The 57,671-nt window shown below is 51.5% G+C and carries 54 protein-coding genes, 1 pseudogene and 1 riboswitch (1 of these 56 running past the window's edge); of the genes and pseudogenes, 46 read left to right on the top strand and 9 right to left on the bottom strand.

What is annotated here, in order from left to right:
- From WN59_RS07250 to WN59_RS07235, 4 genes are all read left to right on the top strand, one after another.
- On the top strand, window positions 1-669 hold the final stretch of the coding sequence (locus WN59_RS07250; RefSeq protein ID WP_046515052.1) for an ATP-binding cassette domain-containing protein. 903 nt of this gene lie to the left of the window's left edge; only the last 669 of its 1,572 coding nucleotides appear in the window; the start codon falls outside the window, past its left edge; its stop codon occupies window positions 667-669.
- Window positions 669-2,285, top strand: coding sequence for an ATP-binding cassette domain-containing protein (locus WN59_RS07245; RefSeq protein ID WP_046515049.1), 1,617 nt, complete (start codon window positions 669-671; stop codon window positions 2,283-2,285). The genes WN59_RS07250 and WN59_RS07245 overlap by 1 nt, the downstream gene beginning before the upstream one ends.
- Window positions 2,286-2,348: 63 nt before the next feature.
- The gene (locus WN59_RS07240; protein ID WP_017547840.1) at window positions 2,349-3,200 is read left to right on the top strand and encodes a DegV family protein; all 852 of its coding nucleotides are present in this window, start codon (window positions 2,349-2,351) and stop codon (window positions 3,198-3,200) included.
- A 284-nt stretch (window positions 3,201-3,484) separates the two neighbouring features.
- The gene (locus WN59_RS07235) at window positions 3,485-4,825 is read left to right on the top strand and encodes a hemolysin family protein (RefSeq protein ID WP_046515043.1); all 1,341 of its coding nucleotides are present in this window, start codon (window positions 3,485-3,487) and stop codon (window positions 4,823-4,825) included.
- Window positions 4,826-4,868: 43 nt separating this feature from the next.
- Here the strand turns inward: WN59_RS07235 and WN59_RS07230 are convergent, their stop codons facing one another.
- Window positions 4,869-7,751 carry a DUF3427 domain-containing protein gene (locus WN59_RS07230; protein WP_046515039.1) on the bottom strand — a complete coding sequence of 961 codons (2,883 nt, stop codon included), beginning with the start codon at window positions 7,749-7,751 and terminating at the stop codon, window positions 4,869-4,871.
- Between the two features lie 147 nt (window positions 7,752-7,898).
- Between WN59_RS07230 and WN59_RS07225 the strand changes: the two genes are divergently transcribed.
- Complete coding sequence (locus WN59_RS07225; protein WP_046515035.1) at window positions 7,899-8,189, top strand: hypothetical protein; 291 nt, start codon at window positions 7,899-7,901, stop codon at window positions 8,187-8,189.
- Between the two features lie 51 nt (window positions 8,190-8,240).
- Here WN59_RS07225 and WN59_RS07220 read toward each other — a convergent pair whose 3' ends face one another.
- Complete coding sequence (locus WN59_RS07220) at window positions 8,241-8,498, bottom strand: GlsB/YeaQ/YmgE family stress response membrane protein (protein ID WP_046515031.1); 258 nt, start codon at window positions 8,496-8,498, stop codon at window positions 8,241-8,243.
- A gap of 102 nt (window positions 8,499-8,600) precedes the next feature.
- Entirely contained in the window at window positions 8,601-9,806 is a 1,206-nt protein-coding gene (locus WN59_RS07215) for an MFS transporter (protein WP_046515028.1), read from the bottom strand.
- 196 nt (window positions 9,807-10,002) lie between these two features.
- On the opposite strand from WN59_RS07215, the gene WN59_RS07210 reads away from it, so the two are divergent.
- The 6 genes from WN59_RS07210 (at window position 10,003) to recQ (ending at window position 15,682) form a co-directional block, all read left to right on the top strand.
- A complete protein-coding gene (locus tag WN59_RS07210) occupies window positions 10,003-10,620 on the top strand; it encodes an anthranilate synthase component II (protein ID WP_046515025.1) in 618 nt (205 codons plus the stop codon).
- The gene (gene pabB / locus WN59_RS07205; protein ID WP_052747336.1) at window positions 10,589-12,283 is read left to right on the top strand and encodes an aminodeoxychorismate synthase component I; all 1,695 of its coding nucleotides are present in this window, start codon (window positions 10,589-10,591) and stop codon (window positions 12,281-12,283) included. The genes WN59_RS07210 and pabB overlap by 32 nt, the downstream gene beginning before the upstream one ends.
- A gap of 4 nt (window positions 12,284-12,287) precedes the next feature.
- Window positions 12,288-12,500 carry a hypothetical protein gene (locus WN59_RS07200; protein ID WP_046515022.1) on the top strand — a complete coding sequence of 71 codons (213 nt, stop codon included), beginning with the start codon at window positions 12,288-12,290 and terminating at the stop codon, window positions 12,498-12,500.
- 21 nt (window positions 12,501-12,521) lie between these two features.
- Complete coding sequence (locus tag WN59_RS07195) at window positions 12,522-12,779, top strand: hypothetical protein (protein WP_046515019.1); 258 nt, start codon at window positions 12,522-12,524, stop codon at window positions 12,777-12,779.
- The gene (locus WN59_RS07190; protein WP_046515016.1) at window positions 12,776-13,717 is read left to right on the top strand and encodes a 5-oxoprolinase subunit C family protein; all 942 of its coding nucleotides are present in this window, start codon (window positions 12,776-12,778) and stop codon (window positions 13,715-13,717) included. Before WN59_RS07195 ends, WN59_RS07190 begins: the two co-directional genes overlap by 4 nt.
- A 174-nt stretch (window positions 13,718-13,891) precedes the next feature.
- Window positions 13,892-15,682: a DNA helicase RecQ gene (gene recQ / locus WN59_RS07185; RefSeq protein ID WP_046515011.1), complete on the top strand. Its 1,791-nt coding sequence runs from the start codon at window positions 13,892-13,894 to the stop codon at window positions 15,680-15,682.
- Between the two features lie 54 nt (window positions 15,683-15,736).
- On the opposite strand, the gene WN59_RS07180 is transcribed toward recQ, so the two are convergent.
- On the bottom strand, window positions 15,737-16,591 hold the full coding sequence (locus WN59_RS07180) for a DMT family transporter (protein ID WP_046515007.1): 855 nt from the start codon (window positions 16,589-16,591) through the stop codon (window positions 15,737-15,739).
- Between the two features lie 356 nt (window positions 16,592-16,947).
- Here WN59_RS07180 and nrdI point away from each other — a divergent pair, with 356 nt between their 5' ends.
- From nrdI to WN59_RS07110, 13 genes are all read left to right on the top strand, one after another.
- Window positions 16,948-17,355: a class Ib ribonucleoside-diphosphate reductase assembly flavoprotein NrdI gene (gene nrdI, locus WN59_RS07170; RefSeq protein WP_046515000.1), complete on the top strand. Its 408-nt coding sequence runs from the start codon at window positions 16,948-16,950 to the stop codon at window positions 17,353-17,355.
- Window positions 17,318-19,423: a class 1b ribonucleoside-diphosphate reductase subunit alpha gene (gene nrdE, locus WN59_RS07165; RefSeq protein WP_046514997.1), complete on the top strand. Its 2,106-nt coding sequence runs from the start codon at window positions 17,318-17,320 to the stop codon at window positions 19,421-19,423. The genes nrdI and nrdE overlap by 38 nt, the downstream gene beginning before the upstream one ends.
- A gap of 32 nt (window positions 19,424-19,455) precedes the next feature.
- A complete protein-coding gene (nrdF, locus tag WN59_RS07160) occupies window positions 19,456-20,430 on the top strand; it encodes a class 1b ribonucleoside-diphosphate reductase subunit beta (protein WP_046514993.1) in 975 nt (324 codons plus the stop codon).
- A gap of 131 nt (window positions 20,431-20,561) precedes the next feature.
- Window positions 20,562-20,701, top strand: a riboswitch (FMN riboswitch).
- A 153-nt stretch (window positions 20,702-20,854) separates the two neighbouring features.
- Window positions 20,855-21,889 carry a bifunctional diaminohydroxyphosphoribosylaminopyrimidine deaminase/5-amino-6-(5-phosphoribosylamino)uracil reductase RibD gene (ribD, locus tag WN59_RS07155; RefSeq protein WP_231577166.1) on the top strand — a complete coding sequence of 345 codons (1,035 nt, stop codon included), beginning with the start codon at window positions 20,855-20,857 and terminating at the stop codon, window positions 21,887-21,889.
- A 5-nt stretch (window positions 21,890-21,894) separates the two neighbouring features.
- Window positions 21,895-22,500, top strand: a complete 606-nt coding sequence (locus WN59_RS07150) for a riboflavin synthase (protein WP_046514988.1) — start codon at window positions 21,895-21,897, stop codon at window positions 22,498-22,500.
- Window positions 22,493-23,665 (top strand): bifunctional 3,4-dihydroxy-2-butanone-4-phosphate synthase/GTP cyclohydrolase II, encoded by a 1,173-nt coding sequence (locus WN59_RS07145; protein WP_046514987.1) that lies wholly within the window; start codon window positions 22,493-22,495, stop codon window positions 23,663-23,665. The genes WN59_RS07150 and WN59_RS07145 overlap by 8 nt, the downstream gene beginning before the upstream one ends.
- 13 nt (window positions 23,666-23,678) lie before the next feature.
- A complete protein-coding gene (gene ribH, locus WN59_RS07140; protein WP_046514985.1) occupies window positions 23,679-24,146 on the top strand; it encodes a 6,7-dimethyl-8-ribityllumazine synthase in 468 nt (155 codons plus the stop codon).
- A gap of 526 nt (window positions 24,147-24,672) precedes the next feature.
- Window positions 24,673-25,089 (top strand): FixH family protein, encoded by a 417-nt coding sequence (locus WN59_RS07135; protein WP_046514983.1) that lies wholly within the window; start codon window positions 24,673-24,675, stop codon window positions 25,087-25,089.
- 106 nt (window positions 25,090-25,195) lie between these two features.
- Window positions 25,196-25,873 carry an SDR family oxidoreductase gene (locus WN59_RS07130; RefSeq protein WP_046514981.1) on the top strand — a complete coding sequence of 226 codons (678 nt, stop codon included), beginning with the start codon at window positions 25,196-25,198 and terminating at the stop codon, window positions 25,871-25,873.
- A gap of 161 nt (window positions 25,874-26,034) precedes the next feature.
- Complete coding sequence (locus WN59_RS07125) at window positions 26,035-27,000, top strand: ABC transporter permease (protein WP_408005399.1); 966 nt, start codon at window positions 26,035-26,037, stop codon at window positions 26,998-27,000.
- A 1-nt stretch (window position 27,001) separates the two neighbouring features.
- Window positions 27,002-27,952 carry an iron chelate uptake ABC transporter family permease subunit gene (locus WN59_RS07120; RefSeq protein ID WP_046515375.1) on the top strand — a complete coding sequence of 317 codons (951 nt, stop codon included), beginning with the start codon at window positions 27,002-27,004 and terminating at the stop codon, window positions 27,950-27,952.
- Entirely contained in the window at window positions 27,949-28,782 is an 834-nt protein-coding gene (locus WN59_RS07115; protein WP_046514976.1) for an iron ABC transporter ATP-binding protein, read from the top strand. The genes WN59_RS07120 and WN59_RS07115 overlap by 4 nt, the downstream gene beginning before the upstream one ends.
- A gap of 97 nt (window positions 28,783-28,879) precedes the next feature.
- Window positions 28,880-29,944, top strand: coding sequence for a siderophore ABC transporter substrate-binding protein (locus WN59_RS07110; RefSeq protein ID WP_046514973.1), 1,065 nt, complete (start codon window positions 28,880-28,882; stop codon window positions 29,942-29,944).
- Between the two features lie 59 nt (window positions 29,945-30,003).
- On the opposite strand, the gene murB is transcribed toward WN59_RS07110, so the two are convergent.
- Entirely contained in the window at window positions 30,004-30,942 is a 939-nt protein-coding gene (gene murB / locus WN59_RS07105; RefSeq protein WP_046514971.1) for a UDP-N-acetylmuramate dehydrogenase, read from the bottom strand.
- A gap of 176 nt (window positions 30,943-31,118) precedes the next feature.
- Here murB and WN59_RS07100 point away from each other — a divergent pair, with 176 nt between their 5' ends.
- On the top strand, window positions 31,119-32,021 hold the full coding sequence (locus tag WN59_RS07100) for an EMYY motif lipoprotein (protein ID WP_046514969.1): 903 nt from the start codon (window positions 31,119-31,121) through the stop codon (window positions 32,019-32,021).
- A gap of 7 nt (window positions 32,022-32,028) precedes the next feature.
- On the opposite strand, the gene WN59_RS07095 is transcribed toward WN59_RS07100, so the two are convergent.
- A complete protein-coding gene (locus WN59_RS07095) occupies window positions 32,029-32,277 on the bottom strand; it encodes a hypothetical protein (RefSeq protein ID WP_046514967.1) in 249 nt (82 codons plus the stop codon).
- A 106-nt stretch (window positions 32,278-32,383) separates the two neighbouring features.
- Between WN59_RS07095 and ytxJ the strand changes: the two genes are divergently transcribed.
- Window positions 32,384-32,704, top strand: coding sequence for a bacillithiol system redox-active protein YtxJ (gene ytxJ, locus WN59_RS07090; RefSeq protein WP_046514965.1), 321 nt, complete (start codon window positions 32,384-32,386; stop codon window positions 32,702-32,704).
- A gap of 26 nt (window positions 32,705-32,730) precedes the next feature.
- Here ytxJ and gdpS read toward each other — a convergent pair whose 3' ends face one another.
- Window positions 32,731-33,783: a GGDEF domain-containing protein GdpS gene (gene gdpS, locus WN59_RS07085; RefSeq protein WP_046514963.1), complete on the bottom strand. Its 1,053-nt coding sequence runs from the start codon at window positions 33,781-33,783 to the stop codon at window positions 32,731-32,733.
- Window positions 33,784-33,806: 23 nt separating this feature from the next.
- Window positions 33,807-34,766 (bottom strand): LCP family glycopolymer transferase, encoded by a 960-nt coding sequence (locus tag WN59_RS07080; RefSeq protein ID WP_046514961.1) that lies wholly within the window; start codon window positions 34,764-34,766, stop codon window positions 33,807-33,809.
- A gap of 143 nt (window positions 34,767-34,909) precedes the next feature.
- On the opposite strand from WN59_RS07080, the gene WN59_RS07075 reads away from it, so the two are divergent.
- Window positions 34,910-35,962 carry a glycosyltransferase family 4 protein gene (locus WN59_RS07075; RefSeq protein ID WP_046514958.1) on the top strand — a complete coding sequence of 351 codons (1,053 nt, stop codon included), beginning with the start codon at window positions 34,910-34,912 and terminating at the stop codon, window positions 35,960-35,962.
- A gap of 3 nt (window positions 35,963-35,965) precedes the next feature.
- On the opposite strand, the gene WN59_RS07070 is transcribed toward WN59_RS07075, so the two are convergent.
- Window positions 35,966-36,595 (bottom strand): YigZ family protein, encoded by a 630-nt coding sequence (locus tag WN59_RS07070; protein WP_046514956.1) that lies wholly within the window; start codon window positions 36,593-36,595, stop codon window positions 35,966-35,968.
- Window positions 36,596-36,702: 107 nt separating this feature from the next.
- Here WN59_RS07070 and WN59_RS07065 point away from each other — a divergent pair, with 107 nt between their 5' ends.
- The 19 genes and pseudogenes from WN59_RS07065 to WN59_RS06975 form a co-directional block, all read left to right on the top strand.
- Entirely contained in the window at window positions 36,703-37,575 is an 873-nt protein-coding gene (locus WN59_RS07065) for a DegV family protein (protein ID WP_046514955.1), read from the top strand.
- Window positions 37,576-37,637: 62 nt separating this feature from the next.
- The gene (locus WN59_RS07060) at window positions 37,638-38,888 is read left to right on the top strand and encodes a DEAD/DEAH box helicase family protein (protein ID WP_046514952.1); all 1,251 of its coding nucleotides are present in this window, start codon (window positions 37,638-37,640) and stop codon (window positions 38,886-38,888) included.
- Entirely contained in the window at window positions 38,885-39,559 is a 675-nt protein-coding gene (locus WN59_RS07055; RefSeq protein WP_046514951.1) for a ComF family protein, read from the top strand. The genes WN59_RS07060 and WN59_RS07055 overlap by 4 nt, the downstream gene beginning before the upstream one ends.
- Window positions 39,560-39,614: 55 nt before the next feature.
- On the top strand, window positions 39,615-40,196 hold the full coding sequence (gene hpf, locus WN59_RS07050; RefSeq protein ID WP_046514949.1) for a ribosome hibernation-promoting factor, HPF/YfiA family: 582 nt from the start codon (window positions 39,615-39,617) through the stop codon (window positions 40,194-40,196).
- A gap of 151 nt (window positions 40,197-40,347) precedes the next feature.
- Window positions 40,348-42,870: a preprotein translocase subunit SecA gene (gene secA, locus WN59_RS07045; protein WP_046514947.1), complete on the top strand. Its 2,523-nt coding sequence runs from the start codon at window positions 40,348-40,350 to the stop codon at window positions 42,868-42,870.
- 17 nt (window positions 42,871-42,887) lie between these two features.
- Window positions 42,888-43,989 (top strand): peptide chain release factor 2 gene (gene prfB / locus WN59_RS07040; RefSeq protein WP_156172411.1). Its coding sequence is split into 2 segments (ribosomal slippage): window positions 42,888-42,959 and window positions 42,961-43,989, totalling 1,101 coding nucleotides; the frame shifts between segments, so codons are not numbered across the junction.
- 133 nt (window positions 43,990-44,122) lie between these two features.
- The gene (locus WN59_RS07035) at window positions 44,123-44,515 is read left to right on the top strand and encodes a c-type cytochrome (protein ID WP_046514943.1); all 393 of its coding nucleotides are present in this window, start codon (window positions 44,123-44,125) and stop codon (window positions 44,513-44,515) included.
- A gap of 466 nt (window positions 44,516-44,981) precedes the next feature.
- Window positions 44,982-45,689 carry a CHAP domain-containing protein gene (locus WN59_RS07030; RefSeq protein WP_052747330.1) on the top strand — a complete coding sequence of 236 codons (708 nt, stop codon included), beginning with the start codon at window positions 44,982-44,984 and terminating at the stop codon, window positions 45,687-45,689.
- A gap of 591 nt (window positions 45,690-46,280) precedes the next feature.
- Window positions 46,281-46,955 (top strand): C40 family peptidase, encoded by a 675-nt coding sequence (locus WN59_RS07025; protein ID WP_046514941.1) that lies wholly within the window; start codon window positions 46,281-46,283, stop codon window positions 46,953-46,955.
- Window positions 46,956-47,081: 126 nt separating this feature from the next.
- Window positions 47,082-47,669, top strand: coding sequence for a redoxin family protein (locus WN59_RS07020; protein ID WP_046514940.1), 588 nt, complete (start codon window positions 47,082-47,084; stop codon window positions 47,667-47,669).
- Window positions 47,669-48,307 carry a YfbR-like 5'-deoxynucleotidase gene (locus WN59_RS07015; RefSeq protein ID WP_046514938.1) on the top strand — a complete coding sequence of 213 codons (639 nt, stop codon included), beginning with the start codon at window positions 47,669-47,671 and terminating at the stop codon, window positions 48,305-48,307. The genes WN59_RS07020 and WN59_RS07015 overlap by 1 nt, the downstream gene beginning before the upstream one ends.
- Window positions 48,308-48,312: 5 nt before the next feature.
- Complete coding sequence (locus WN59_RS07010; RefSeq protein ID WP_082099213.1) at window positions 48,313-48,549, top strand: CsbA family protein; 237 nt, start codon at window positions 48,313-48,315, stop codon at window positions 48,547-48,549.
- Window positions 48,550-48,631: 82 nt separating this feature from the next.
- On the top strand, window positions 48,632-50,605 hold the full coding sequence (gene uvrB, locus WN59_RS07005) for an excinuclease ABC subunit UvrB (protein ID WP_046514936.1): 1,974 nt from the start codon (window positions 48,632-48,634) through the stop codon (window positions 50,603-50,605).
- A gap of 7 nt (window positions 50,606-50,612) precedes the next feature.
- Window positions 50,613-53,453 carry an excinuclease ABC subunit UvrA gene (gene uvrA / locus WN59_RS07000; protein WP_046514934.1) on the top strand — a complete coding sequence of 947 codons (2,841 nt, stop codon included), beginning with the start codon at window positions 50,613-50,615 and terminating at the stop codon, window positions 53,451-53,453.
- A gap of 1 nt (window position 53,454) precedes the next feature.
- Window positions 53,455-54,633 (top strand): DUF4097 family beta strand repeat-containing protein, encoded by a 1,179-nt coding sequence (locus tag WN59_RS06995; protein WP_046514932.1) that lies wholly within the window; start codon window positions 53,455-53,457, stop codon window positions 54,631-54,633.
- A 168-nt stretch (window positions 54,634-54,801) separates the two neighbouring features.
- Complete coding sequence (gene hprK / locus WN59_RS06990) at window positions 54,802-55,740, top strand: HPr(Ser) kinase/phosphatase (protein ID WP_017547890.1); 939 nt, start codon at window positions 54,802-54,804, stop codon at window positions 55,738-55,740.
- A complete protein-coding gene (gene lgt / locus WN59_RS06985) occupies window positions 55,737-56,660 on the top strand; it encodes a prolipoprotein diacylglyceryl transferase (RefSeq protein ID WP_046514929.1) in 924 nt (307 codons plus the stop codon). The genes hprK and lgt overlap by 4 nt, the downstream gene beginning before the upstream one ends.
- Window positions 56,661-56,662: 2 nt before the next feature.
- Window positions 56,663-57,151, top strand: coding sequence for an acyltransferase (locus WN59_RS06980; RefSeq protein ID WP_046514927.1), 489 nt, complete (start codon window positions 56,663-56,665; stop codon window positions 57,149-57,151).
- Window positions 57,144-57,671: pseudogene (locus tag WN59_RS06975) on the top strand (tetratricopeptide repeat protein); the annotation flags it as partial. The gene WN59_RS06980 and the pseudogene WN59_RS06975, both read left to right, overlap by 8 nt.

Raw genomic sequence — 57,671 nt, 5'->3', positions numbered from 1 at the left:
AAGGAGAGCCCGGAAACGGATTACCGACTGATCGGGACGGGTGATGATGCTGTGGAACTGAAGAACATCAGCATCGGACACGGTGACACCAATTTCCTTGCCCAGACGGACATGAGAGTGCCCTCCACCGGGTTCACGGCGATTACGGGTCCCTCGGGCATAGGCAAGACGACACTGCTCAGGACCATTCTGGGACTGCACCGTCCGGCAGAAGGTGAAGTGTGCGTCGGGAGTGATGATATCGGCTATATATCCGACCAGGTGTATTTTTCGGATACCACCATATATGATTATGTGTCAGAAGGTAATTACGAAGAGGCGGAGGTTTCGGCCATACTTGATGAACTCGGCATGGCAAAAAGCATCAATAACCTCGATGAGGGCATCCATACGCGGATTGTGAACCACAGCATCCCGCTGTCCGGCGGTGAAATCGTCCGGCTTAAAATGGCGCGGGTGCTGATCCGGCGGCCGGGAATCATCCTGATGGATGAACCCACCGAGTTCCTGGACGCCAAAACCGAACAGCTCGTCATGGAACACCTCGAAAAACTCAAACAGGACGCTGCAGTCATTGCCGTCGTCCACCGCAGGCAGCTGCTGAAGATAGCCGACCGGCATTACACCTTGAGCGGCGGGCGTATCGTGCCGCAGGAAGGAGGATACTGATGGGATATCTTACAGGTGAAAGGAAACAGATTTTCTACAGCATCCTGCTCGGTCTCGCCGGCGGACTCGTCGGTGTGGCGCTGTTCGGCCTCAGCGGCTATATGATCAGTCTGAGTTTCTTCGAGCCGCCGTTTTTCGTCATCATACTGATCATTGCGGTCATCAAGCTGTTCGGCATGATGAAAGGGGCCTTCAGGTATATCGAAAGGCTTCTGTCACACGAAGCGACATTCCAGATGATCGGCAGGCTCCGCCTGAACTATTTCAGGAAGTCCCTTGCACTCGATGAAGACACGCACAGCGCCAGGTTCATCCAGCGGCTGAACCAGCACTTCGACCGCGTGGAAGACTACTACATCAGGATCATCTATCCGTATATCACAGCAGCGCTGCTCACGCTCATCCTCATCATGCTCGCCTTCTATATCAATATTGAGAGCGTGCTCCTGATGACGGCAGCATCGATCCTGCTCCTTTTCGCGGTTCCGAAGCTTTTTGAAAGGCTGAACTATAAGGAAGCCAAACAGAGGGAGGAGACGGACAGCACATTCTATATGAAGCTCTATCACTATATCCATGACTATACCGACCTGTTCGTGACAAAAAAGGCAAAAAGCCATAAAACGAAGCTGGACGGCTATCTGTCCCGGATCAGGCATAGTGAAGACCGTCAGGACCTATTTGACAGCCTGATGGTCCTTGCTGCGAATATCATCCAAATTGCCGTACTGACCCTGATCATCTTCATCATGTACCGGGAAACACCAATGCTCGTTCCTATGGTCATGCTGCTCGCACTGAGCTACTTCGACCAGGTGGTCCCTGTCATGCAGCCGGCAAGCAGCTATCGTACAGTGAAAGATGCAGTCGGGGAACTGGATGCCCAAGGTACCACCCCGGATCCTGCAACGGAGGCATCGGAAGGCATCGGAAGGATATATATAAAAGATCTCCGTTATAAATACCGGGGCACGGCCGCTGATGTGTTGAAGGATGTCACTGCCGTTTTTGACGCAGGGCGGAAACACGCAGTCATCGGCAGCAGCGGATCGGGCAAGACGACGCTCCTTAACAGCATCATAGAGGGTGGCGGCAGTGTCCATATTTACAAAGGGGGCGGCGAAAAGGCAGGCACAATCCGGCGGGATGCATCGATCATGCCCCAGCACCTCGATTTCTACAATGCCACTGTAGAAGACAACATCACGATGTTCGGCCATATGGAAGCCTCCCCCGGAACCATACGGCATCATCTCGAAACGCTGGAGATGGCATATTATGCACCGGAGACGATGATCACCCATACAGGCATGCTCTCGGGCGGCGAGGAGAAGCGGCTTCATTTCATCCGCATGATGGTGGAAAACCAGAAATGGTGGATCATGGATGAACCGACCGCGCGCCTCGACGACAGGCTGAAACAGAAGATCTGGGACCGTATAATGACGCAGGATACCGTCATCGTCAGTACCCATGACCTCAGCAGACTGGATGAATTCGACCAGATCCATTATATGGAAGAGGGCCGCATCATCGAATCCGGGGACTACAGCAGTCTGATGGTCCGCGGGGGTGCCGTATATGAGGCTGTCATGCGGTATGCCGATAAATTATAGTAAACGGAAGCCTTAAATGCTAAACTTGGAGTAAATCAGAATGATTTCGGAAAGAGTGATTTAATGAATAGAATCGCAATTGTTACAGATTCTGCCGCGGGTCTGTCAAAGGAATATATCGACCGGCATGATATCAGGGTGCTGCCGATGTCAGTGATCATTGACGGAAAAGCCTACAGGGAAGGTGCTGATGCAACGACAGGTGAGATCTATGACATGCTGAAAGACAGCGGGGAGGGGGCGAAGACATCGCAGCCCCTGTTCGGTGAGTTCATGGAAGTATATGAATCACTCGATAAGGATGAGGCGTACGACTCCATCGTGGCGATCCATGCTTCAAGCGAACTTACCGGCACATACCAGAGTTCGCTCAGCGCTTCGGCCGAGGTCCAAAAGACATTGCACGTTATAGATTCACGCATCGGAAGCTATCCGCTCGGAAAAATGATAGATACCGTAGTCGAAGCGCGCAGTTCCGGCGAATCTCTGCCTGGTGTGGTACAGAGAGTGAAGGATATGGCGCAACAGGCACAACTGTATCTGCTCCCACAGAGTTTCGGCCAGCTGAGGAAGAGCGGGCGTGTATCCGCCTCACAGTCCATGCTGGCGTCGCTCCTTAATATCCATCTGAAACTGATGTTTGAAGACGGCAAAGTCATCGTCGGTGAAAAGGTCCGTACGAAAAAGAAACTCATCAACGCCGTGATGAACAGTCTGGAAGAGCATGTGAAAGAAGATGCAGTGCGTACGCTCGCCATTGTCCATGCGGGCAATGAATCGCTGATCCATGACTGGAAAGAGCGCATCGAATCCCGTCTTGAAAACCTGGAACTCATCGTAGAACCGCTTGTCCCGGTTGCTGGTGTGCATACCGGACATGGTACAGTCGGGTTTGGATTCATAAAAGGATACTGACTCAAAGATCCGGTGGCGGCCGGATCTTTTTCATCCATGAAATATTTATGAATGTTATGTATATAGGTGGTAAAAGTGCATGAAATTATGATAGAATACCCTTAATTATTATGGCAAAAGTGGAGGTGACTACAATTGGGAAGGCGAATTTGAAAGCTGATATGCAGAATCAAGTGTTGATGCGCAATATTGACAGCAGGACAGAAGTCAGAGTAGAAAGCGCTTTTATGGAAAATTGTAGTCAAAATTACCGGAGGTGAATCCCTTTATATAAAGGGAACTAATTGGACATATCCACTTTAATAAATTTAGTATTATTTACATTGCTCATACTGCTTACAATGCTCTTTGTAGGCTCTGAATTTTCATTGGTAAAGTCAAGGAAGTCACGCATAGACCACCTTGTGGAGGAAGGGAGCAGGCCGGCAAAGCGTGTGCAGGGGATGACCGCAAAGCTGGACTATTACCTGTCCGCCTGCCAGCTCGGGATCACAGTGACAGCCCTTGGACTCGGGTGGATCGGTGAATCGACATTCGAAGTCATTCTGCATCCCCTGTTTTCGTTCTTCGGCCTGCCGCAGGAACTCAATACAGTGTTCACTGTAGCGGCTGCATTTTTCATCGTGACGTTCATACACGTCGTCGTCGGTGAACTTGCGCCAAAGACCGTCGCCATACAGTACGCAGAAAAGATGGCCATGGCATTTTCAGGACCGCTGTATTTCTTTGGTGTCATCATGAAGCCGCTCATCTGGTCCATGAACGGTACATCCAGACTGCTGCTCAGGATCATCGGCTTCAAAGACGTGCCGACAGAACAGGCCCACTCAGAAGATGAGCTCAAGATCATCATGACCCAGAGCTATCAGAGCGGGGAAATCAACCAGACGGAACTCGCATACATGCAGAACATCTTCTCATTCGACGAAAGACTGGCCAAAGACATCATGGTGCCGAGAACACAGATGATCACCCTGACAGATCCGGTGAACATCGATGACGTCCTTGAAACCGTCAAGGAGCATAACTTCACAAGGTATCCCGTCACCGATTCAACCGGCGACAAAGACCAGATCCTCGGCTTCATCAATGTAAGGGAGTTCCTTACCAACCACGTATCCGATGAAGACGTCACACCGGAAGAATACATGCACGAGCTGCCGCTCATCACAGAAGTGTCACGCATCAGCGATGCACTCGTCAAAATGCAGAGAGAGCGCGTCCATATCGCACTCATCATAGATGAATACGGCGGCACGGCAGGCATGATAACGATGGAGGACATCCTTGAGGAGATCGTCGGCGAAATCCGGGATGAGTTCGATGAAGACGAAGAACCCGAACTGGTCAAAGTCGAAGATAACATCTACCACATCAACGGCCGCGTGCTGCTCGATGACCTGGAAGAGAAATTCGACATCACATTCGACAAGAGCGAAGACATCGATACAATCGGCGGCTGGATACAGAGCATCAACACAGACATCGAAGTCGATGACTATGTAAACACAGAAAACGACAAGTGGATCGTGCTTGATATGGAAAACCACCTCATCAAGCAGGTCGCATTGCTGAAAGATCATAACCGTCAGGATTCGGATAACACGGATGATGACGAGGAATAAGATTAAAACGAGTTGCGGATCATTTTCCGCAACTCGTTTTTTTTTAATGGGTATGTGCCTCGAGATATCTATAGATTTCGTAATCCAGAGCATGCTCCATCATCATATTCATGGTGACGACGGGCTTGCCGTCTTCCAGGCCGTTCATTGTGGTTTCCTTGAGCGTATCATAGTCGATTTCCGCTTTCCCAAGATAGTAGAAATCCTTTCCTTCGTCATCATCCTTTTTGACGAAGATATAGATCGGGAGCCCATTTTCCCGGTGATCATCCAAAATATTTCTGATCTCTTTAGAATCCAACCTGCGATTGCTCCGTGTAAACCATCTCAGCGTATGCTGATCGAGGAATTGATCCTCATATTTTATCGTCTCTTCGATTTCATCATCTTTATGGTAAGTGATGAAGATGGGGCACGTCCCATGCTTATATTTATAACCGTACATGGTGGACGCTTCATCCTTGACCCAGTTCAGCAGACGGCAAACGTCCTTCCGGCCATATTTACTGTTCAATGAGAGTTCTTCTGACTGATCATAATTCTCCGAGCCGAGCAGTGCCAACTGGAGGACATCTTCAACCTGACCCTTCATGATGTCGTCTTCCAACATTTCGGAAAATTCAGGGGTGAGTGAAAGTGTTCCATCATCAACATCCACAAGCGGATAGCGGTATTTGTCCTGTTCCTGCTTTTTGAAGAATCGGTGGGTCAACACGCCCATGATCGACGCCATCGTCTGGTCTGTCATGTGGTAGCCTTCCTTCACCATCTTCAGTTGGAATTCCCGTACATTGACCGGACCTTGCATCGCTTCAAATATCAACAGTGTTTCCTGGACACGTTTGCCTGCAGACATTTCCTGGGAAATGAACGTCAGTATACGATGATGGCTATCGGGCATTGTAACGTCGACCTCTTTTATCTTCTGAAGGAATTCGATGTAGTGATTGAATTTGCTGAAGATGATGAGCGGCTCCATCGTATCCTTGTCCCTTTTGAAGTCTACCAGGCTTGGGCGGTGGCCGAGCTTATTTTTCAAATAGACATACATCTCGCGCATGAACTTCTGGGAATTCAAGGTGGAGGTGTTGATCGATTTATAAATTTTCTCTTTGGCAATCTTTTCGAAATTTATTGTTGAAACCCCGGATATCATATTGCGTGTATTGATCGATTTTCTAAGCCGGTCTTTGTCGTAGGATTTATCACCGGTAAGTGCAATGGGAATCATGTAATTGTTCTTATAGTTCCCGATGAAATCTATAACAGTCAGATAATCCTTATTTTCATGCTTCCTGAGTCCACGTCCAAGTTGTTGGACGAATATGATGCTGGACTGTGTCTGCCTCAGCATGACAACCTGGTTGATCGAGGGGATGTCGACCCCTTCGTTGAATATATCGACGGTGATGATATAGTCCAGCTGGTTGGTCTCGAGTCTTCGGACAGCTTCCCGCCGTTGTTCTTGCGAATTCTTCCCGGTGAGGGGGACGGTCCTGTAGCCACGTGCATTCAGCATGCCGCTCATTTCAGCAGCCTCCCGTCTGTTGGAGACGAACATGAGCCCCCGGCGCTCTTCTCCGGATTGGCCGTAGTATTCGATTTTTTCTGTGATGTGATCGATGCGTTCGCTATTTACCAGTTTGGAAAGTGGCGAAGTTTCATCGATTACGATCCCGTCCTGTTCAAAGTCCGTGACGCCGAAGTAGTGGAATGGTGAGAGTATCTCCTCTTCCAGCGCCCGCTGCAGCCTGATTTCATAGGCGATGTTATAGTCGAATAAAGAGAATATATCCATATCATCGGTTCTCTCGGGAGTGGCGGTCATTCCCAGGAGGAAAGCAGGTCGCAGGTAATCGATGATCTTCTTGTATGTTGCAGCACCGGAGCGATGTGCTTCATCGATGATGATGTAGTCAAAGTCACTTGGGTCGAATTGTTTCAGATTCTGCTCCTTTGAAAGCGTCTGTACTGTTGCGAAAAGATATTTGGCATCGGTATCCTTCTGGTTTCCACTATAGACGCCGAAAGCGGAAGATGGTTCATCGATCAGGGAAGAGAAATCCTTCCTGGATTTATCCAGTATCTGCTCGCGATGGGCGAGGAACAGCATCCTTTTCGGCTTGTACTGTTTTACATCAAAAGCTGAAAGGTAGGTCTTCCCTGTCCCCGTCGCTGATATGACCAGCCCTTTGTTTTTATCCGCGGCCCGCAGGTTCCTAAGCTGTATCAGGGCTTCCTGTTGCATCAGATTCGGTTCGATCCTGTCTTTGGTGATGGCTTTATATTCATATTTGGATTGGTCTTCAATGATCTGGATGATCTTCCGGCGTTCTGGCTCTTCTTCATATTCGGCCTCGTACTTTTCAATCCATATTTCATCCACAGGGGCGGCCTCTGCCCAAAGCGTTTCGAAATTCTCATTGAAATGGTTGATGACTTCGCCGTTTTCCAGGCTGGTGAGTTTCAGGTTATACTCATAGTTTTTCTTGAGAGCGGTATCAGTCAGGTTGGAGCTGCCGATGAACATCGCACTGTATTTCCTATTATTGAATATGTAGCCTTTCGCATGGAAACCTTCCTGGTCTGTCACTTTCACATCGACATTCTCCAGCTTCATGAGTTCCCTGAAGACTTTGGGCTTGTTGAAGTTCAAATAGGTGGAAGTCACTATCCGTCCCCTGACATTCCTCTTTCCAAGTTCGTACAACGTTGATTTCAAGGTGGCAAGGCCGCCTTCAGTGATGAAAGCGACAGAGATGATGAAGGAATCGCATATTTCCATTTCATCGAGGATCGGGGACAGGATATTTTCTTCATTGGAATTGATGATCAGTTTGGGAGGGTGGTGTGAAACCTTGTTGGTGTTTCTGTCCAAAAACCCTCTTTCATACGCATTCAAAAGATTGTCCGGATTCACTTGCATCTAAACCCCACTTTCTAAAGGATGATTACATCAATTATAAGTAAAGGGAATACCATTTTAAAGATCCGGCTGCATATTTATGGAAAGAGGGGCATCCGGATGGACGGTATGGTAAAATGTGACTAACAGGATAAGAGGTGGGCAGATATGGGCATATTAGAATTTCTGGTCGCTACAATTCCGGTCGTGATGGTTTTTTCCATACCGCTGTATGCAATCAGCCGTACGTTTAATCAGAAGGACAAGAAGCTTGAACTACGGGAGCTTGAAGAGAAAAAAGAATTGGAGCGATTGAAACAGGAGAACTATATCCTGGAGAACAAACAGATGCAGATAGAACTGGATAAGTTGAAAAAGGAGCGGGAAGAACGTGCACTTTCAGATTCCAAAAAGGATCGTTGGCTGATTGAAGAAACCCGCAAAGAGGAACGTTTCTGAACAAGAAACTCCCTCCGGGACTTTTGTCCGGAGGGAGTTTTTGCGTTCGTATTATGCTCTGCTTCCGCCCATCGCTTTCATGATGAACGACACAATCAGAATCAGGATGATTGCACCGATCAATCCGCCGATGATGCTTACACCGCCGAGTGTAGGTCCGAAGCTGAGTCCGAGTGCGTTTGCAATGGCTGCACCGACGAGTCCTGCGATAATGTTGCCGATGATGCCGAACGGTACATCTTTACCTAGAATAAGACCTGCGAGCCAACCGATGATACCGCCTACGATCAACGTTATAATCCAACCCATTATCAATTCCTCCTTAATTAATAAAGAATGAATACTTATGAACTTCTGTTCTAGTAAATAAGTTCCCCCTTATGCAGAGGGTTAAACTAAAAAAGGGGAAATTTATATGCCGGGTGCATTGGAATTTTGCTCTTTGTTGAACCTGTTCATCATGATGAGGAACAGGATGAGCGACAGTGTGACGCTGAACGCGCTGGTGAAATAGATGGTGCTGTAGCCGAATGCTTCTGCAACGAATCCATATGTCATGGCGCCGAAACCGACGCCGAGGTCGAAGGCGGAGAAGTATGTGGCGTTTGCCATGCCGCGCCTGTTGTTTTCTGAACGGTTGACGGCCCACGCCTGCAGCGCGGGCTGCACGCACCCGAAGCCGAATCCGTAGAGTGCGGCTGCAATGAACAGGTATGCAGGGTTCGGCAGGAAGCCGAGCATGATCATGGCGACGATGATGGACAGTGACCCCGGCACGAAGACGACGGCGATGCCGCGCCTGTCATAGAGCCTGCCGGCAAAGAGTCTTGAGAGCATGAGGAATGCTGCATAGATCACGAAGTAGAACTGGATGTACTGTGAATCGAACCCTTTTTGGAACGTGTACACGGGGAGGAATGTGGCGATGCCTCCGAATGTGACGGTGATGAAGAACAGGAGGGATGCCGCCGGCAGTGCCCGTTTTTCAACAATGTCGAAACGCGGGACATATGTGTCTTTGGTCTTCGGATCCTGTTCCGGTTTCTCCCCTTTTTTGTATCTGATGTTAAGTGCGAGCATGAGTGCGGTGAAACCGAGTATGCCGCAGATTGAAAAAAGCATCGTGAATGATATATGATCTGTCAAAAAGAGTCCGAGGGCCGGACCGAAGGCGAGCGCGATATTACCGCTCAAACCGTAGTATCCCAGCCCCTCTCCGCGACGTTCTTTCGGCACCAGGTCCGTTGCGATCGTACCGGAGGATGTGCTGGAAAGCCCCCAGCCGGCGCCCTGCATGATACGGACCAGCAGCAGGATGGCAATCGTGTAACTGGCCGCCAGCGAGAACATGGAGATGACGAAGATGACGAGGCCGGTCAGGAAGACGGGCGCCCGTCCTTTCGTATCGAGCATCTTGCCCGCCGTCGGACGGATGAGGAGCGCAGAGAATGTGAATATGCCGACGACGATGCCGATCCAGCGGTCGCTTGCACCGATTTCCTGGACGAACAAAGGCAGGGTCGGAAGCGTCATCTGAAACGCGGCAAAGATGAAGAAATTGGCGATGACGATGAGGGTGAAGTCCTTTGTCCATATTTTCTGTTTTGTTTCTGACATTAAATTTCAACCTTCTTCTTAAGATTTTATATATTCCGGAATATTTTATTTCGATTTCCGAAAAGGTACTGTCATCTATTGTACAATACAGTAAATATTTTTTCATCCATCATAGGACTGAGAGGAGCATGTTTTTGCAAGATGCGATTCTGTGGTAAAATGTAGAAAATAAAATGCAGAGGGAAATCGTGAAACAATGAATATTCTCATGATAGACAACCATGACTCGTTTACATATAATCTGGTCCACTATATGGAGGACAGCGCCAGTGATATTGAAGTGATTGTCACAAAACCGGAGGCGCTCTACGGCGGCATGATGGAGGAACTGGATATTTCAGGGATTGTCATTTCGCCGGGCCCCTCCCATCCGTCGGACAGGCCGGAAGTGATTGATTTCATAAATGATGCATGGGGCACTGTGCCGATTTTGGGAATATGCCTCGGCCATCAGATGCTCTGGCACATGGCGGGCGGGACTGTCGGACGCGGCGCGCGTCCCATCCACGGACATGTATCGGCCGCCATTCATGACGGCGGATGGATGTTCGGGGATATTCCCTCACCGTTCAATGTGGCGCGCTATCATTCACTGGTGGCGGAGGGCGAAGTCCCGCCGGGCTTTGAAGTTTCCGCCTGGACCGGGGACGGTGTGGTGATGGCCATCCGCCATAAGGAACATGATATTGCCGGACTCCAGTATCATCCGGAAGCGATCCTGTCCGAGCATGGCAAAAAGCAGCTGGAGTCATTCATCAGGACGGTAATGGAAGGTGGACACCATGTACGTACACACGAAATTCAAAAGAAATGATATGGTCGAGGATCTTTATTTCCACAGTCCGTTGGAAGTGATGACGCCTGAGCGGTATACATACGAAGCGGCGCTGCGCCGGGCTGCGGAATATTCGGCGGAAGGCAGATATGTGGTTCCCGCACTGTCCTATGAAGCAGAATCCGGTGACTTCATCATCGGGGTCTTTGACAAACCGGCGGACAGGGCCGGGTTTCTTGAACGGTATGCGGGCACGGGCTTCTACCGGATGGGGGAGGCCGGCTTCCTTGAGAGCCGGGATTCTTTCATGGAGAGCGTGGAGAAGATCCGGCAATATATAAGGGACGGCCATACATATCAGGTGAACTATACGACCCGTCTCGGCGGTGATTTTGAAGGCGATCCGCACGGATTGTTCCAGCAGCTCACCGCAGGTGACAACGGAGACTATGCAATGTTCATCGCGTGGGAGGGGAAGGCGATCGTCAGCTGTTCCCCGGAACTGTTCTTTGAAGTGGACGAAGACCGTTGCATAAGGACACGTCCGATGAAGGGGACTTCGAAGCGGCACAGCGACCCGGTGACTGATGAGGAAAGTTTCCGGTTTCTGAAGACGTCCGGAAAGGACCGGGCGGAGAATGTGATGATCGTGGATCTTCTGAGGAATGATCTGTCCAAAGTCGCCAAAAGGGGGACGGTGTCGGTGCCGCATCTGTTCACGATCGAAAAGTATGACACGGTCTATCAGATGACTTCAACGGTTGAAGCGAAACTTATGGATGAAGCGGGGCTGCCTGAAATTATGAAAGCTTTGTTCCCGTGCGGCTCCATTACCGGTGCGCCCAAGGCGATCACAATGGACATCATCGAAGAGCTGGAAAGCACACCGAGGGGATTCTACTGCGGCACGCTCGGAATCATGTTCCCGGGAGGCGCATCGGTGTTCAACGTGCCGATCCGGACGCTCTATATAGAAGACGGCCACTTCACATACGGCGCCGGCGGGGGCATTACATATGATTCCAATCCCGCGGCGGAGTACGGGGAGATGGTCGCGAAAACAAGGTTTCTCGCAGGCGGCATCTACCGTCTGATTGAAACCATGCGCCTCCGTGATGGCATAGTAAGGCGCTTTGACCTCCATGAATCGCGCATCAGGGATTCCGCCGCTGCGCTGTCGTGGCAGGTGCCCGATCTCAAAAAAGCAGCCTTCTCCCATTTGGAAGAGAATGGACTGGCAGCGGGGGATTTCAAACTGCGTGCCGAGGCGGACAGTACCGGCAGGGTGTCGCTCAGCCATGCGCCGCTTGAAGAAATGGAGGCGGTGCAAGCGAAAATTGCGGACGCGCCAATCATTGCACCTGCTGAATTCCTCCGCCATAAGACGACGGTGCGTCATCACTATCACAGTGCGGACGATGAATTCCCCATCGTTTTGTATTATAATGAAAATCACCGTATCACAGAATTCAATATCGGCAGCCTGGTCGTGGAGGAAGCGGGGAGTTTCCATACGCCGCCGCTGTCCGAGGGACTGCTCGGCGGTGTGATGCGCCGCTCTTTGATGGACCGAGGGGTGATTTCGGAACGCAGCTATACAAAGGAAGAACTTGTCGCCAAATATACAGCCGGGGCTGTACAGATATATATGATCAACAGTCTGAGGGAATGGGTTAAAATCAGTTTGGATGTTTCGGGGTGAAACCATGATAACTATACTATTAATATTGCTCGTCATCGCCATCGTGCTGTTCACGCATTTTGTGGTGACATATCTCATTGAGAACGACGTCAAGATTGTGGGCGTATTGTTCGCATTTGTCGGTGTCATCGCCGCTATTGTCGTCATGCAGTTCATAATCAGCGGCATGGCGGAGTTCGTTGCAGGGGAACTCGCGATATTCTACAGGGATAACTAGCTGTAAATAGGAGGAAGAAAGATGATTTTTGCAAATGGAGACTGCTACATCACGTACCAGCAGGAAGGGTCCATCAGCGATTCTGAAAGGGCGAGGATTGCGGATGGATTCCTAAAGGGAACGCATGAATACTTAAAGGAACTGCAGACGACAAAACACACGCTCACGTTCCTTTATTCGCCGGTCAAAGTGATGGAGGCGCACAATACAATCGAGCCGTGTGACCTGGTGATAGAGGAAGTCAGGGCATTCCTTGGCAGAATGGAGGTGGCGGCATGAGCATCATAGTACAGGACAGCGGGCTGCTCACGATTCTGCAGACTCTGGACCCGGAACCGTCCGCCAAAGGCAACGAATATAACGGCGCGTGCGACCGTCTGGCGCACCAGCTGGCAAACCAGCTGGTCGGCAACGACAAGGCGGCACCGACTGTGGAAATGACACACCAGCATTCAGTCATTAAATTCACGGAACCGACGGTCATCGCCTTCAGCGGCGCCGGGTTCAAAGGGAAGTCCGGCGACCGCGAAATATACCTCAACCGCATCTATCTTTTCGACCGCGGGGATGAACTGGAATTCATCCCGCAGAAAAAAGGCAACCGCATCTATCTTGCCGTGGCGGGCGGATTGAAGACCGAAGGTTCGAACGTCATGAAATCCGGTGACGAAATCATCATGTGCCGCGACTATACGGCACATCACGATGAACTGTTCAACATGATGAAGCGGCGGAGCGAGGTGAACTGGGGCGTCGATACCTACGCGCTCGTCGAAGTCTATCTTTCGGATGTCTATCATATTGTCAGGCGTCCCGATGTGCCGGATGAAATATATGAGAAGCTTGAGAGCGGAGAGTACACGGTGAGGAATGAAAAGAACAGGGTGGCGCTCTATGTGGACGGCCCTGAAATCGCGCTTCAGGATATCGGCATTGAACACGCCGGCGTCAAGGGCGGTGTGCATATCGCGGACAGCCAGCCGGTGCTTGCGCTGAATGATTTCAACAAAGTGACGACGGCACCGCAGGTCGGCACGATCCCTTCCTACCATCTGCACAAGCTCTCACAAAAGAGCACGGGTTCTAAAATCCAGTTCAAAGTCATCGATGCAGCAGATGCACATGCCAATCTGTACGCCCACCACCTGTGGGTGAAGAGCCTGTTCAAGGCGATAGACTACAAACTGTCAAAAGAGCTTGTCAAAGAAAAAATGTAGAATGAAACTTCGTCCGGAACAGGAATGTTCCGGGCTTTTTTCATTGGCGCAACAAAAATTTCATACTGAAAAATGATCGCGGGAACAACAAAATACTCCGGAAATAATGTATAATTATATATCAGTAAAAACGAATGCCGGCATCGGCCGGTATATGGTGGGAATGGTTTTGACATGAGAAATATTCTAAAACAGTATTTTGGATTCGATACATTCAGACCGAGACAGGAAGAGATCATCGGCTCGGTGCTGGCCGGCAACAATACGCTTGGTATACTGCCGACGGGGTCGGGGAAATCAATCTGTTTCCAGGTGCCGGGGCTGAAACACACAGGGCTCACACTGGTGATCTCCCCGCTGATTTCCCTGATGCGGGACCAGGTGGAATCATTGAACAGCCAGGGCATTCCTGCTGCCTACCTGAACTCCACACTGAAAAAGAAGGAAATAGATTCACTGATGACAAACCTTGAACGCGGAGACTACCAGTTCCTCTACGTTGCCCCTGAGCGCTTCAACAGCGAAGCGTTCAGGAATCTGATCATGCGTCTTGATGTGCCGCTCGTGGCATTTGATGAAGCGCATTGCATCTCCAAATGGGGGCATGATTTCAGGCCGAGCTATCAGAGCATCATACCGGTACTGAAAAAGCTTCTCCCGGAGGCAGTGACCATCGGCTTGACTGCCACCGCGACACTTGAAGTCCAGGAAAATATCCAGGAACTTCTCGGGATCGACACGGACAATGTCTTCACCACCAGTGTGGCGCGGGAGAACCTGCACCTCAGTGTGAACAGGACGTATCAGAGGGAACAGTTCATCCTGTCCTATATAGAGGACCATCCCGGCGAGGCCGGAATCATCTATGCAGCCACGCGGGCGGAAGTGGAGAAGATTTCTTTGTTCCTCGCGGACAACGGTGTGGATAACGTCATATATCACGGCGGGCTCGGCAAAGAGGAGCGCAACGCCAACCAGCGCGAGTTCGTATCGGGCGGCAGAAGGATTGCCGTTGCAACCAACGCTTTCGGCATGGGGATCGACAAGCCGGATATCCGCTTCATCATCCACCATAACCTGCCGGGGGATGTCGAAAGCTATTATCAGGAAATCGGCCGTGCCGGACGGGATGGCAGAGTGAGCGAATGCATCCTCCTGTCCAGCCCGCGTGACGTCAACCTCCACCAGTTCTTCATCGACCGCTCCAGTTCATCCGACCAGTACAAGGATCATATGCGGGCAAAACTCGACAGGATGATCCAGTACAACCGGACATCGAAATGCCTGAGCAGCTTCATCACGAAATATTTCGATCCGGACGAATATGTGGAGGAATGCCTCACCTGCTCCAACTGCAGGGATGAAGGCCGTGATTATGATATGACGCCCGAGGGGGCCGAGGTGACGAAACTCATCAAAGAGTGCACGCTGCCGCTGACCCGCGAGCAGACGATCCAGATATTAAGGGGCGAGATGAGTGAGAACGTCACTTCCCACAGCCTTGAGGAACTGGCGTCCTTCGGCAATATGGAAAGCTATCTGACAGGGGAGATCAGCCATGTGCTTGATGAACTGATATTGCGGGGCTATCTCCATATAGAGGAGGAGCATCTCTATACCGTCCAAAAAAGCGAAGCGGTGCTCGGCGGAGATGCCCGACTCATGACAGTGCCGTTCAGGAAGCACTTCAATGAGAAAGTGGATATCAGCACAGCCTCCTCCCCGAATGAACTGCTGTTCGGCAAGCTTGCAGATACAAGGGAGCGGCTTGCGGATAAATACGGGGTGTCCCAGGAGGATATCTTTACGGATGCAACCCTCCGGGAATTTGCCAAAAAGATGCCCCGGAGCAAACAGGACATGGTGAACATCCAGGGTGTCGGCAACTATAAGCTGAAGCATTACTGTCCGCACTTCCTTGAAACGATCGAAGCGCACAGGGAAGGGATCTTTGTGACTGAATGAAGCCGTAAAAATAAGCCGGTCCAATTCCTTGGGCCGGCTTGCCTGTTTGCGGCATCATATTCTGCCCGGTCTGTTCTTCATGTACATATAGTAGCTTGCGGCAAAAATGATGATGTAGCCGATGACTGACAACGTGTCCGGAATATCCCCGAAGACGACGATGCTGAAAACGGCTGTGAACAGTATTGTCGAATAGAAGAAGATGGATATCTCCCTGGCGGGTGCGAAACTGTAGGCGATTGTGAGCCCGAACTGGCCGACGGCCGCAAATACGCCGGAGAGGATCAGCGCCCAGAACTGCATGGTGGTCATGGGCTCGTACTGCCAGATGAAAAACGGCAGCAGGACGGCGCATGAGAAGAATGAGAAATAGAATACTGTCGTATAGAACTTCTCACGGCTGCCCAGGACGCGGAGCACCGTATATGCCCCGGCTGCAAACAGAGCGCCCAGAATACCGATCAGTCCGTACACCGTATCGCTCGACATCGACGGCTTGATGATGAAGAGGGCGCCGGCAAAGGCGATGATGATGGAGATCACCTGGTAGCGGCGTACATATTCCTTTAGAAATATTGCGCAGAGGATGATTGTGAAGAAGGGACTGAGTTTGTTAAGTATGTCGGCATCACTGAGGACCATCCTGTCGATGACGAAGAAGTTGAGCACGACACCGATGACGCCGAAAGTCGAACGGGTGATGAGAAGGAGCTGGTTCTCCTTATGCCCGAAAAACTTCTCCCTGTAGTAGATGACAAAGCCGAGTGCCATCAGCATGGACACGATGTTCCTGAAAAACACCTTCTGGACGGTGGGCAGATCGCCGCTGTATTTGACGAAAACCGCCATCAGGCTGAAACCGAGAGAGGAAATGACCAGGGCTATGATCCCCTTGACTGTGCTGTTCATTAAAAGCGGCCTCCAATTGAAAATATAAAATTTCATACTTTATCACATAAAGAATTTTACCAAAAATATTTTTAAAAATCATGGATACAGGCTAACATATGAGTGGAGGGACTTCGGACCATTTTATGTGAATATGGACTCATGAAATTACAAATCTTTCCTTTGCCTAAACATATAATGTATGGCATCATAGAAGATGCGAAACAGCACATATGGTGTTTAAATTTACAACAAAACACAAGATATAGTGTTTATCACCCCGATTATATGTGTATTTATAAAATGAAGGCAAAAGATCTAATCGAACGCGCGTTCGTTTATTTTATTTTGGCCAGTATGATGGAAGGGGGGATGGCATGATAATCGCATTCTATTCCATGACGGGGAACGTGCGGCGGTTCATCAAAAATTCAAAGGCCGGCGAACACTTCGGAACATACGAAATCCGCGCCGCGAACAAAGATGAGCCGGTGGACGAACCGTTCATCCTGGTGACGAGCACCTACGGCTACGGTGGCGTGCCGGCGGAAGTCAAATCCTTCCTCCGTGTCAACCACCGGAGGATGGTGGCGGTGGCATCAAGCGGAAACCGCAACTGGGGCGCTCATTATGCCATGGCCGGAGAGCATGTCAGCAATGAGTACAGTGTGCCGCTCCTGATGAAATTCGAGCTGCATGGTACTCCCGGAGAAAGAGAAGAATTCATTGAAAAGGCAGGGGCTATACATGAAAGTATTAGACGAGAAGAAATACAATCACATTGAGCTGAATAACGAAGTCACGAAACGCGACGAGACCGGATTCTACCAATTGGACAAGGATCAGGAAGCACTTCAGGTATTCAAAGAGGAAGTGAAGGACAAGTCGATCCATTTCGGAAGCGAGCTTGAGCGTCTCCATTACCTCGTGGACAATGACTTCTACTATGACCTGTTCGAAGAGTATTCCGAGGACGCTGTGATGGAAATCGTTGAATATGCAGAGTCCATCCCCTTCGAATTCAAAAGCTATATGGCTGCAAGCAAATTCTTCAAGGACTATACGCTTAAGACGAACGACAAAAAGCAGTATCTTGAAGACTACAAGCAGCATGTGGTCATCGTGAGCCTGTATCTGTCAAAAGGGAACGTGGAACAGGCGAAACGGCTCATCCTCTCAATGCTTGAACAGCGCTACCAGCCGGCGACACCGACATTCCTGAACGCAGGACGTGCACGCCGCGGAGAGATGGTTTCATGCTTCCTGCTTGAAGTGGATGACAGCCTGAACTCCATCAACTACATCGACTCCACTGCAAAACAGCTGTCCAAGATCGGCGGCGGCGTCGCAATCAACCTGTCAAAACTGCGCGCCCGCGGTGAAGCGATCAAAGGCATCGAAGGTGTGGCCAAAGGCGTACTGCCTGTTGCCAAGGCGCTTGAAGGCGGCTTCGGCTATGCCGACCAGCTCGGCCAGAGACCGGGAGCGGGTGCTGTCTACCTGAACATCTTCCATTACGATCTGCCGGAATTCCTGGACACTAAAAAGGTGAATGCGGATGAAGACATCCGCCTGGCAACGATTTCCACAGGCCTTGTCGTCCCGTCCAAGTTCTTCGACCTGGCGAAAAACGATGAACCATTCTACCTGTTCGCACCGCACACAGTGGAACGCGAATACGGCCAGACGCTCGATGACATGAATCTGGATGAGATGTATGACGAGCTCGTGGCCAACGACAAAGTGAAAAAGCGCAAGTTCGATGCGCGTGAAATGCTGAACACGATCGCGCAGACACAGCTGCAGTCCGGCTATCCTTACATCATGTTCAAGGACAATGCCAACAAGGTGCATCCTCTGAAGGAAGTCGGCCAGATCAAGATCAGCAACCTGTGCACTGAAATCTTCCAGCTGCAGGAAACATCCACGATCAATGACTACGGCACGGACGATGAAATCCGCCGTGACATTTCCTGCAACCTGGGATCGCTCAACATTGCGAACGTAATGGAGTCCGGCAAAGTGCGCGAATCCGTCCATGAAGGCATCGAAGCGCTGACGGTGGTCAGCGATGATACGGCCATTGCGAATGCGCCGGGTGTCAAAAAGGCGAACGATGAGCTGCACTCGGTCGGTCTCGGGGCGATGAACCTGCACGGCTACCTGGCCAAGAACAAGATCAACTATGAATCCCGTGAGGCGCGCGACTTTGCCAACGTATTCTTCATGCTGCTCAACTACTACTCGCTCGAGAAATCCATGATGATCGCCAAAGAACGCGGCCGGACATTCAAGGATTTCGAACGATCCGACTATGCAACAGGTGAATACTTTAAAAAGTATACGGCTCAGGCTGTGGAACCGGAATCGGATAAAGTGGCTGCTCTGTTCTCGGATATCCACATCCCGACGACGGAAGACTGGAAGGCGCTCTCAGAAGAGGTGAAGGCACACGGTCTCTTCCACGCGTACCGTCTGGCAATCGCGCCGACGCAGAGCATATCCTATGTACAGAACGCGACAAGCTCCGTCATGCCGATCGTCGATATGATCGAACGCAGGACTTACGGCAACTCGGAAACATTCTACCCGATGCCGTTCCTGTCCCCGGAGACGATGTGGTACTACAAGAGTGCATTCAACACGGACCAGATGAGACTCATCGACATGATCGCAACAATCCAGCAGCATGTGGATCAGGGCATCAGTACGATCCTGTACGTGAACTCTGAAATCTCCACAAGGGAACTTGCGAGACTCTATATCTACGCACACCATAAAGGGCTGAAATCCCTGTATTACACAAGGAACAAACTGCTCAGCGTGGAAGAGTGCACAAGCTGCTCCGTATAATCTAAACGATCTATGGCAAAGGAGTCATTAAAATGATTGCAGTAAACTGGAACAAAGAAGATGACATGACCAACGTATTCTGGCGTCAGAACATTTCACAGATGTGGGTGGAGACGGAATTCAAAGTCTCAAAGGACCTGGCTTCATGGGAAGGCATGTCGGATGATGAAAAAGATACATTCAAGAAAGTCCTGGCCGGCCTGACCGGCCTCGACACCCATCAGGCGGACGACGGCATGCCGCTCATCATGCTGCATACCGAAGATCTCAGGAAAAAAGCGGTGTATTCATTCATGGGGATGATGGAGCAGGTCCATGCCAAATCATATTCCCATATCTTTACGACGCTGCTGCCGTCCAAAGAGACCGATGATCTGCTGGATAACTGGGTGCTTGAAAACGAAGAGCTCAAATTCAAGGCGGATAAGATCGTGGGCCGCTACCATGAGCTGTACGGCAAGAATCCGTCCCTGTATGACCAGTACATGGCGCGTGTCGCAAGCGTCTTCCTGGAATCCTTCCTCTTCTACTCAGGGTTCTATTATCCGCTGTACCTGGCCGGACAGGGCAGGATGACAACAAGCGGTGAAATCATCAGGAAGATCCTGCTGGATGAATCCATCCACGGTGTATTCACCGGTCTTGATGCACAGATGATGAAAGCGGAACTGACGGACGAGGAGCAGGAGCGTGCGGACAAAGAGATGTACGAACTGCTCAAAGAACTGTACGCTAATGAAGAGAAGTACACGAAAGACCTGTACGACAAACTCGGGCTGACGGAGGATGTGCTTAACTATGTCCAGTACAACGCGAATAAAGCGCTCGCGAACCTGGGCTATGACGCATATTTCGAAGAGAAGTCATTCAACCCGATCATTGAAAACGCACTGGATACGACGACGAAGAACCACGATTTCTTCAGCGTCAAAGGTGACGGCTATGTGCTCGCGCTCAACGTCGAGCCGATCCAGGACGAGGATTTCGTCTTTGATGAAGTAAGATAAAAAGATTCACGGCCCCTCCATGCCGCCGGCATGCAGGGGCTTTTCTGCTGCCGGGGAACGGCCGGAGCAATTGTGTTGACATTTCATATATATGTCATATGATTAAGGTAGAGTTTTTCAACTGAATACTGCGATTCTTTCGGGGCAGGGTGGAATTCCCAACCGGCGGTAAGCTTTGAAGCGAGCCCGCGACCCGTACTGTTTATACGGTACGGCTGATTCAGTGCAAGTCTGAAGCCGACAGTCAGAGTCTGGATGGGAGAGAGAAGACATGCAGCGTATATCGGGAGCGCTTATTTGCGTTACCCGGAAATGATACGCAAGGTTCGGTATTGCTTTTTGCAATGCTTATTTCTGCATACATTGATCGACGCCGGAGGATATTATCATATCCCCGGCGTTTTTATATTCAGGAGGGAAAAACTTGAACCGATTTATGAAGATGGCACTTGACGTTGCCATGATGACCAAAGGGCAGACGGGGAAGAACCCGCCGGTGGGCGCAGTCGTCGTCAAAGACGGCAGCATCATAGGCATGGGGGCGCATTTCGGCTACGGCCAGCCGCATGCCGAAAGGCAGGCGCTCGCCTCATGCAGCGTGGACCCTTCGGGTGCTGACATCTACGTGACGCTGGAACCGTGTTCCCATCACGGGAAGACGCCGCCGTGCACCGATGCGATCATCGAAGCGGGGATCAGGAATGTTTTCTACGCTGAACAGGATCTTAATCCTAAAGTGAGCGGGCATGAGGTATTGGCCCGCGCGGGGCTCCATGTCGAATGTATGCCGTCGGATGAGACCCGGGCGCTCTACAGGGAGTTCTTCAATCACCTGGAGCGGGGCCGGCCGAACATCACGCTGAAATGTGCGGTGAGCGCGGACGGCAGACTGGCACTGGCGGACGGCACAAGCAGGTGGATTACAGGGCAGGCGGCGCGGACGGATGTCCATTACGAACGCAATGTGCACGACGCGATACTCGTCGGGGCGCATACACTGCTCGGGGATGATCCTCTGCTGACCACGCGGATTGAGGGCGGCGGCCGTTCGCCCAGGCCGGTCGTTCTGCTCGGCAGCGGGGCGCTCAGGGAGGACCTTGAAATTTTCCGTCACCCCAAGCGTCCTGTCATCTACACGACGAATGAGGATAACTTGAAATATGAAGACCGGTGTGATGTGAAAATCGGTGACTGGAGCCTTGAAGATGTGCTCCGGGACCTTTATGAAATGAAGCTGACGTCACTTTTTGTCGAGGGCGGAGCTTCTGTCCACACATCGTTTATAAAAGAAGGATTGTATGACCGGATATTTTTATATGTTGCCCCGAAAATATTTGGTGAATCTACGCACAGCCTGTTCAAGGAGGGCATACCCTCCATGGACGGGGCGGTGCAGCTGGAACTGGTGGATGTTGAAAAGCTCGGGCCGGATTTGAAAATAACCTACAGAAAGGCTTGAGCAATATGTTTACAGGAATAATCGAACAGGTTGGCAGAGTGGAGAGGACGACGGATACAGGAGAACTTACGGTTTTTGAAATTGAATCGGGAATCTTCGGCGATACCGCACTCGGGGATTCCATCAGCGTCAACGGCACGTGCCTGACGGTGACGGAGATAAAAGAGGGATCATTCACAGTGGAGATGGTGAATGCGACAAAACGCATCACGAGCCTCGGCTCTGTGGCGGACGGAGATGAAGTGAATCTCGAGCGCGCGCTGACCCTGTCGACACGGCTCGGCGGCCACATCGTTTCCGGGCATGTCGACGGCACCGGGGAAGTGACGGATATCAGCCATGACGGCGAGGCGATGGTCATGCGCATCAGAGTGCCGGATCACCTGATGAAGTACATGCCGGAAAAGGGGTCGGTGGCGGTGGACGGCATCAGCCTGACGCTGTTTGACACCGCATTGGACTCATCTGAAATCATACTGAATCTGATTCCGGAGACGCGCGTGCGGACGACGCTTGCTGATAAAGACCGGGGCGACATTGTAAATATCGAAGCGGATATGCTGATGAAGCACGTTGAGCATCTGCTTGGGGCGGGTGCTGGTCATGTTTGATTCCATAGAAGATGCAGTCCGTGATCTGAAACAGGGCAGACTGGTGATTGTCGTGGATGATGAAGCCCGTGAAAATGAGGGGGATCTCATCGGCATTGCGGATTTTATCACAGCGGATGAAGTGAACTTCATGGCGACATATGCGCGAGGGCTGATCTGCACGCCCGTGACGGCTGAAATTGCCCGCCGGGCGGGGCTCACTCCGATGGCGGCACAAAACAGCGACCCTTACAGTACAGCATTCACCGTATCGGTGGATCACGTATCGGGGACGACGGGCATCAGCGCGCATGAGCGGTTCGATACGATCCGTGCCCTGGCGGATACGGATATGAAGCAGACGGATTTCAATACGCCCGGCCATGTCTTCCCGCTTGTTGCAAAAGACGGCGGTGTCATTGAGCGCATGGGGCACACGGAAGCGGCTGTGGATCTGGCAAAACTTGCCGGCGCCTCGCCGGTCGGCGTCATCTGTGAGATCATGAATGATGACGGCACGATGGCGCGGGTCGATGACCTTGAAGTGTACAAAGAGAAGCACGGCCTGAAAATGATTACGATTGAGGATCTGCGGAAATACATGGAGAAATATTCCGGTGTGACGCTTGAGAGCACGGTCAAGCTGCCGACGGATTTCGGGGATTTCAAAATGTACGGCTTCGTGGACAACACCACGGGCAAGGAGCATCTGGCCCTTGTGCACGGCGCTTTGTCCCCGGAAATGAACGTCCGGATCCACTCGGAATGCCTAACGGGTGACGTCTTCCACAGTCAAAGATGCGACTGCGGGGACCAGCTCGAGCGGGCCATGAACATCATGAGCCGCGAGGATGGTGTCATCCTCTACATGAGGCAGGAAGGCCGCGGCATCGGGCTGATCAACAAACTGAAGGCCTACGAACTGATCGAGCAGGGATACGACACGGTCAGCGCCAACGAGCATCTCGGCTTCGATGCGGATCTCAGGGAGTATGATGTTGCGGCTGAGATGCTGAAACAGCTCGGCATCGGCACCGTCACACTGCTCAGCAACAATCCGCGGAAGATCAGAGGTCTTGAAGCCGAAGGGCTCACCGTCAACCGCCGCAGCCATATCATTGAAGCCAACGTTGTGAATAAGGATTACCTGAAGACGAAAAAAGACAAACTTGGACATCTACTCTAGGAGGCACCCTGAAATGAATAAGATAGAAACGAAAATGATCGGTACAGACTTGAAAATCGCGATAGTCGCAGGAAGGTTCAACGATTTCATCACCTCGCAGCTGGTGGACGGGGCCGAAGGCATGCTCGTCAGTCATGATGTAAAATCCGATGATATCGACCTCGTGTACGTGCCGGGAGCATTTGAAATCCCCCTTGCGGCGAAGACACTCGCCGAAAGCGGCAAGTACGATGCAGTCATCGGACTCGGCTGCGTCATCCGCGGCAGCACAACCCATTACGACTATGTCTGCAACGAAGCGGCAAAAGGCATTTCCCAGGCAGGTATGGCGACAGGGGTGCCGGTCATGTTCGGAGTCATCACGACAGAGAACATCGAGCAGGCCATCGAGCGCGCCGGCACTAAAGCAGGCAACAAAGGCGCCGACGCCGCAGCCGGCGCCATCGAAATGGCGAATCTGATGGCGCAGATCAGAAAATAAGCGGTTGATTGAGGGATATTTGAGACCGGGAGGCTGTAGAAGGCGGCTTCCCGGTTTTTTTGGTGCGGCCGGACTGGTGGTTTCGGGCGGAGCTTGGACCGCCTTAACGTTCCGCGATCGATGATGTGAGCGTGGTGCGGTCGCCTTAATGAATGTTATTCGATGAGGTGAGGAGGGACAGGTCACCTTGATGTTTTGAAATCGTTGAGGTGAGAGGGGTATTATCGAAATGGAATCGTTAATAAGAGGAGCCCGGCTCTTATCATCGAAAGTGAATCGACAATAAGAGAATGGTCTGCCTTATCATCGACTGAGAAACGATAATAGGAGAACGGATCCCCTCATCATCGAAACCAAATCGGCAGTAAGAGCCCGCCCCGGAGAAAGCCATCCTGCACACATCTGTCAAAATTACTTCAACCAACTTTCATATATCGGTCAAATTCTGATATATTATACGTGCTAAAATGGATATCAGGTCTTTGGACTGAAAACCGGGACAGAATAGCAGGAGGAGATTCGGATTATGAAGTCAAAAATATGGATGACGGCTATGCTCGCAGCTGTGATGCTGCTTGGGGCATGCGGGAATGATATCGATTCAGAGAACAGGGACCATGGTTCCCACGAGGAGGCGGACGAAGAGGTGCGGTCCCTCGATGTGAATCTTGAAGTGCCCGGGACAGCAAAAGCGGGCGAAAATGAAAGTTTCACCGCACATGTCACTTCAAACGAGGAGGATGTGACGGATGCGGACAAGGTGAGGTTCGAGGTGCTTGATGCTGACGGCAACAGTCTGGACATGATTGAAGCGGAGCATTCTGAAAATGGCCTGTACACAATCGACTATACTTTCGACGAGGCGGGGGATTATTCCGTGATTTCCCATGTGGACGCCTACCAGCTTCACACAATGCCTGAAAAACAGGTCACTGTGAGATAAAAACCCCCAGGTCTGCGTGTGTCTGAACAGCGGCTCATAATTGTATTGTGGGACGTTAAGGTTTACAATATATATATAATTCATTGCAGAAATTCAGGAGGTAGCCATGGAGTTGCAGGATAAGACGTATGTTGTGTCAAACGCCGCGAAATCACTGGGCAGAGAGCTGTCGATGGATTTGGCGGAACAGGGGGCGAACGTGATTTTGGCCGGCGTCGACCATATTGAGCTGGACAACCTCCTGGAAGAACTTCAGGAAAGTTCGGAAGGGAAACATAAGGTGGTCATGCTCGAGCAGTCGAAGGAGATCGACTGGATGGCCATCATGGAGGAAATACAGGAAGAGTACAGTACACTGAACGGCATCATACTTGTACATACGATTTTCACTGAGAACCGCTCGGTGTATGATGTTTCTTTCGACGAGTTCAACCAGGTGATGTATGAACATGTCTGGGGGACATATCTCGGCATCCGCACGCTCCGTCCGATGCTGAAGGATGAACGGGACGCCAAGATCATCAACGTCATCGAGCCTTCATTTGAAGATGTGTTCGAAAGGAACCTGTACTACACGGTGACGGGCGCAATCGAAGCGCTCACGCATTCCACGGCGATTGAACTCAGGAAAGAGGACGTGGATGTTTATGCACTCAGCTACCGTCCCTCTATCAGAGAAGGAGAGTCGCCGGAGCGTTCCAATCCGGAGGCGCTCCGCACAGTGATGTCCATCCTGTCCGGCGGGAGGAGCGCCCCGACAGGGGAAACAATCATCATCAACTAGACAATTGTTAATGTTTTGTGAACAAAACGGGCCGTCATAACAGACGGCCCATTTTTTTATATGTAAATATTCAAACTTCAGTTGAAAATCAAATATTTCAATGTATAATTGGAATCATGATTATCATTGATAATCATTATCAGTTAAGGTGGCTTTCTATGATAGGAAAATTATTCAGATTAGACGTACTCATAGTATTACTTTTGCTTTTATCGGTTCTGTCTATGTTTGTAGGCGTTGTTGAACTGCATCCGAGAGATATATTCAGCCTGAGTGAAGATCAGCAGAGCATACTTCTGAACAGCCGGCTGCCTCGTACTGTATCGATTATCATTGCCGGGGCATCGCTTGCAGTCTGCGGGCTGATCATGCAGCAGCTGACGCGTAATAAATTCGTCTCCCCGACGACAGCAGGCACGATGGACTGGGCGCAGCTCGGCATCCTTATCGGCCTTGTGTTCTTCCCGGGGGTGAGCATGCTCGGCAGGCTTGCATTCGCCTCCATCCTGGCGGTCGCCGGCACATTGCTCTTCATGCAGATCATCAACAGGATAAAGTTCAAGGACATCATATTCGTCCCGCTCATCGGTCTGATGCTGGGCGGTGTGGTTTCGAGCATCAGCACCTTCATCGCGCTCCGGACGAACATGCTCCAGGCGATTTCCGGCTGGATGCACGGCAGTTTTTCCACGCTCGTTGCCGGCAAGTATGAAATTCTCTACATCAGTATTCCGCTGTTCATACTGGCGCTGTTATACGCAAACCAGTTCACTGTTGCAGGCATGGGAGAGGACTTCTCCAAGAACCTGGGTCTCAACTACCAGAAAGTACTTTACATAGGTTTGTTCATCACAGCAGTCATAACCGCGCTGGTCGTCGTATCAGTCGGTATGCTGCCGTTCCTCGGGCTGATCGTGCCGAATGTCGTCTCGGTGTTCAGGGGCGATCATCTCCGGAGCACCATTTTCCTGACGGCGGTGCTGGGGGCGGTGTTCGTCATGATATGTGATGTGATAGGCCGTGTCGTCATCTACCCGTATGAAATCTCAGTGGGGCTGACCATTGCGATCATCGGCGGCTTCGTTTTCCTATTCCTGATATTCAGGAGGGCCGGGGCCAATGCTTAAAATGACGAATAATAAGGTGTTATTGATATTGACGGCTATTACCATCGGGGCTGTCGCCCTGTACATGCTCTATGACCTGAATCCGGCAATCTACTTCTATCAGCTGCCGTCGAGGGTGAAGCGGATTGCGGCGATTGTCATCGTGGGTGTTGCAATCGCGGTCTCGACGGTGATATTCCAGACGATAGTCAAAAACAGGATTCTGACGCCGTCCATAATGGGGCTCGACTCCGTTTATGTATTCATACAGACATCCATGATATTTTTCGGCGGTGCATCTTCGGCGATTGTGCTGAACAGCAAGGCGAACTATTTCGTCAGCATGCTGCTGCTCGTAATCTTCACGCTGTTTGTCTTCAGGTTTTTATTCAGATTCACGAAGAACAATGTGTTTCTGCTGCTGCTCATCGGTATCATTCTCGGCACCCTGTTCGGCAACCTGGCCACATTCATGCAGATGATGATCAGCCCCGAGGACTTCCTCATCCTGCAGAACAGCCTGTTCGGCTCGTTCAGTGCAGTCGATGAGTCACTGCTCGGAATCACGGGCGTCATCGTTGTCCTGTCCGTGCTCTATGTACTCAGGGATTTCAATTCACTCGATGTCATGTCGCTCGGCCGGGATCATGCCATGAACCTCGGTGTGGACTACGACAGGAAAGTATCCCAGCTGCTCATCGTCATTGCGATCCTGGTTTCGGCGGCAACAGCGCTTGTCGGTCCGATGATGTTCCTGGGACTGCTGGTCGTGAACATCGCCCATGAGCTGTTCAGCACATACAGGCACCTCTACCTGATCATCGGTTCGGTGCTGATCAGTGTCCTCACACTGGTGCTCGGTCAGATGGCGATACAGTTCATGTTCGACGGCGGAGTGGAACTGAGTGTCATCATCAACCTGGTTGGTGGATTATACTTCATTTATCTAATGCTTAGGAGGAGTAAAGTATGATAAAGGTAAGAGATATTGCTAAGTCATATGGTGAGAAGAAAGTAGTCGACGACGTGTCACTGTCAATCGAAAAAGGTAAGATCACTTCTTTGATCGGTCCGAACGGCGCAGGTAAAAGTACTGTCATTTCAATGGTCACCAGGCTGCTCGATAAAGACAGCGGCGAAGTGCTGATCGAAGGTGACAACATATTCACCCAGCCGAACAATGCGCTGGCCAAACGGATATCCATACTTAAGCAGACGAACCATCTTGAGCTGAAGATCACGGTGCGCGAGCTGGTCAGCTTCGGGCGCTATCCGTATTCCAAGGGCCGCCTGAAGGATGAGGACCACAGGATCATAGACGAAGCGATAGAATATATGGAACTCGGGGAACTCGAGGACCGCTACATCGATGAGCTCTCCGGCGGACAGAGGCAGCGCGCCTACATTGCGATGACAATCGTCCAGGATACGGAATATATCTTCCTGGATGAGCCGCTCAACAACCTTGATATGAAGCACTCCGTGCAGATCATGCAGATTCTGAGGAGGCTCGTGCGCGAGAAGGGCAAGACGATCATCATCGTCATCCATGACATCAACTTCGCCTCCTGCTATTCCGACAATATCATCGCACTGAAGAACGGCAGGGTTGCCGTCAGCGGGACGAAGCATGAAGTGATCAAGAAAAACATACTCGAGGAAATATACGAAATGGAAATCAACATACAGTGTATATTCGGTCATAACATCTGCATATATTTCGATGACCAGGCGGGTGACGTTACAGAAGATGACGCACAGGAATATGCACAGACGGTGGCGCATGAGCAGCTGAGAGCGTGATGCGCCTGACCCTTAAAGGAGGTGGTGGCGGCTTTAATCGGATGTATTTATAATTTTAGCGGGGGCTGAAAATATACTTAACGGGAGAGGTATTACAATGGATTTTAAGAAATTTTACTTAATGTCCGCCATGGCCATGGTGCTTGTACTTGCAGCATGCGGCGGAGAATCATCGGGAGAAGGCGCTGAAACTGACGAAGCAGGTGCGGAGGAAGGTTCAGGTGAGACGATCACTTATGAGAACAGCTTCGAAATGGGACCTGCAAGAGGCGAAGAAGGCGATACAACAGAAGTAAATGAAACGGTTGAGCTTCCAAAGAACTCCGATAAAGTTGCCATCTACGACCTCGGTGTGGCATCCACTTTCAAGGCACTGGGAATTGAAGAGAATATCATCGGTCTGCCGAAAGGCGACAACAATGCATCACTTTCAGAGGTGAATGAAGAATTCGAATCCGATGAGTATGCAAACCTCGGCGGTCTGAAACCGGATGAATTCGAGACACTTGCGGAACTGCAGCCGGAAGTGATCATGATCCACGGACGCCAGTCAAACACCCAGACCGTCGAAGAGATGAAAGCTGCGGCGCCTGATGCGGAGATCGTCTTCGTCGCTGCTGACAGCAACAGCTACTTCCAGGACATCATGGATATGACAGAATTCCTCGGAGAAATGTATGATGTCGAGGATAAAGCAGACGCGCTGGTCTCTGACATGCAGACAAAACTCGATGAAGTGAATCAGACAGTGACCGAAGCGGACAAAGATATGCTCTTCATCCAGACGAACGGCGGAGATCTTTCATTCCACGGTGTGGGCGGCCGTTACGGCTTCCTTTATGAGGACCTCGGATTCACTTCCGCGGGCGATCAGGAGGAAGACGAAGTGACAGATGACCACGGCAACCAGGTCAGCTTCGAATTCATCGCTGAGACCAATCCGGGCGTAATGCTCGTGATGGACAGGGGTGCCGCTGTTTCCGAAGGTGAGGCGACACCGGTTGATGTTGTCAAAAATGACGTCACACAGGGTGTTGAGGCCGTTGAGAACAACAATATCATCGAGCTTAATCCGCAGTCATGGTACCTGAACTCAGGCGGCTACCTGAGCGGCATGGCCCAGCTTGAGGAAATTGAAGCGGGCATGGCTGAAATGAAATAGCTGAATGCATTGAACCACCCCGTCCGGGTCTCCGGGCGGGGTGGTTTGCTCTGTGCATATCATTTATGCCTGTCTGCACGTTTATATACGGGGTCGCCGATGATCCGGACTTCCCGGTTCAGCTGTACACCGAACTCATCCAGTATGACGTCCTGGACATGCCGGATCAGGTCTTCATAGTCACCGGCTGTACCGCTGTCGACATTGACCATGAAACCGGCATGTTTCGTCGAGACTTCAACGCCGCCGATGCGGTGTCCCTGGAGTCCGGCCTCCTGGATCAGTTTCCCGGCGAAATTGCCCGGCGGGCGCTGGAACACGCTGCCGCATGACGGGAATTCCAGGGGCTGCTTCGATTCCCGGCGGTATGTGAGGTCATCCATGATGGCTTTTATGTCAGCAGCATCCCCCGGTTTCAGCGCAAATTTCGCTTCCACTACGACATAGTCGTTCTCCTGGACGATGCTTTTGCGGTAGCCGAGTCCGAGCTCCTCATTTTTGAGGGTGATGATTTCGCCCTCCCTGTCTATTGCAGTGACTTCGAGGAGGCAGTCTTTCACTTCCCCGCCGTATGCGCCCGCATTCATATAGACCGCGCCGCCGACGCTTCCGGGAATGCCGCAGGCGAACTCCAGGCCGGCGAGCGCCCGCTCGTATGCGAAATTGGAAACATCGATGATCGCCCTGCCGCTGCCTGCAGTGATGATGCCCGCCTCTTCCTCAAGATGATCGAGTTCGAGCAGATTGAGGACGATGCCCCTGATGCCGCCGTCACGGATGATGATGTTGGAGCCGTTGCCGAGGTATGTGACCGGTATGTGGTTCTGGGCACTGTAGCGGAGCACCCGGCAGGCATCCTCGACATTATGGACCGTGACGTAGTAGTCGGCGGGTCCGCCAGTCTCTGTATAGGTGTAGTTTTTTAATGGTTCATATACTTTGATATCAGGATCCAGAAGGAGTGCCTTCAGATCTTTTTCGGTTTGCGTAGTATTCACCGTAGTAATTCCTTTCGAGTGGGATTGACTATGTATATTATAATGGAAGTGGCCCGTTTTTGGAAATGGGATGGTAGATTAAGCGCATTGTACACTAATCTGTTGTGTGCTATATTTTGTTTAGCCACTGACAGCAAGTGTAACACAACGATACTAGAACAAGGGTGTGACACCTTTTGCATCATTCTTTGAAAAATATGTCGGGACTTATCCTCATGGTCGGCCTGATTGTCCTATCCGGGTGTTCAAATGCACTCGCAGAAGATATGGAGAAATACATGGCGGATATGGAGGAGATCCATGCGCTCGATGAAGAATTTACATCAGCGGCCGACTCACTCGATTACGAGTATCTGCCTGAAGAGCTGTCCTCTAGAAGTGTGGATGTCGACACGGAACGTCTGGAGTCGATCAGCACGAAATTGGAGGAGGACATACTGCCGGTCGCCGAGCAGATGGCGGAGGAGATCGAAGCCGTTGAAGTGAACAATGAAGAACTGGCTGAAATGCATGATTCATTCAGTGAAAGCGTGGAAATCAAACAGGATTTTGCGCGCCAGCTGGATGAGTATGTAAAAGCCTATCTGATGTCGGTCCGATCGAATGAGGAACTCATCGAACTGAGCCAGTCCTTTATGGAAAATCAGAAGGAGCGGGACGAAATCATAGAGAACACCGACGACAGGGAGGCGGTCCGTGAGATCGACGGCCTCATAGAACAGATCAATGAGAACAGCGAATCGCTGGAGTCCGAATCACAGCTGCTCCAGGGGGACGAATCCATCGATGAAAAACAGAGGCATATCGATGAGGAGATGATGCCCGTCATTGAAGCGCACATCGAATCACTCAACCAGATGAACCTGGAGACGGAAAGCGCAATCCGCATCCGGAGCCTGTCGCTTGAAATGTACTACGGGTTTGAAAAGTATTACCAGGAGCGCAAGAATACCATGACTTACAATGATACTCTCCAGGGCCTGCAGCTGCAGAGCATCATTCCCATGAAGGAGACATACCAGAAGCTGGATGAGAATTATTACGGCCGCATAGACGAAATTGAGAGTGAACTCGAATAGTCCACTCTCACTCTTTGGTGTTATTTTTTTGTGCGGCCTGCCCGGGATGCATTGGGTGGTTCGGGTCGTTCATGACTTTCGTGATGAAGACGTTTCTCAGTATGACCGTCACAGCCCAGAATGCAAACACTGCAAGCAGGATCCACGATACAGTCGCATTATTCTGGAAATCGAGCATGAACAGTACGACCACGATGAGCAGTGCAGCATTTATCGTATCGAGGAAAGTCCAGCGTTTGAGCGATTTGTTATTCATGGGTAATACCTCCAATCCCTGTCATTATAACATATGGCAAAAGACAGATTTGCTTATTTTCAGGATAAATGATAAATTAGTAAAAGTTTACTGAGAAGGTGATGAAATGTTAACCAAAACGACAACGATTGACTCTTTTCAAAAGCTGTTGGATGAAAAGAAGACCTTCTTCTTCATGAAGCACAGCAGCACCTGCCCGATTTCGGCGGCTGCATTCGAAGAGTTCCAGAAGTTCCACTATGAAAGGGACATGGACGGTTACTATCTGGTCGTCCAGGATCACCGGCAGCTTTCCGATCATATAAGCGAAGCTTTCGGCATCAGGCACGAATCCCCGCAGGCCTTCTATTTTGTGGACGGGGAGCCGAAATGGAATGATTCCCATCAGAAGATCACATTGAGCACTTTATCATCTGTAGAAGATTAAAGCCAATCCCCGGCGGGATTGGCTTTTTAACTTAGATAGGGGATGAACATCACCCTGTTCTGCCCCTGTTTTTTTGCTGCGTGAAGCATATCGTCGGCATCTGTGAACATCCTGCCCTTCGTAACATCGGCTTCATCCTTGTAGCCCACGCCGATCGACACGGTGAGGCTGATGGTCTCCTCTTCGCTGATATGGAAGCTCGCCCGCTCCACACTGTTGCGGATCGCCTCGCCAAGCCGCACCGTCTTATCGAATGACAGGTTCGGTATGACCATGGCGAACTCCTCGCCGCTGTTGCGGAATAAAGACCCGCCGCCCGGAACATGGTTGTCAAGCAGGTTTGCCATCTGCCTGATGAGGGCATCGCCTGAAGCGTAGCTGTGCGTGTCGTTGACGACTTTGAAATTATCGATGTCGATGAGCAGCAGGCTGAGTGTCTCACTTTCGTCTATCAGCAGGTTGACTTCCTCATCAAATGATTTGATGTTGCCGAGCTGGGTCAGGTAATCCTTGTATTCGTCTTCCTCGTAGCGTTTCAGAAGCTTCAGTATAGCATTGATGTCCTCGTACATCATCATCGCAAAAAACATGACGGTGGTGCTTGTGGCGACGAATATCAGCATCTGCCACAGGGTCAGGTCACTGATCAGCAGATTGATGCCGAGTACATACAGGATCGAGAAGGCGATGCATGCAGAGGTCAGTGTCCTGAGCTTTTCAAACTTAAGAAAAGGCAGTATTGCCATGACGAAGATGTACAGTACGGCGAAGATCAGATAGACCTGCCAGCCGTAGCCGAATATCAGATGGTGGAACAGATAGACGACAACGAGTGAGCCGAGCATATAATAGGGCACGCTGTACTTGACCAGTATGAGCAGCGGTATGAAGTAAAGGCTGAAAGTGATGCCTGATACATGGATGGGCACCATCAGAAGGAGCACCGCAAGCGTCGTCATGAGCAGTGCCTGGAAGATGCCCGAATCGATGAGACGCCTGTCTTCCGCATACTGCAGGCGGTGGAATAGATATATGCCGCTTATCGTCAGCGATATGTTGAGCACAAAATCAATCAGCATATACTATCCCTCCCTGTCTGCTGTTATTCTTCGAGTTCCAGATTCTGACGGAGCTCGGACCTTACATCATTGTAGGACTGGTCATCCGGGAAGAAGTACCAGAGACCGTCCTGGCCGCGGTCGTCGACCCCTTCAAGCGTCAGGCGCTCGACATTCTGTGCCGCGTCCTGATAGTTGGAGCGGAGTGCATTCATTTCCCCGAACGGGATGTTCGTCCGTATGTTGTCGCTCAGTACATCCAGTATCGAATTGAAGTTGGTGATCGTCTGAAGGCTCACCATTTCGCCGGCAATCGCCTGGACCACCTGCTGCTGGCGCATCTGTCTGCCGGAGTCGCCGCCTGCACCTGCGGATTTCCTGCTTCTTGAGAAGGCAAGGGCTTCCTCACCGTCCATGTCGTATGTCTGGCCTTCTGTGAATGAATAGCCGGACTGCTCGAAAGTATCCTGGCTCGTAACCGTGACACCGCCGACAGCATCGACGATGTTTTCAAATCCGTCCATGTCTATCGAAACGAAATAGTCCATAGGGGTATCGAGGAAATTCTCGACCGTCCGTTTGGCGAGTTCCGGTCCGCCGTATGCATAGGCGTGGTTGATCTTTTCAACAGAGCCCCGGTCCGCGATTTCCGCCTGTGTATCCCTCGGGATGCTCACAATTTTGCCTTCATCTGCATTCGGGTTCAGGGTGACTACCATGATCGTATCCGAACGCTGGCCCATGGATTGTGATTCACGTTCTGCGTCGCTGTCTGTACCGAACAGCACGACTGAGATCGGGTCGCCGTCCTTGACGCTGACCTCGGTCTCCCTCATCTCCGACGACGAGTCGGCGAAGTCATCGTCATACATTTTGTCGGCCGCACCTTTAAGATTGATGTAGACGTAAGCTATGATCCCTGCGAAAATCAGTACCGAAATAATCAAAAACGCAAGCAGCACTTTGAGTGCCGGATGCATTCGTTTTTTGTCAGTTCTTTTCATTATGAATCTCCTTTTTCATATTGATACAATTATACAACGAAACGGGCGACATGAAAATTATTATTGTGCAAAACACGATATACATTCCATATTTAAACAGTAATATGATATAGTAAATTGGAAATCTTACAGATGGTGATGATATGTATACTTTATTTTTACTCACGGTGTCTTTCTTAATAACGCTGATTCTGATGCCGATATTCATATGGGGAAGCCGCAAATTCGGGTTTGTCGACTACCCGAACTTCCGGAAGGTCCACGCCAAACCGATACCGTATCTCGGGGGCGTGGCAATTCTGATTTCCATGGTGATCGGGATCATGATCGCGCGTCCGATAGAGGCGGAATATAAATCCATCATCATCGGCGGCACCATCATTGTCATCGTCGGCATCATCGATGACAAATATGACCTCAAGCCGCTTCTGAAACTCATCGGACAGCTGCTTGCGAGCAGTGTGCCGATCTATTACGGCATCGTGATCGACAATATCACCCCGTTCGGCGTGTCGATCGACTTCGGCATGCTGACGATACCGATAACGCTGATCTGGATGATTGCCATCATCAACGCAATCAACATCATCGACGGGCTCGACGGCCTGGCGACGGGCGTATCGGTCATCGCGCTGTCAAGCATCGGACTGATCACGATACTGCAGGGGAATCTGTTCGTCATGATGATCTGTGTCATACTGATCGGATCCTGTCTCGGCTTCCTGGTCTACAACTTCCACCCGGCGAAAATATTCCTCGGGGATAACGGTGCGATGCTGCTCGGCTTCGTGCTGGCGGTCGTTTCACTGATGGGCTTCAAGAACATCACGCTCATATCCCTGTTCTTTCCAATCATCATCCTGGCGGTGCCTTTCATCGACATGGCATTTTCCGCCCTGCGGCGGTACCGCAGCAAAGTGTCCCTTTTCAAGGCGGATAGAAGCCATATGCACCACCGGCTGAGAAACCTCGGCTATTCCCATATGGAGAGCGTGATCCTGATCTACTTCATCGCTCTGCTGTATGCGGGCGGCAGCATCATATTGTATCTGTCGACGATTCCGGGCTCGGTAATCATCGTGCTGCTGCTGATCTTTACAACAGAAATCGTCGTCGAGGCGATCGACCTCGCGGAGTCGGACCGGAAGCCTGTGCTCAACTTTGTGCGGCGGTTCGTGCATAAAATATTCTCATAAGTATCAGACGGCGCCCTCGGCCTGGATGACATCGTGTTCATCAAGGTCGTGGGTGTTTTTTGTGATCTCCTGCAGACGCTCTGTGAAGGCATCCCTGTCGGCTTCCTTCACATGGAGGAGGTAGGTGACCCTGTCTGTATAGGTGGTGTCCCTGATTTCAATATCAGTCTCACCGAGATAATGCTCGAAACGGCTGGTGTTCGTGTACTCCATCGTCACTTCCATCGGGACTACCGGTATTTTCACCACTTTACCAGATGCTTTTACGGCACTTGAAGCAGCACCTGAATAGGCCCGGATCAGTCCGCCGCCCCCGAGCTTGATGCCCCCGAAGTAACGGGTCACGACGATGGTGGTATCATACATGCCTTCCTGCTTCAGCACTTCAAGTATCGGCACGCCGGCAGTACCGCCGGGTTCGCCGTCATCGTCGGCCTTCTGGATCAGGGCACTTTCGCCGATTATGTAGGCGCTGCAGTTATGGCTGGCACCTTTATGAAGGTTTTTAATGTCGCTGATGAACGCTTTCGCCGACTCTTCTGTCGGTGTGCGCCGGATGTATGCAATGAAGCGTGATTTGCTGATGATGGTCTCCGTATCTGTATCGAGTCTGTTCAAATACTGCTGTTCCATTAGATTCACCTCTCCATTGTATTTTAACACATGGCCGGACGTGGACGGAAACGGGCAGTGTGTAGTAGAATATTTTTAAGTGTGAATGAAGAATTGGAGGAACCCATATGAAGATTGCAGTCGTGGTGGATTCGACATCCTATCTGCCTGATGCATTGAAGGAGAAATACGATATCCGCACAATTCCTCTCAGTGTAGTCATCGGTGATGAATCATACAAGGAAGATGAAGAGATAACGCCCGATGAATTTTATGACAGAATACGCAATATGGAAGAACTTCCACGGACGAGCCAGCCTTCGATCGGGGATTATATACTGCTGCTTGAAACATTGCGGCGTGAAGGATATACGGACGTTGTAAGCGTCCACCTTTCCAGCAAAATCAGCGGCACCTATCAGAATGCGATTGCAGCCGGACAGAGCGTGCAGGGGATAGAAGTCCATGCCGTGGACTCCGAAGTGGCATGCTATGTCCAGGGTTTCCTTGCCTTGTATGCAGCGCAGCACAAAGACGGCATGGAGCTCGAGCCACTGCTTTTGGAACTCGAGGAAATGAAGCGCAAGAAAAATACGAATGCGTACTTCATCGTCGATACACTGACGAACCTCCAGAAGGGCGGCCGTCTGACGAATGCCCAGGCAATGATCGGCAGCCTTCTGAAAGTGAAGCCGATTCTTGAGTTCCAGGAGGCACAGATTGTGCCGTATGAGAAGATCCGGACGAAGAAAAAGGCGATGAAGAAAGTGGAGGACGTTTTTGAAACGGAGATGGAACGGCACAAAGGCAAACCGGTCACTGCCGTCGTCATCCATTCCAATGCCGAAGCGGAGGCAAAAGAGTGGCTCGCCGCGCTCCGCGAAAAGCATCCCGGGGTAACCTTCAGGCTGAGCTATTTCGGACCCGTCATCGGGACGCATCTTGGTGAGGGTGCGCTCGGGCTCGGATATACGACATATGAAGTGGACACAGAAGTATAATACAACCGGATATTCATGACGCAGCTTATTTGGCTGCGTCTTTTTTGTGAGGAGATGGAGACATGATCATCAAACATATGAAAGGCGAAATCTACATGGACCGGGGAGTGGACCCGGATAAGTATATTTGCCACCGCTGCAGCAACGATATGAAACGGTATTTCTATAAATATCACTCCGCATATCACGGCACGGACGTTGTTTATTGCCTGAAGTGTGTAAACATCGGCCGCTCTGACAGCGTCACGCCGCTCCGGGTGATCCATACGGCAAGGAAACCCGAGCCTTGCCGCTATCATCTTGACTTTGAGCTCAGCGAAGCGCAGCAGGCTGCCTCAGACCGGATTGTCGAAGCGCTCTCGGCACATTCAGACATGCTGCTCTATGCTGTGACGGGGGCGGGCAAGACAGAGATCGTTTTTGAGGCAATCTCACTTGCCCGGCGGCGGGGGATGAATGTCGCTTTCGTCTCGCCCCGGATCGATGTGGTCAAGGAAGTGCATCTCCGGCTGAGCGGTGCCTTCAGGGATTCTGACATCGACCTGCTCTATACCGGGGTGAAGGAGACGTTTGAACACAGATTTACCGTTTGCACTGTGCACCAGCTTTATAATTATATCGATCATTTCGGCCTGATCATCGTGGACGAGACGGATGCATTCCCGATGTCCTCGGACAGACAGCTGTTGAATGCAGTCCGCCGGGCCGCCGCCGCATCGTCCACCACCGTCCTGATGACAGCCACACCGGACAGGGGCATGATCGAATTTGCGGGAGCGGAAAATGTGGTGACCCTTACACGGAGATATCACGGTCATGACCTGGCCATACCGAAGGTCGTGTGGCAGGGCATTACAAAAGATGTCAACAGGCGCAGGCTGCCTGCCGGGCTGGAAGGGCTGATTACAGGCATACTCGAAAAAGGGCGCAGGGTCCTTGTATTTGTGCCGGAGATCAGCCTGATGGAGAAGCTCCAGCCGCTCGTGGCCGCAAAATTTCCGGGTGCCGACTCAGTCTACAGCGGGGATGAGGAAAGGTACGGGAAAGTGGACAGCATGCGCAATGGCCGGACACGGGTGCTGCTTACGACGACCATACTGGAGCGGGGTGTGACGTTCAAAAACCTGGATGTGATCGTCGTGGGCGCTGAAACGTTCAATTCGGACAGCCTGGTCCAGATATGCGGCCGGACCGGGCGCAAAACGGATGACCCCGTAGGGAATATATGGTTCCTGGCTGAATACAACACCGGCCATATCCGCCGGACCATCAGGATCATCAAAAACTTCAATGCCGGCAGGACGACATTATGATCTGTCTGTACTGCCACTCGCGCATCAGGGAGGAAGCCGATCTCATAACGATGTTCAAACGCCGGAAACCGCTCTGCATGCCGTGCAGGAAAAAGCTTTCCCTGTGGCGTTCCGGCGGGCGGTGCGGCTTCTGCCATCGCCTCGTGGACAGGGAGGAGGACACTTGCCCGGACTGCCGCTTCCTCGCGGGGAATTACAGGCGCCCCGGGAAGATCATGTGCATGATGGACTATACGGGGGAAGTGAAGATGCTTTTCCACCGGTATAAATTCACAAAAGATGCGGCACTCAGTGAAGTGATTGCGATGTTTCTGAAATGCCGCTTCGGGGAATATGATATGTCCATACCGATCCCTGTATCTGCCGCAAGGATGGAGGAGCGGGGGTACAATCAGACTTCCATGGTGCTTCGAGCGGCAAAGGTCCCGTACCGGGATATCCTTGCCACAGACAAGGCAGCACGGCAGTCCGAACTCGGCAAGCGCGCGCGTCTTACGGCGCCCAATCCGTTTTATCTCAAGGAGGGCCGGGCCGCTTCAAGTCTAGCGGGGAAGCGGGTTCTGGTCGTGGATGATATCTATACCACCGGTATCACTGTACATCAGGCACTTGAAAAAATTTACACCATGAAGCCTGACGCGGCGGATGTGTTAACGTTTTCAAAAGCCTGAATACTCTGATATAATGAAGGCAGGAAGTATAACGCATTGAAGGAGGGGTTTCACTATGATCAGATGTGAAATTCGAGGAGAGAATATCGAGGTAACAGATGCAATCAGGAACCACATCGAGGAAAAGGTCAGCAAGCTGGAACGTTACTTTACAAATGCTCCGAACACACATGCACATGTCAATATCAAGACTTACAGCAACAAGCAGGGCAAAGTCGAAATCACAATTCCGATGAAAAACCTGACCCTGAGGGCGGAAGAAAAGCACGAGGATCTGTATGCGGCGGTCGACCTGATCGTGGACAAGCTCGAAAGGCAGATCAGGAAGCATAAGACGAAGATCAACCGCAAGTTCAGGGAAAAGAATCCTGAGCAGGACTTCTTCGCCAAACTGGAAATGGATGCGAACCATGAATTCCGGGATGAAGAGGACGACAAGGCCGATACCGGAAGCTATATCGTCCGCTCCAAAAAGTTCCAGCTGAAACCGATGGATTCTGAAGAGGCAGTATTGCAGATGAACATGCTCGGCCATGATTTCTTCGTTTTCAATGACAGGGAGACGGAAGGCACAAGCATTGTATATAAACGCAACGACGGCAAGTACGGACTCATCGAAACGGATCAGGACATATAAAGCTCCCACGGGTTGGGATATAATCCCCGGCTGACGCCAGCCGGGGATTATTTGTGGGTTTCCTGCAATGCGTACATATTTTATTTTGCGCCGTTTAGTGGTATTATAATGAGATGAATTCATAGTGAGATATAACGAGGGAGAGAAATCCATGGGTATTTTGGACAAAGTCTTTGACGGTAATAAAAGGGAGCTGCGCTCCCTCCGAAAAATCGCTGAAAAGGTCGAGGGCTACAAGGAAACGATGGCCGGTCTGGATGATGCAGCACTGCAGGCTAAAACCGACGGGTTCAAGGAAACACTTGCCGGCGCGGAAGATGACAAGGAAGAAGAGAAGCTGCTGGATCAGATTCTGCCCGAAGCTTTTGCCGTCGTCCGGGAAGCCTCCAAAAGGACGCTCGGCCTCGAACCCTATCCTGTACAGATAATGGGCGGGGCCGCACTTCATAAAGGCGACATTTCCGAAATGAAAACCGGCGAAGGTAAGACGCTGACGGCAACACTGCCGGTCTATCTGAACGCCCTGACGGGCAAAGGCGTTCATGTCATCACGGTCAACGAATACCTTTCCGCTACCCAGATGGAGGAAATGTCCGTGCTCTACAATTTCCTGAAACTGACTGTCGGGCTGAACCTGAACGCCAAGAACAGCGAGGAGAAAAGGGAAGCGTACGCTGCTGATATCACGTATACGACAAACAATGAACTCGGCTTCGACTACTTGAGGGACAACATGGTGACCTACAAGAAGGACCGGGTGCTGCGCGGCCTCAACTATGCGATCATCGATGAAGTCGACTCCATACTGATTGACGAGGCGCGTACGCCGCTGATCATCTCGGGCAGGGCGAGCCAGACGAATACACAGTATATACAGGCCAACCAGTTCGTCAAGATGCTCAAAGAAGACGAGGATTTCACCTATGATATAAAAACGAAGAACATCCAGCTCAATGATGACGGCATGGAGAAGGCGGAGAAATGGTTCAAGGTGGATAATCTGTATGACGTGAAACACGTCAACCTGCTCCACCACATCAACCAGGCGCTGAAGGCGCACTTCTCGATGCAACGTGATATCGACTATGTCGTCGAGGAAGACAAGATCGTCATCGTCGACCAGTTCACCGGCCGTAAGATGAAAGGCCGCCGCTTCTCAGACGGACTTCACCAGGCGATCGAGGCGAAGGAAGGTGTGGAGATCCAGAATGAATCCCGCACGATGGCATCGATCACTTTCCAGAACTTCTTCAGGCAGTACAATAAACTCTCCGGCATGACCGGTACCGCCAAAACCGAGGAAGAGGAATTCATCAACATATACAACATGAAGGTGACGGTCATCCCGACGAACCTGCCGATTGCACGGGAGGACAGGACGGACAGGATCTATTCGACCAAGGACATCAAATTCAAGAATGTCGTAGATGAAGTGGTGGAACGCCACCGCAGCGGACAGCCGGTGCTGATCGGTACCGTGGCGGTTGAAACAAGTGAATACATCGCGAATCTCCTCAGCAAGAAAGGCATCCGCCACAACGTGCTGAACGCGAAGAACCATGAAAGGGAAGCGGACATCATCATGAATGCAGGCAAGAAGGGTGCCGTGACGATTGCGACCAACATGGCCGGGCGCGGTACGGATATCAAACTCGGTGAAGGTGTCAAAGAAGCGGGCGGCCTGGCCGTAATCGGTACGGAGCGGCATGAATCGAGACGTATCGACGACCAGCTCCGTGGACGTTCCGGACGTCAGGGGGACGTCGGTATCAGTACGTTCTACCTGTCGCTTGAAGATGACCTCATGAAGCGTTTCGGTTCGGAACGAATGCAGGGCATGATGGGACGGCTCGGAATGCAGGAGGAGGAGATCACATCCAAGATGATCTCGAGGGCGGTCGAATCCTCCCAGAAACGTGTCGAGGGCAATAACTTCGATTCGCGTAAGAAACTGCTCGAATATGATGATGTACTGAGGCGCCAGCGTGAAATCATCTATCAGGAGCGTAATGACATCATCGACCAGGATGATGTGCGCGAGCAGCTGATGGGCATGATCGAGGCATCAGTGGAACGCACGGTCAACTACTACATCCTGGATGATGACGAGCTGATCGACTACGACCAGTTCATCAAGACGATCGAGGATATGTACCTGTCGGAAGAGTCCATTTCGGTGCCGGATGTGCGGGGCAGGGAAAATGAAGAGATCTCGGCACTCATCCTCGAAAAGATAAAGGATGAGCTTGAGCAGAAGGAAGAGAAGCTTACCAGTGAGAAAATGAGGCTGTTCGAGCGGATGATGATGCTCCGCACCATCGACCAGAAATGGGTGGAGCACATCGACAGCATGGACCAGCTGAGGACGGGCATACATCTCCGTTCATATGGTCAGATCAATCCGCTGCGCGAATACCAGAACGAGGGGCTGCAGATGTTCGAGGACATGCTCGTGTCCATTGAAGATGATACTGCAAAATACGTCATGAAGACCGAACTGAAGTCCGACGAAGAGATCAAGCGTGAGCAGGTCGTCAAGAAAAATGAGATGCAGACGGGCGACGGCAAGGAAAAGGTCAAAAAAGGACCGGTCAAAAAAGAAGTCAGGGTCGGCCGCAATGACCCCTGCCCGTGCGGCTCGGGCAAGAAATATAAAAACTGTCACGGACAATAAAGAAAGAAGGAAATTTTATGGAGTTGCATGAAGTGAAAAATTTCGTCCAGGATATGCACGGCAAATTGGACGATTTCAGGGGGTCTCTTTGACCTCGAGGAAAAAGAGACCCAGATAAGGGAATATGAAGAACGCATGGCGGATCCTGAGTTCTGGAACAATCAGGAGAAAGCCCAGGAAGTCATCGACGCGAACAACCATCTGAAGAAGATCGTCGAGGGCTTCCGTGAGATAGAGGCGGATGTTGAGGATATCGAAGTATCCCATGAGCTGCTGAAGGAAGAGAATGACGAGGACATGAGGGAAATGATCGAGGAGAACGTCCGCGAGACTCAGAAAAAGATCGATGCCTATGAACTCAATATCCTTCTCGACGATGAACATGACCATCTGAGTGCCATACTCGAACTGCATCCCGGCGCGGGCGGCACAGAGTCCCAGGACTGGGCTGAAATGCTGCTGCGCATGTACCATAGGTATGCAGAAGGACAGGGGTGGAAAGTTGAGACGCTCGATTACCAGGACGGAGATGAAGCCGGCGTGAAAAGCGTGACACTCTCCATCAGGGGTGTGAATGCATATGGGCTGCTGAAAGCGGAAAAAGGCGTCCACCGCCTTGTGCGGATATCGCCTTTCGATTCATCCGGCAGACGCCACACTTCGTTTGTCTCATGCGAAGTGACACCGCAGTTCGACAACACGGAAATCCAGATTGAAGTGAAGAATGAAGATATAACGATCGACACGTACCGCGCCAGCGGTGCCGGCGGACAGCACGTCAACACGACCGACTCCGCCGTCAGGATTACACACCATCCGACAGGTATCGTCGTCACATGCCAGAACGAACGCTCACAGATCAAAAACCGTGAACAGGCGATGAATATGCTGAAATCCAAGCTCTACCAGAAAGAGCTCGAAGATCAGAAGGCGGAAATCGCGGCAATCAAGGGCGAGCAGAAAGAGATCGGCTGGGGCAGCCAGATCCGTTCCTATGTGTTCCACCCGTATTCCATGGTCAAGGACCACAGGACCAACTACGAAGTCGGCAATACAGACAAAGTCATGGACGGCGGACTGTCCCCGTTCATTGAAGCCTACCTCAGGCTGAATATGTAATGTATGATGAAGGGCGTCTCCTTTGAGGCGTCCTTTATTTTGTGACAAATGTCCTGAAGCTGTTTGACCGTGATGGGTTTAGGGGTATGATATATGTGTATCTTATATAACATCAAGTCGGGGGGCTTTAATTATGAAGAAGTTCTGGTTACTTATGAGTTTCGCCCTGGTGCTCGTACTTGGCGCATGTGGCGGAGATGGCGAGGGCGGCGAAGATGAGTCCGGCCAGCCGGCGGATGAAGGCGTCACTACTGAAGAAGGCGGAGATGAAGGCGACGGTGCAGACTCGTCGGATACCGCACTGGCTGAGCAGACATACGAGCAGAATAACTGCATGGGCTGCCACGGTGAAGACCTGTCAGGCGGTTCCGGACCACCGCTCACAAATGTGGGAAGTGAGTATTCCGAAGATGAAATCCGCACCCAGATCGAAGAAGGCGGCGACGGCATGCCGGGCGGTCTCGTATCGGATGAAGAAAAGCTCGATGCACTCGTGACATGGTTGGCATCACAGAAATCTGAATAGGTTTGAGAAAGTCGCGGACGCAAAATCCAACAGGATTTTGCGTTTTTTATTGTTTGAGTGCGGGTTCACCTCATCGACAGTGTTTCATTAAGGTGAGCGGAGGCGTCTCCTGTTTTATCCCGGCAACATGGTAAAAGCCCTCTGTAATCTATTTTGAAGTAAATTCCATGTAAAATAACACGTGCGAAAGCATAACCCCGGCACAGCAAGCATCACATGGGTGTAAAATTAAACTGCAATATTACTGGATCTAAAATGTCATTTCCTTTCGTTTACAAGTCAGTTACATCCCACAAAAAGGGGGTGCTGTGTGCTATAGTTCTGGACGTGGTCAAAGAGGCATGCACTTTGATCGACTCTAAAACTGAATACCACATAAGTGGAATAATTAAAATTGCTCAATGTAGAGATATAGAGAAATGACTTGAATTTTGGGAGCAGGGAAAAACAGGAGGATTTACTTACTATGAAGAAAACGTTATTTTCATTGGCGACAGTCACAGCGATTACAGGAGTGGCAACAGGAAATGCAGAAGCGGGAGGATACAGTGAAGGACAGAACAGCACTGTAAACAATACGGAACAGGCGGCAGCTTCGGCAGTTTCAGAGTATGAAAGCTATTCATATTCCTATGATGAAAATGGATATACTTATTCCTATGGAGACCAGGCTTCCGAGGAAACGCAAGATGCAACATATGAAGCACCGGCTGTGCAGGAAGAAGGACCGGCAGTCGAGGAATATAACGCCCCGGCAGCACCTGCGCCACAGGCTGCGGAATATGAAGAACCATCAGCACCGGCACCTGCTGCCCACACAGCAGCTTCCGCTGCGAACTATTATACCGAAGGAGACTGCACATGGCACGTATATGAGCGTCTGAACGAAATGGGAATATCCATCGACAGTAGCTGGGGCAATGCATCCAACTGGGACAGTGCAGCCCTTGGTTCGGGGATGACCGTGAGCAATTCACCATCAGCCGGAGCAATCATGCAGCTTGATCCAGGCCAGGGCGGCGCCGGCGGCATGGGACACGTCGCTGTCGTTGAAGCAGTCAATGCCGACGGCTCCATCCAGGTTTCAGAAATGAACTGGAACGGCGGATTTGGTGTAGAATCGACGAGAACGATAAGCGCGGCCGCTGCTGCGTCATATGATTTCATAAAATAAAATAATTTGTTTCGGCCGTCATCACCTCCTGAATATGAGTGATGGCGGCTTTCTTTTGTCTTCGATCTCGAAACGATAATAAGGCAGGGCGTTCTCCGGCCTTCGATCGCGAAACGACAATAAGGCAGGGCGTTCTCCGGTCTTCGATCGCGGATCGATAATAAGCGGAAATACGCTCTTATCATCGAAATGAAATCGGCAATCAGACGAATAATCACTCTCAAATAACCGCAAAAACGCGGTTTACATAATAATCTCATATGTAATCTTGCGGCACCGGGAACGGCACGAAAAATATATGCAACACTGTATAACCCTGTCATGCCGGACGCTCCGGCCTTTCATCTGAATTGTCTCATCTTTTACAGCGCATTTCAGTTTTTTTCGTTTAGGTTACAAGTGGGTTACAAAGAGGCAAATCATGTTTTATGTGTGCTATAGTTTTAATCGTGGCCGAAGGGAGATCCCTTTCAGGACTATTTGCAAACTGAATATCAATTGAATAATCAATAATAAAATTTACCCAATCAAGGGACATAGAGAGACAAGAGTTGCGTTTTGGGGCAAGGAAAATTAGGAGGACATTTATTTATGAAGAAGACGTTATTTTCGATAGCGACGGTTACAGCATTGACGGGAGTGGCAGCAGGTAATGTGGACGCTGCGGCATACGGCGGCGGAAACGACAGCACGGCGGATTACTCCGGGCAGTCGAATTCAACTTCAGTATCGAATTATGAGAGCTATTCTTATACTTATGATGCAAATGGGTACGATTATTCATACGGCAATGAAGCTTCCGGAACTGTGGAAACTGAACAGTCCTATGAAGCACCGGCACCTGCGGTCGAAGAAGAAGCACCTGCGGTCGAGGAGTATGATGCACCGGCTGCACCGGCTCCGGCTGAAAGCACAAATGTGTCAGGCGGCAATGCGGCATCCGTCGCCCAGTCTGTAGCGGCGGGTAAATCCTACGTATACGGCGGAAACTCCGCAACAGCGGTGGACTGCTCAGCCCTGACCCAGCAGTTCATGAAACAGTTCAGCGGCAAGGATATTCCGAGAACTGCTGCGGAGCAAAAAGCGGCGGGTACACCGACTTCCAACCCACAGCCGGGTGACCTCGTATTCTTCAATGATGGGTCCCATGTGGGCATCTACATCGGCAACGGCCAGATGATCGATGCACTGAACCCTTCTGAAGGTGTCGGCGAGCGTGCTGTAAGCTACGTAAGCGGCACAGTGGACGGCTACTTCACTTACTAATACCGGTATTTAGAAAGACTGGCATCCTGCACATTGTGCAGGATGTCTTTTTGTGCGCGAAAAACTGAATACTTAGGGCACTTGTGTTAAAATGGTTGAAATAATAGAGTTAGGTATGTTGTATCCATGAAAAAGAAAAATATCATCATAATAATTGCACTCGCGGCTTTCTTCATACTGGTCGGCGCGGGTATACGGGCGGTGCTCAATGTTTCGGATGAGCGGCTCGAGCAGCAGTCACTCGAGACGCTGCAGAGTTCGGAGGGCCGGGACAACCACCATGCCGTGGGACGGAACATCCTTGACGGGGAATTCACCGGGGTGATCAACGACAGCGGATCGTTGCATGAAACGATCACATCCAATGAGGTCACGGTGGTCAATTTCTTCGCCTCCTGGTGTGATCCATGCCGCCGGGAGACGCCGGAGCTGATCGAATATCAGGCATCCCGCGGCGGCGGGTCACTTGATGTCGTCGGCATCAACATCGACGACAGCGACAGCAACCGGGATAAGTTCCTCGAGGAATTCGGGGTTACATATCCGGTCTACGAGTTCTCAGATGAGCCCGCGGCAATCGAATCATACAAGATCCATCTGATGCCGACGACATTCTTCGTTGACAGTGAAGGCACGATTGTACGCGCCTATATCGGCGAGGTCGGCACGGACTTGATAGACAGCTATGTCAACTATGTGAAGGAGGAGTCATAATGGGTGTACATCAGTATTTTAAGAGCCTGAACGACCTTGAGAAGCTGGTCCGCTGCCCGGGGAAGTTCAAGTACCAGGAACATAACGTCGCCGCGCATTCCTTCAAGGTGACGAAAATCGCCCAGTATCTGGGGACAGTCGAGGAATACCACGGCAATGAGGTCAACTGGAAGGACCTTTACGAAAAGGCGCTGAATCATGACTATCCCGAAATCTTTACGGGGGACATCAAGACACCGGTGAAATACGCGTCGGGCGAACTCAACATGCTGTTCATGGAAGTGGAGGAGACGATGACCTCGCGCTTCATCGAGGAGGAATTCCCGGAGCAGTATCAGGAGATCTACAAGCGCCGCCTCAAGGAAGGGAAGGATGAGACGCTGGAAGGGCAGATCCTCTCCGTGGCGGATAAGATCGACCTGCTGTATGAATCGTTCGGGGAGATACAGAAACGGAACCCGGAACCTTTATTCTTCGAAATATATGAAATGTCGCTCGTGACGATAAAGAAATTCTCGCATCTGGCATGTGTGCAGGATTTCCTCGAAAACATACTGTCGGATATTCTGAAGGAACGCTTCATCCCCCGCACGGAACTCATGGAAATCACCGAATCGATAATGGACAGGGAGATATAGAGCCAGTGGATCTTTACTGGTATATGATGGCCATGGTCGTACCGGCTGTGACCGTCGTGTTCTTCACCCGCATGACACGGAACAAATACGTTGCGGTAATATTGACGTTCATCATTTTCGGCGTTTCCATATACCGGGGATTCTATCCTTCCGAGTGGGTGATTTTCATCGACTCGCTGTCGATTGTCATCGGCTACATGCTTGTGGAATTATATAATCTGGATAAAGTGGAAGACGAGTAGAAATAACCGAACAAATGTTTGTTATTTCTATTTTTTATTTGGTAGAATGATAAAGTACAGAATAAAATGGGGGGAAGAGAATATGGCACAATTTGAGATCGTCTCTAAATTCGAACCCGCCGGCGATCAGCCGAAGGCGATCAGGGAACTGACCGAACAAATACGTTCCGGCAACCGCCACCAGACGCTGCTCGGTGCGACGGGCACCGGCAAGACATATACGATGAGCCAGGTGATAAAGGAAATCGGCAAGCCGACTCTGATCATCGCCCACAACAAGACGCTGGCAGGACAGCTGTACAGCGAATTCAAGGAATTCTTTCCGAATAACAGGGTAGAGTACTTTGTAAGCTACTATGACTACTATCAGCCGGAGGCATACGTCCCGCAGACCGATACATTCATAGAGAAGGATGCACAGATCAACGAGGAGATCGACAAGCTGCGCCACTCCGCAACGAGTGCACTTTTCGAACGTGATGATGTGATCATCATCTCATCCGTCAGCTGCATCTACGGCCTCGGTAATCCGGAGGAATACAGGGAGATGGTCGTGAGTGCGCGCGTCGGCATGCAGATGGACCGCAATGAATTCCTGCGCCAGCTGGTCGACATACAGTACACACGGAACGACATCGATTTCAAGCGGGGGACGTTCCGCGTGCGCGGCGACATCGTCGAAGTGTTCCCGGCATCGGAAGATGAACAGTGCATCCGTGTGGAGTTCTTCGGGGATGAGATTGACCGCATCAGGGAGGTCAACTACCTGACGGGTGAAGTGCTCGTCGAGCGCGAGCATACTGCAATCTTCCCGGCCTCCCACTTCGTCACGCGTGACGAGAAGATGAAGGTGGCTATCGAACGCATTGAAAAGGAACTTGAAGAACAGCTTGAGAAACTGCGTGCGGACGAGAAACTCCTCGAGGCGCAGAGGCTCGAACAGCGCACGAACTATGACCTTGAAATGATGCGGGAGATGGGATTCTGTTCAGGCATCGAGAACTATTCCGTCCATCTTACGCTGAGGCCGATGGGGTCCACACCCTATACGCTGCTTGACTACTTCGATGATTTCCTCATCATGATCGATGAATCCCACGTCACACTGCCGCAGGTCCGCGGCATGTACAACGGGGACCAGGCGCGTAAGCAGGTGCTCGTCGACCATGGCTTCAGGCTGCCGAGTGCTCTCGACAACCGGCCGCTGCAGTTTGGCGAATTCGAATCCAAAGCACAGCAGCTGCTCTATGTGTCGGCCACACCGGGCCCTTATGAACTTGAACATACCGAGAAGATGGTCGAACAGATCATCCGGCCGACGGGACTTCTCGATCCGGAAATCGATGTCCGGCCGAGCGGGCATCAGATCGATGACCTGCTTGAAGAGATCGTTGCCCGGGCCGAGAGGAACGAGCGGGTGCTGATCACCACACTGACAAAGAAGATGTCGGAGGATCTGACGGATTATCTGAAGGAGGCGGGTGTCAAAGTACAGTACCTGCACTCTGAGATAAAGACGCTTGAACGCATTGAAATCATCCGGGATCTGCGCATGGGGACATTCGATGTGCTCGTGGGGATCAACCTCCTGAGGGAAGGGCTCGACATTCCGGAAGTGTCGCTGGTTGCGATACTGGATGCGGACAAGGAAGGGTTCCTGCGCTCCGGCCGCTCCCTCGTCCAGACCATCGGGCGCGCGGCGCGTAACAGCGAGGGCAAGGTGATTATGTACGCGGACAAGATTACGGATTCCATGCGCTATGCACTGGATGAAACCGCGCGCCGCCGCGAAACGCAGATGGCGTTCAACGAGGCGCACGGCATCACACCGACGACCATCACCAAGGAGATCCGCGATTCCATCAGCGCCGAAGTGGAGATCAAAGAGGATGCACACAAGGAAGACGTCAAGCCGTCCAAAAAGATGACGAAGAAAGAACGCGAAAAGACCATCGAACAGCTGGAGAAGGACATGAAGCAGGCTGCAAAAGACCTCGATTTCGAAACGGCCTCGGAACTGAGGGATGCATTATTCGAACTGAAAGCAGAAGGGTGATTCAATCGTGAGAAATACTCATATCAGCATCAGAGGTGCGAAACAGCACAACCTGAAAGACATAAATGTGGACATCCCGAGGGACAAGCTGGTCGTCATGACCGGCCTGTCCGGATCCGGCAAGTCTTCACTCGCCTTTGACACGATCTACGCAGAAGGACAGAGGCGCTATGTGGAGTCGCTCAGTGCATATGCCAGACAGTTCCTCGGCAACATGGAGAAGCCGGATGTGGATTCGATCGAGGGCCTGTCGCCCGCAATTTCCATAGATCAGAAGACGACGAGCAACAACCCGCGTTCGACCGTCTCGACAATTACCGAAATCTATGATTACCTGCGCCTGCTCTATGCCCGCGCGGGTACACCTTACTGCCCGATACATGGTGTTGAAATCACATCACAGACGATCCAGGAGATGACGGACCGGGTGATGAAGCTGCCCGATCGGACAAAAGTGCAGCTGTTTGCGCCGGTCATCCGCGGCAAAAAGGGCCGGCATGAGAAACTGCTCGAAGATCTGGGCAGGGAAGGCTACGCCCGCGTCGTCGTGGACGGCGAGATGCATGACATCGAAGCGGTGCCGGAGTTGAACAAGAACAAAAAGCACAATATCGATGTCGTCATCGACCGCCTGGCAGTGCGCGAAGGTGTCGAGGCACGGCTCAGCGACTCGCTTCAGACGACGCTTGACAAGGGGAACGGCAACGTCGTCGTCAACGTGATCGACGGCGAGGATTTGCACTTCTCCGAGAATTTCTCGTGTCCCGAGTGCGGCTTCACGATATCCGAGATGGAGCCGAGGCTCTTTTCCTTCAACGCTCCGTACGGCGCCTGCCCGGATTGTGACGGGCTCGGCATGAAGATGGCCGTCGACGAGCGCCTCGTCGTGCCTGACGCCGGCCTGACGCTCGAGGAAGGGGCGCTCCAGCCATGGCAGCCAATCAGTTCCAACTACTATCCGACGCTGCTGCGCCAGACATGCGAACATTTCAACATCGATATGGATGTGCCGTTTGAAGAGCTGCCGGCGCCGGACAGGAAGCTTGTGCTGCACGGTTCAAAAGGGGAGACCGTCGACTATGTGTTCAAACAGGACAACGGCGTCACCCGCCGCAGGACGATGCCGTATGAAGGCATCATCAACAACATCGAACGCAGGTACAAAGAGAGTCCTTCCGAATATACGAGGGATGTAATGAGCAGGTACATGCGCGAAATCACATGCAAGACGTGCGACGGCTACAGGCTGAACGAAGAGGCGATGGCCGTAAAAATCGACGGCAGGCATGTGGGCGAGGCGGTCGACCAGTCCGTCAGAGAGGCGCTGGATTTCTTCGAATCCCCTTCCCTCTCGGCACAGAACAGGCAGATCGCCGCGCCGGTACTGAAGGAGATCAACGAGCGCCTGCTGTTTTTATTCAACGTGGGGCTGGATTACCTGACGCTGAACCGACGGAGCGGGACGCTCTCGGGCGGGGAGGCGCAGCGGATCAGGCTGGCCACCCAGATCGGCTCACGCCTTTCCGGTGTGCTCTATATACTGGATGAACCGTCGATCGGCCTCCATCAGCGCGACAACGACCGCCTGATCGGGACGCTCAAGAGCATGCGGGATATCGGCAACACGCTGATCGTCGTCGAGCACGACGAGGATACGATGCTTGCGAGTGACTACCTCATCGATATCGGCCCCGGTGCCGGCGAGCACGGCGGACGGATCATTTCCCAGGGGACGCCCGGGGAAGTGATGGAGGATGAGAACTCCATCACCGGCCAGTATCTGAGCGGCAGGCGGGAGATTCCGCTCCCTGAAGAATACAGGAAGCCGGACATGTCCCGTGCACTGGAAGTGCGCGGCGCCAGGGAGAACAACCTCAAAAATGTGAATGTCAAAGTGCCGCTGTCCGTGCTGAATGTGGTGACGGGGGTTTCCGGCTCCGGGAAAAGCACACTGATCAATGAAATCCTCTACAAGGGTCTGCATACGAATCTCTACAAGTCCAAGCAGATCCCTGGTGAGCACAAGGAAATCAGGGGTGCGGAAAACATCGAGAAGATCATCGACATCGACCAGTCGCCGATCGGACGTACGCCGCGGAGCAATCCGGCGACATACACCGGCGTCTTCGACAGCATCCGCGATGTGTTCGCCCAGACGAATGAAGCAAAGGTCCGCGGCTATCAGAAAGGCCGCTTCAGCTTCAATGTCAAAGGCGGCCGCTGTGAAGCCTGCAAAGGCGACGGCATCATAAAGATCGAAATGCATTTTCTGCCGGATGTATTCGTACCATGTGAAGTGTGCGACGGAAAACGTTATAATAGAGAGACACTGGAAGTGAAATACAAGGACAAAAGCATTGCGGATGTCCTGGCGATGACCGTCGAGGAATCCTATTACTTCTTTGAAAACCTGCCCAAGATCAAACGCAGGATAAAGACACTGCTCGATGTGGGTCTGGGATACGTCAGGCTCGGACAGCCGGCAACGACGCTGTCAGGCGGTGAGGCACAGCGCGTCAAGCTCGCGTCGGAACTGCACAGGCGCTCCGACGGCAAATCGCTCTATATACTGGATGAGCCGACGACCGGCCTCCACTCGGAGGACATAAGGAAACTCATCGACGTCATCCAGCGTCTCGTGGATAACGGGGATACGGTCATCGTCATCGAGCACAACCTGGATGTCATCAAAGTGGCGGATCATATCATCGACCTCGGCCCGGAAGGCGGGGACGGCGGCGGCACGATCGTCGCAGCCGGCACTGTCGGGGACGTGATGGCGGAGCCGCAGAGCTATACGGGGTATCACCTAAAAAAATGGTTGGAACGAAACCATCAGGAGGTTTGAAATGGACAATAAAGACCGCATACTGAAAATGCTCGAGGAAGGCAAGATCAGTTCCGAAGAAGCCATCAGGCTGATGGAGGCGATGGATCGGAAAGAGGACGGGGGACAGCAGGAACGAAAAGATGAACCGGACGCCAGGCACTCAAACAGCCAGACCGGCCGCAGCACCAAGTCATCCGGCAATTTCGCGAGTGCCTCGGAGGCCTGGGACCAGCTCGTCGGCGAGTTCCAGAAGTACATCAACCCAGACAAGGCGAATGAAACATACAGCAACGTCAAAAATAAATTTGAAAACCAGAAGTACGCCTCGCAGGTGTTCGGTTCGCTTGAGAAGGCGTTCGACAGTGTCAAAAATTCAAACATCGACTCCATGTTCTCCTCAGGCGGCAAGAACCGTCTGATCGAGACCGTCGATGAAGACTTCTCCAACATTTCCGTGGACATGACCAACGGCAACATCACCATCGTGCCGACGGACAGGGTGACGACGGCGAAATTCGAAGTGACGTCCTTTTACCGCAAGCTGGACAAGAAACGCAACTATTTCCAGGACATCATCTGCGAAGTGAAGAACAACGAGCTGATGATCGTCTCGGATATCCGCTCGGCACGGGTTAATGTCGAGCTGCAGGTCAACCCCGCGCTGGTCAACCGGCTCATCGTCTCAAGCTCCAATGGCAATGTGACGGTGGAAAACGAGGAGTTCAGCGATTTGACCGTGGACATACTGAACGGCAGCATCACCCTTGAGAATGTTTCTGCAAAGAGTGCGTTCGCAAGGACGTCCCGCGGCAATGTGAAAGTCGAAGGCGGCGGATACGGGGCGCTCGAACTCGTCTCCATGGTCGGCACGGTGGACACCGACAGGCTGAATGCGAAAGATCTGACGGTATCATCCAACGGCTCTGTCAACCTGTCGCTCAAAGAGGAGACGGAATCGGCTTCCATCAACACGAACATGGGGAGCATCAATATCAGCGTGCCGAAGGACCGCGCGCTGGAAGGCAGGATAAGCACCGTGGTGGGGCAGCTGAATTACCCGCCGGACATCAATGTGAGGTTCATGAAGCATCAGGATATCGGACTGAAGGAGCTCATGCTTGTCAATGATACAGATGAGCGCGGAATGATCCTCGAAGTCGGCACCAAATTCGGCAGTGTGACACTCCACCGCCATTAACAGGATAAACGGACTCTTGGCCCGGCCGGCGCAATTACGGCCGGGCCGTTATTTATGCTGTCACAGGCCCGACATATACATTAAATTATCATTTCATTCCATTTCGGATGATTGAAAATACACATGCATTTCTTTATAGTTGAATTATTAAAGAGCCGAGGTGACGATATGCTCACAGTAGAAGCATTGGTAGATACATTTGACCTGACGGTCAAAGCCGGAAAAGACGGTCTCGGCAAAGAGATCGTCAACATAGACGTTTCACGTCCCGGCCTGGAAGTGGCGGGATATTTTTCACACTATTCATCCGACCGTGTTCAGGTCCTCGGGATGAGTGAGACTTCATTCTTTGAAAGGATGCTGACGGATGAGGAGCGCGAAGACCGCTGCAAGCGGCTCTGCCGCAGGGAGACGCCCTGCATCATCATCACCCGCGGCCTGTATGCGCCGCTTGAGCTGATCGAAGCGTGCAATCAGACGCAAACCCCATTGCTCATCACAGAGGACAATACGACGAACTTCATCGGCAGGGTCTCCAATTTCCTGGAGAAGGCGCTGGCTCCGGAAACAAACCTGCACGGCGTGCTTGTCGACATATACGGTATCGGCGTGCTGATCACGGGTGAGAGCGGTGTAGGCAAGAGTGAGACCGCCCTTGAACTCGTCAAAAACGGCCACAGGCTGGTGGCGGATGACAACGTGGAAATCAAGCAGGTGAGCAAGAACGTGCTGATGGGCTCGGCCCCTTCACTGATCCGGAACCTGCTCGAGATCCGGGGCCTGGGCATCATCAATGTGATGACCCTCTTCGGAGCGGGGAGCATACTCGAGGAAAAACGGGTCATGCTGAACGTCAACCTTGAGCCCTGGGAGGCGGGCAAGACGTATGAACGACTCGGTCTCAACCAGGAGAAGATAAAGATCCTCGATACGGAAATCGACCAGAAGACGATTCCGATCCGTCCGGGACGGAGTCTCGCCGGCATCATCGAAGTAGCTGCAATGAACCACCGCATGCAGTACATGGGATATAATGCGGCAGAGGAATTCAACGATCGGCTGAATGCACAGATCATGGCAGACGGCCGTCAGGGGGGACAGCAATGATATTCAGCACCACTCCGCTCAGTCCGGTTGCACTTGATCTGGGCCCGCTCGAAATCCACTGGTACGGTATCATCATCGCCGCGGGCATGCTGCTCGGATTCTATCTTGCAGATCGTGAGGCGAACAGGCGCGGCCTCCCGGAAGGCATGTTCATGGACCTGATGTTCTATATCATCATATTCTCCATCATCGGAGCGAGGCTGTACTATGTCATATTCCAGTGGGAATACTACAGCAGCAACCCGATTGACATCATCATGATCAACGAAGGCGGCATGGCAATCCACGGCGGTCTGATCGGCGGGGCTCTCGCCGGTTTCATATTTTGTCGTGTGAAGGGCTACAGCTTTTTCAGGATAGCGGATATTGCCGCGCCCAGCCTGATTCTCGGGCAGGCCATCGGCCGCTGGGGAAACTTCATGAACCAGGAGGCGCACGGCGGTGAAGTGACACGGGGGTTTCTCGAGTCCCTCAGACTTCCGGAGTTCATCATCAACCAGATGTACATCGACGGCGCCTACTACCATCCGACATTCCTGTACGAATCACTGTGGAATCTGCTCGGTTTTGTCATCCTCCTCATGCTGCGGCCGAAACTTAAAGTGGGGCAGACGATCCTGCTCTATCTCATCTTTTATTCAGCAGGCAGGTTCTTCATCGAAGGAATGCGCACGGACAGCCTGATGATCGGCGACGTCCTCCGCACGGCACAGGTCATCTCGATCCTGCTCATCGTTTTGGCAGCTGCAGTGTGGATCTACCGCGAGATGAAATATGACCTGCCGAAATACGGCAGTGTACAGGGCATATACGGCCCCGGGGGCGCTGAAGCCGCCCGGGGGAAAAGAAAGCAGGCCGGTCAGACGGTCAAGAAAAAGCAGGGTCACAAAAAGGGTAAAAACCGTAAAAAAGGGAGATAGCGATGAGAAGGCTCGAGATCACAAAAGCAGGGAAAGTCAATCCGCTGTGGAATATGTACAGGACCATCTCCAGGTTCAAAGTGATAAAAAACTTCATATTCATCGAGCTCGGACGCTACGCACCTTCCACAAAGATCAAGCATGTACTGTACAGGAAGGCGCTCGGCATGAAGCTCGGGGCCAACGTATCCCTCGCATTCCGTGCCATGCCGGATCTCATGTACCCTGAGCGCATCCATATTGGCAAAAATAGTATAATCGGGTATAATACAGTAATATTGACCCACGAATATCTGGTCGACGAATACCGCATCGGTGATGTGAGGATCGGCCATGATACGATGGTGGGTGCGAACGTGACGATTCTGCCGGGTGTGGTGATTGGAAATCACGCGGTTGTCGGTGCAGGGGCCGTCGTTTCAAAAGATGTCCCCGACCATTCAACCTGCTACGGGAACCCGCTTGTTATAAGGAGCAGGAATGATGAATGACAATAGGAAAGTAATCCCCTTCAACCAGGGTGGAGAGTTCCATTTCAATCAGGGGATGAAAAAATCAGGACAAAACAATAAGCATGATGCTCTGAGGAGTTTCCAGAAGGCGATTGAACTCGAGGGGAACAATCTTGCGTACCTGTCCCAGTATGCCTATCTTCTTGCTGAGGTGGGCCGCGGGACGGAAGCCGAACATATTCTGATCAATGAGTTCATTCAGCATCAGTACGATGCTGAATTTTATTTTATACTGAGCCAGCTGTACATCATCATGAATGATCCCAACAAGGCGTTCCTCTTCGGTGTGCAGTATGTGAAGCATGAACCGGACTCCGGGTATGATGAAGAGCTCGAAAACATGTTTGAAGTGAGCATCGATGATGAGGAGGAAGTGGAGAAGGAGGCGGTCCGGTTCACCGGCCAGCACCTGTTCCAGCATCTCTTCATGAATGCCCGCATCGAAGAGGCGCTCGAGCTGCTTTCCACACTGCCGGTGGACATACAGGAGGAGCGGGAG

The sequence above is a fragment of the Salinicoccus sediminis genome (genome assembly GCF_000986795.1).
GTDB lineage: Bacteria > Bacillota > Bacilli > Staphylococcales > Salinicoccaceae > Salinicoccus > Salinicoccus sediminis.
Note: the sequence above shows the minus strand (reverse complement) of the source record. Positions and strands in the feature narration are given on the sequence as shown.

What these genes read in the sequence shown, in the direction of transcription:
- WN59_RS07195 (WP_046515019.1), top strand. Translation starts at nt 12,522, where the DNA reads ATGATTTTTGCAAATGGAGACTGCTACATCACGTACCAGCAGGAAGGG.
- WN59_RS07120 (WP_046515375.1), top strand. Translation starts at nt 27,002, where the DNA reads ATGACGAATAATAAGGTGTTATTGATATTGACGGCTATTACCATCGGG.
- WN59_RS07065 (WP_046514955.1), top strand. Translation starts at nt 36,703, where the DNA reads ATGAAGATTGCAGTCGTGGTGGATTCGACATCCTATCTGCCTGATGCA.
- nrdE (WP_046514997.1), top strand. Translation starts at nt 17,318, where the DNA reads ATGAAAGTATTAGACGAGAAGAAATACAATCACATTGAGCTGAATAAC.
- WN59_RS07220 (WP_046515031.1), bottom strand. Translation starts at nt 8,498, where the DNA reads ATGGGTTGGATTATAACGTTGATCGTAGGCGGTATCATCGGTTGGCTC.
- WN59_RS07070 (WP_046514956.1), bottom strand. Translation starts at nt 36,595, where the DNA reads ATGGAACAGCAGTATTTGAACAGACTCGATACAGATACGGAGACCATC.
- nrdF (WP_046514993.1), top strand. Translation starts at nt 19,456, where the DNA reads ATGATTGCAGTAAACTGGAACAAAGAAGATGACATGACCAACGTATTC.
- WN59_RS07035 (WP_046514943.1), top strand. Translation starts at nt 44,123, where the DNA reads ATGAAGAAGTTCTGGTTACTTATGAGTTTCGCCCTGGTGCTCGTACTT.
- WN59_RS07135 (WP_046514983.1), top strand. Translation starts at nt 24,673, where the DNA reads ATGAAGTCAAAAATATGGATGACGGCTATGCTCGCAGCTGTGATGCTG.
- WN59_RS06980 (WP_046514927.1), top strand. Translation starts at nt 56,663, where the DNA reads ATGAGAAGGCTCGAGATCACAAAAGCAGGGAAAGTCAATCCGCTGTGG.
- recQ (WP_046515011.1), top strand. Translation starts at nt 13,892, where the DNA reads ATGAGAAATATTCTAAAACAGTATTTTGGATTCGATACATTCAGACCG.
- WN59_RS07130 (WP_046514981.1), top strand. Translation starts at nt 25,196, where the DNA reads ATGGAGTTGCAGGATAAGACGTATGTTGTGTCAAACGCCGCGAAATCA.
- WN59_RS07020 (WP_046514940.1), top strand. Translation starts at nt 47,082, where the DNA reads ATGAAAAAGAAAAATATCATCATAATAATTGCACTCGCGGCTTTCTTC.
- WN59_RS07150 (WP_046514988.1), top strand. Translation starts at nt 21,895, where the DNA reads ATGTTTACAGGAATAATCGAACAGGTTGGCAGAGTGGAGAGGACGACG.
- WN59_RS07210 (WP_046515025.1), top strand. Translation starts at nt 10,003, where the DNA reads ATGAATATTCTCATGATAGACAACCATGACTCGTTTACATATAATCTG.
- WN59_RS07180 (WP_046515007.1), bottom strand. Translation starts at nt 16,591, where the DNA reads ATGAACAGCACAGTCAAGGGGATCATAGCCCTGGTCATTTCCTCTCTC.
- WN59_RS07055 (WP_046514951.1), top strand. Translation starts at nt 38,885, where the DNA reads ATGATCTGTCTGTACTGCCACTCGCGCATCAGGGAGGAAGCCGATCTC.
- WN59_RS07240 (WP_017547840.1), top strand. Translation starts at nt 2,349, where the DNA reads ATGAATAGAATCGCAATTGTTACAGATTCTGCCGCGGGTCTGTCAAAG.
- ytxJ (WP_046514965.1), top strand. Translation starts at nt 32,384, where the DNA reads ATGTTAACCAAAACGACAACGATTGACTCTTTTCAAAAGCTGTTGGAT.
- WN59_RS07025 (WP_046514941.1), top strand. Translation starts at nt 46,281, where the DNA reads ATGAAGAAGACGTTATTTTCGATAGCGACGGTTACAGCATTGACGGGA.
- WN59_RS07110 (WP_046514973.1), top strand. Translation starts at nt 28,880, where the DNA reads ATGGATTTTAAGAAATTTTACTTAATGTCCGCCATGGCCATGGTGCTT.
- WN59_RS07015 (WP_046514938.1), top strand. Translation starts at nt 47,669, where the DNA reads ATGGGTGTACATCAGTATTTTAAGAGCCTGAACGACCTTGAGAAGCTG.
- lgt (WP_046514929.1), top strand. Translation starts at nt 55,737, where the DNA reads ATGATATTCAGCACCACTCCGCTCAGTCCGGTTGCACTTGATCTGGGC.
- WN59_RS07190 (WP_046515016.1), top strand. Translation starts at nt 12,776, where the DNA reads ATGAGCATCATAGTACAGGACAGCGGGCTGCTCACGATTCTGCAGACT.
- WN59_RS07060 (WP_046514952.1), top strand. Translation starts at nt 37,638, where the DNA reads ATGATCATCAAACATATGAAAGGCGAAATCTACATGGACCGGGGAGTG.
- gdpS (WP_046514963.1), bottom strand. Translation starts at nt 33,783, where the DNA reads ATGCTGATTGATTTTGTGCTCAACATATCGCTGACGATAAGCGGCATA.
- WN59_RS07200 (WP_046515022.1), top strand. Translation starts at nt 12,288, where the DNA reads ATGATAACTATACTATTAATATTGCTCGTCATCGCCATCGTGCTGTTC.
- WN59_RS06995 (WP_046514932.1), top strand. Translation starts at nt 53,455, where the DNA reads ATGGACAATAAAGACCGCATACTGAAAATGCTCGAGGAAGGCAAGATC.
- WN59_RS07225 (WP_046515035.1), top strand. Translation starts at nt 7,899, where the DNA reads ATGGGCATATTAGAATTTCTGGTCGCTACAATTCCGGTCGTGATGGTT.
- hpf (WP_046514949.1), top strand. Translation starts at nt 39,615, where the DNA reads ATGATCAGATGTGAAATTCGAGGAGAGAATATCGAGGTAACAGATGCA.
- ribH (WP_046514985.1), top strand. Translation starts at nt 23,679, where the DNA reads ATGAATAAGATAGAAACGAAAATGATCGGTACAGACTTGAAAATCGCG.
- WN59_RS07145 (WP_046514987.1), top strand. Translation starts at nt 22,493, where the DNA reads ATGTTTGATTCCATAGAAGATGCAGTCCGTGATCTGAAACAGGGCAGA.
- WN59_RS07030 (WP_052747330.1), top strand. Translation starts at nt 44,982, where the DNA reads ATGAAGAAAACGTTATTTTCATTGGCGACAGTCACAGCGATTACAGGA.
- pabB (WP_052747336.1), top strand. Translation starts at nt 10,589, where the DNA reads ATGTACGTACACACGAAATTCAAAAGAAATGATATGGTCGAGGATCTT.
- WN59_RS07215 (WP_046515028.1), bottom strand. Translation starts at nt 9,806, where the DNA reads ATGTCAGAAACAAAACAGAAAATATGGACAAAGGACTTCACCCTCATC.
- WN59_RS07080 (WP_046514961.1), bottom strand. Translation starts at nt 34,766, where the DNA reads ATGAAAAGAACTGACAAAAAACGAATGCATCCGGCACTCAAAGTGCTG.
- nrdI (WP_046515000.1), top strand. Translation starts at nt 16,948, where the DNA reads ATGATAATCGCATTCTATTCCATGACGGGGAACGTGCGGCGGTTCATC.
- WN59_RS07115 (WP_046514976.1), top strand. Translation starts at nt 27,949, where the DNA reads ATGATAAAGGTAAGAGATATTGCTAAGTCATATGGTGAGAAGAAAGTA.
- hprK (WP_017547890.1), top strand. Translation starts at nt 54,802, where the DNA reads ATGCTCACAGTAGAAGCATTGGTAGATACATTTGACCTGACGGTCAAA.
- WN59_RS07095 (WP_046514967.1), bottom strand. Translation starts at nt 32,277, where the DNA reads ATGAATAACAAATCGCTCAAACGCTGGACTTTCCTCGATACGATAAAT.
- WN59_RS07245 (WP_046515049.1), top strand. Translation starts at nt 669, where the DNA reads ATGGGATATCTTACAGGTGAAAGGAAACAGATTTTCTACAGCATCCTG.
- WN59_RS07075 (WP_046514958.1), top strand. Translation starts at nt 34,910, where the DNA reads ATGTATACTTTATTTTTACTCACGGTGTCTTTCTTAATAACGCTGATT.
- secA (WP_046514947.1), top strand. Translation starts at nt 40,348, where the DNA reads ATGGGTATTTTGGACAAAGTCTTTGACGGTAATAAAAGGGAGCTGCGC.
- uvrB (WP_046514936.1), top strand. Translation starts at nt 48,632, where the DNA reads ATGGCACAATTTGAGATCGTCTCTAAATTCGAACCCGCCGGCGATCAG.
- WN59_RS07230 (WP_046515039.1), bottom strand. Translation starts at nt 7,751, where the DNA reads ATGCAAGTGAATCCGGACAATCTTTTGAATGCGTATGAAAGAGGGTTT.